Below are 57,671 nucleotides of genomic sequence, written 5' to 3'. Positions count from 1 at the left end.
CAGTGCCATCATTTTCTGTACTAACTACCAGTAGCCTACCCTCTTTTGCCCAAAAAATACTTTGAACCCCACTGGGAAAACCTTCTTGTCTGTTGTATTCTCGGACTGTATAAACTGCCTTTCGTAGTGTTCTAATTACTTGAATTTGTTCGTCTTCTTTTGGTGGGGTAACTTTTAACAGCAAGTTAGTTTTAAGGGATTTTCCAGCCGATAAACTATCGACCAAGGCATCTAAAATCAGTTGATTTGAGCGCAAGTTACCATCTGCGGACTCAGTATTAGTCAGCATTTGGTTTATCGTTGATTGCCTAAGATTTATCAATGCCCAGATAGTTAACCCACTTAATCCCAGCATAACTGCGATCGCAATCCGCCACCGCCAACTAATATTCTGGCGTTTTTGCAAAACACTTTCCTGCACAAACTCAGCTTCTACCTGGTTTAACCAGTGATCATTGGATTTGAGTTCTTTATCCAATACATCGAGATAAGGATTCGCATTCCACAAAAACTGTACGGGTTTCTCTCTCGATTGCCCTTGCTGATTCTGAGCTTGTCGTAACAGTTTAGGAAACTGAGCAGGAATTTTATTGACTAAGTTTTCGACCGTTAAAAGCCGTAGATCTACCCAATCCAAAATAGGAGCAGTCTGGTCTATAATCCCTTTTGGCTGTTCTTTCTCCTTATTTCTAAGGCTATCCCACTCTATCGCGGCTGGAGTTAGCCGTCGTTGTAGTAATAAGCTTTCTTGCTCCTGTTGCTTCCAGCCCAGCAACTTTTGCCAACCCCGCACCAAAACATCATGGGCAGGTTCGACATAGAGATTCCCCTCAGCATTTTGTCCTTGAACCAGTAACCGAGCCTTGGTAAACCGCTCAATGACTGCTTTAGCTAAATTCTTCTTCTCGGCTGGATATTCTAGTTCCGATAACAGGACTCGTCTGCGTGTTAATTCATCTCTACCAAGGGCAACCATCCGCAGCATCACATGACAAATAATTTGGGCATAAGTGGCATTTTCTTTCACTAACGCTTCATATTCTTCATCAGCCCTTTGAGTCAGTGATTGAATTACTCCTCCCAACTCTTGATAATCTTCTTGAGTCAGCGTCCGCTCAATAATTAGTCCCTGGTTTTGTGCCTCCCATTGTCGGTTTAAATATTTGAGATAAAGTTCACTCAACGCAAAAGAAACTAGGGGTAATGCTCCTGGCATATCCACCACTTCATCAATTAATTGCTCCACCAATTCTGGAGGCTGAAAAAACATCACCCGTGCTTCTGCGGGTTTCTGAATAGCTTCGCGCAGTTCCCCTCTGGTCATCGGAGAAACAATAAATCGTCCGCTTTGCCAACGATTTTTTAGCTCAGTATTTTTGACGCTATAACCTTTAGGGATAAACTTAAAACCTGTATCTCTGACTTGGGGTTCAAAGTCAGAACGGAGGCTTAATACAACCCGTAATTTATCCCGATGGGCATCAATTGCTGTTAATATTTGTTGGAAAAACTCTTTGCGTACATCCTCGTTTGAACAGAGGGTAATAATTTCTTCACTTTGGTCAATAAACAGTAATAACTTAGAGTTGGGATTATTTTTAGCCCAAACCTCAATACTCCAAGCCAGGTTCTTCTCCGGTTGTTGTGGCTGAATTTCTGAAAATTGAGCCTCTTTCAAAGCATTATTTAACGCTTGCAAGGGAGTCTCACCGGGACGAATAGGGGGTATAATCAACCATTTCTCAGTTTGATCTTGTCGTAATTGGGGAATTAATCCTGCTTTCACTAAGCTAGATTTACCCGAACCGGAAGCACCCAACACGACTGTAAGAGCATGAGTTTTGACAAAATCCTGTAACTTTTTGACCTGTTCAGTTCTGCCAAAAAACAATTCATTATGTTTCTCGTCAAAAGCTTCTAAGCCTCGGTAGGGATTTTTTGAGGCATCTAACGGGGGTGCGGGTATTAATTTATCTGGCACAAAGCCGGGTAAAGTAAAAATAAACTCGCCTCGGTCATGCTTTTTTAACGGCCAAATTCCAGGGGTTTGCAATTCACTATAACCATCTTGACTGACTAAGTGATCGCGCAAATAAAGATAAAGTTCTAGAGCAGTAATCACACCATCTCTCGTTGAATCTGCTTTGAGATATTTTTTTGATCTATCAACTGTTAAGCGATCAATCAGAGCTTTAGCAAAAGGAGAATGCAGAGAGTCAGGATCTATTCCGCGTTTATCAGTATAATGGTCTAGAGCTTCTTGATTATAAGCAGCAGAGGTAATAGCTTGCCAAGCAGGATAGCGAATAAAGCGGTCATAATTCTCTCGATGAATTGTTTCTGGGGCTGAAATAACATTTCTACTACTAGACCAGCGAAAATTTCCTGCAAAACAACAATCTAAAATCACCAATAAATGATGACAGTTTAGTTGAGAAAGTGCAGTGTTTAAATCCTGCATGGGTAGATAAGTTTCCTGCTTTCCTGACTTAGCATCTTGAGGAATTAAAAAGCCTTTTGGCCCATCTTCACTATTACGAGTAATCCCATGTCCGGCGAAGTAGAAGAGGAGTCTGTCGCCTTCCGTTGGTTTAATTTTATTGGGAAGCTCGTCAAACAAGAGTTGATTAATTTTTGCCAATGTAGCTTCGCCCAATGTAGCTTTGCTATGATCATCGGGAAATAATCGGATTACTTTTTGATACTTGTAGTCTTTTTCTAAAAGATCTGCGATCGCTTTAGCATCATTAACAGCCGTTTTCAGGGAGTGAATTCCATTTTGATAATTGTTGATGCCGATAACGACTGCGATGTTGCGCTGAAAATTCGTTTGACTGAGTGACCAAACCATTGCTGATTCTCCAAATGACTTAAAAACTAGAAACTTGAGGGAATATAAAAACAAAAACTTGCTTTAAGAATCAGCCGTTGAGATGCACCTTAAATTTAAACTTACGGCTGACTTAATTTCAGGTATTACTAGGAAATGCTTACACCTTTTTTAACCACAAGTGTGACCTGTTCTGTTGTCCATTCATAACTAGCAGAAACCGCAGAATTAACATTTTTAGTTGGCGGTGCATCTTCACTCGCAAAGTAAGTTGCTAAGAATTGGGCGAGGGGAGTGGTCGCTTTTCCAGCATTTTTAGGTTGAATGGGTTTATCTAATGGGGGTAGTTCTAACCAGTCAAAGCTAGTGCCATCAACTGTGGCAAACACTTTAAGAATATCTAACCCTTCCTGATAACCGTTAGGAAGGCTTGTTTTAAGTGGCCAGGGAATTTCACCTCCTGGATCTAAAGGTTGAAAAGCTGCACCCGTTGGGTAGCCTTTTTGAATACTCCAATCCGGTTGAATTGCCAGTACAGTAATATTCAGCGTTTGAAAAGATTCATTGCGAATCCGCAAACAAGCGAATTGATCGACATCAAGAGTAGGTATATTACCCGAAGTATTAAAGGGTCGTAATTCCAGCGGATCGCCTGGTTCGTAATTAGCTGGTAAAGCGCATAATTCTACCTTGATTTTCCCTTTAAGAGGAGACTGAGGATCATGATTTTCTAGGTCTATAGTGGCGCGATATTTAGACAAATGCACCAAGCGTTTTACCACCGTAATCGCCGCATGAGGATCACCCACTTTAAGAGCAGGTCGTAAATTAGCAACAAGTTCTCCAGCACTATCCAGAATTACATATTCATCCCCTTGGATAGACACCTGATAATCAACAGTTTCATTGCCAGAAACTAATTCTATCCACCCCTTACCTTCTGACATTGCCAACTCAACAGGTTGCAATGCAATTTCTGAAGATTGATCTTTTTCCTGAAGCGTTAATAAACGAACCTTACGCACAAGCTGGGTATTCGGAGACAGGAGTAACGCGCAAGCACTCGAATCAATATCCTCTATCTTGCTCTGTCCAAGCATTTCGGTAATCGTTGCCCAGGAAGTTCCGCCACCGAGTTTTGTAATTTCAACTAATCCTAATCGCTGATCGATCTGGCTCAAATCTGCTAGACCCGGATAGATAGCAAATTCTGCACCTTTACGCAAACCTTGCGCTTGACCCGCATTTAACTTAACCCGTTTATTCTGTAGATCAACCTCGATCACCGATACCGTTAAGTCGGGGGAGGCGAAGTCATTTCCGAAGAAACTGCGATCGCTTTCTCCCTGCAACATCGGTGTTTGTTTTTCAAATTGGCTATGAACTTTACCGAAAATATGATTGTGAAGTATTTTGGCAGGAACTCCTGTTCCGAATTTCTCTAAAGATCTTAACAGCCAGTAAGTTAACGCTCCATGACGTTCTCCATCAAAATCCGTCTCGTAAGCATACTCGTTGTCTCGACAAGCTGCGAATAAAGTATAACCTTTGGGTTCAGGTAGCCAACCACTACTGGTAATGTTGCGAGTATTGTTGTTGTGTGGCAAACTTTGCCAAGTTTGAGCCAATTCATCCGTAGAAGAGACTAAACTTTCTATGGGTCGTGGTGTTGTGTCAATATCACCCCCTTCTGCTCGGCGAATATCACAATTATCTGCAATATTTCGGGAGGACGCTCCGCCAGAATGACAGCTATCAAGAGCAACTGTAACGACTAACCCTTTTTTGACCATATCCTGTAGGAGTTTTGCTAACTCTATGTCTCGGAGATAACGAGCTTCCGGGTTGCCAATATCCGTAGGAACCAGGGACTCATCCACTCCATTCTCTCCTTTGAGGTTGGGATAAATGGTTGCTGCACGTCCCCCATGACCTGAGTAGTGAATATAAACTTGATCTTGAGGTTGAGCCTTCTCAGTAATTTCCTTAAACTTGGCTACTATATTTTCATAAGTAGGCCACAATTCTTTGGGTTCCGATGGTTCAGAGGAACCTGCAACATGAGAAGCTGTTAGTTTGATAATCTGCGTTTCTGGTACTTGCAGTCTGTTTTTCAAAAAAGCCTCTACACCATTGATGTCACGGACACATCCTTTCAGGTTCTTGTAGTAGCTACCATCCGATAATTTATTAGGTAGGTAGCAATTGATTCCGATCAGTAAGGCGTGGAAATTAGAGGAAGTTACAGTGCTTGGATTAGCCATATTTTTCAACTTTTAGAGTTTAATAAAGAACGGCGTTGATGTTGATTAGTAAGTGGAGGCAACAGTTAAACATTTAAAAAACTTTCCAATCTTGTCCTAAAAACAAGGCTCTTTCGGCTTTTCTGCGTCGGGTTAATCCTTCTAAGACTTGACCTCCGGCTTTATTCCATCGAGGAAATTGATCCGCCGTCCCTTGAAAGTCTCCTTGGTTTAACAGCTTTAATAACGTAGATTGAAATAGAGAATCTGCACCTAAATTAAAACAAAAAGAAACTAAGGCTGAGAATTGATTAGGATTAATTGAAACTTCTACTGCTTCTGTAACTGCTTCTTCAAATTCTTGTAAATCTTGACGAAGTAATTCTTCCGCTTTTGCTTCTGTGATCACCATTCCAGGCTCTACGGTTTTGGTGTGTCCATATCCAATTGTCCACACATCAACAGCATCTAGGTAAGCTTCTAATTCTAAGCCTTCAAAGGATTTAATTAAGTTAACTCCTTCTGAATTAATGGTCATTCCGCCACGAGTTGCACTATCGGTTACAACCGGAGGAACTTGATCAGCAGAAGCAACCGTAAAGGTTTCAGCGAGGGTAAATAGTAAGGCTTTTTGCAGTAATTTGACTTGTTTGTGAGTCGGAATAACTTTAACGGCTAAACCGTCTTTATATTCGTAAATGTTACCATCGGGGAAAATTTCGAGTGTCCGATTCATTTTTTTCTCCTTAATAATTGTTATCTGAGGGTGTAGTTTAGAGTTTGCAGCGTGATTTTCTGGGAGTTAGAAACCCAGTTGATTAAGTAGCGATCGCGGATGGAGAAACCGTTTCTGGTGCAGATAAAGTTGGGGACTCGGTAGACTCATCAACTTTAGTTTTCCAAAGTTCACAAACGGTTTCAGAGGTTGCTGATGATATCCCAGAAGTGGCTGAAGAAATTGTTTTGACAATTAACACCGCCAGCAGAACCGCGATCGAAGAAGCTAACCCTAAATGACTGGCTAAAATGGGTGCTAACAACGCAGCGGCTTTCTCTGAATTTTCTTTGTAAGCCACTAGGATTTTCTGCTTCAATTCCTGATCATCAAACAAATCGCTACACATCAATTGATAAGCTTTGACGTTGAGTTTTTGGAAGAAGCGATCGCCGGCTTTAATAGTTTCTTGATCAAACCCGCCTCTAGGCGTTGCAATTAACGCCTCTTCTAAACTTTCTAACGAAGAAGCAGAACGAGAGGTTGATTCGTTGGCGAGTTCTTGTTCCTGAATGGCGAGTTGTGCTTTGAGAGTCTCTTCATCAAGTTCTATTAGCTGTTTGGCAAATTCATCACTGATCATCATCAATTTTTCCTTTAAACAAAATTCATCAGTTCTATTAGAGAAAATAAAGAACTTGAAGCTCTCTAACGAGAAATAAAATGTACGAAAAACTGTCCGTCGGGAATGCAGGTATCTTTAATCATGCCGTAGGAATAATGAAGAAATTTACCTTTTTGATTGTTGCCGTGGGGGTCATTGATATCATAACCTTCTGCAAACCATTCTCCATAGGGATCGTGAACAATAAATCCTTTGTTGTCATATCCAACTAAGACGATAATATGCCCACTTCGAGTAAAAAAGCCATGTACAACGGCTGGATTTCCATTAGCTAACCAATCTTTTACCTGTTCAACGGTTGCTGTTGTTGTGAACTTATCTTTGGCTCCATAATCACGAACAATCACAGCCAGATCATCACCCAAATGGCGACTTAATCCTTGATCTAACGCATATTGATAAAGCTCATCCTCAAACTGTCCTTGACTTTGTTTACGGGAGATTTTGAGATATTCTAAACACATGGCAATTGAGGTAACATTACAGGAACCCGACGGGTTCTGTAAGTTATCATTTTGAGATTTGTAAGGGACTGGCAATTTAATTTCGTTGCGTTTTGGATAAACTTTAGTATTGCCTTCTAAAACCTCGGCGTGTTCTCCAAAAATATACCAAGTCCAACTGTTGTTAATAGGTGTATCTGCTAAGGTAATTTTTAAATGACCACGCTCCACCTCAAATGATGTGATATTAAGGGGTTTACCGACTTTGATCTCTTGTTTTTCGCTCGCTTGTAGGGTATCAGATTGTAAGGGTTTTGTTTTTAGGAGAGTATCTTTGATAATGTGAACCTGAATGAGTGGCACACTTTCTCCGCCTCGTGCTGCAACTTGATCAGATTCAAGCAATTCTTGAGCCGTTCTGCTTCCTAAAAATTCGGGTTCATAACAGCGCTTTAGGTTTTGAAATCGCTGCAAAGCTGCAATAGACACATTATCAAAGACATCTTCTACGTTGGGGTAAAGAAACCCTTGATTAATCAAAATTTCCTGAATTTGTGAACTTAAGTCTTGATCTTGTTGAAGACGATAGAAGTCATATTTAAGATTGGCTTCTACGAAAGATTGCAGATCCATTTTTTTTCCTTAACTAAAAGATTGATTTTGGTGTTGGATTTATCTGTACAATAATTTCTGATAAAAAACATCATAACACACTTCACCCAAACCTCATAGAAAAGCTCATGGTAATCGGTAATGAGGCTATACTTACGTATACTGGCTGATGAAAGAATATTTGATTTAGGGTTAAGCCAATTTACAAGCCTGTTGTAAACAACTCACCACTAAATCTTAGAAATCCATTGGGCAATGGATTTGGGGAATTAGCCAGAAGTATAGAATCTGCGATAGTCTCTAAGGGTGAATAAAGATGAACTTAGATGTTGTCCTTGAAATCGTTAACCGGAGCCTGATTGACAGTCACAATCCTCCTCTAAATACTGCTGAAGATCTGATTCTGCGAGGTATTTGGGAATATAAAACCTATAACCTCGTTGCTGAAGAAGCGGGTTACAGTCCTGGTTACTTTACCAATGTGGTTGCGCCTGAGTTATTCCGACGACTTTCTGAAATTATTGGCCAACGAGTTACTAAAAAAAACTGCCGATTGCTGTTGGAGCCTTATGTTGCCGCCTGGAAAATACCAGAGGAAACCTTACCCAGCCCAGAGCCTGTCAGCTTGTCTGTAACTCCCTTACCAGATTGTTCTCCTTGCTTTCCCAATGGAGCCGTTGCTCTGGGTTCGCCGTTTTATATAAAACGCTCTGCGATTGAGGAACAAGTTTATGCAGAAATTAGTAAACCAGGAGCTTTGGTGCGGATTAAGGCTCCTCAAGAAATGGGTAAAACGTCTCTACTGTGGGGTGAAGTGAGCAGTCGTACAGAAACTTACGCTAAGGAATTAATTAGCCATTTTGAATATTGCGATCGCATCTAAAAACCTGTACCAATTGATCTGTCTGAAATTTTAAAGCCTCAAAGCCTTACTGTGCCGTACACAAAAGCTGTACCAGTTTAACTATAGTTAAACTGGTACATTTTTCAAGATACAAAACGTTAGAAATGTTAACATCTTAAACTACTGATATAAATGAGTTTTGGGCTTAACGGCACTTTTCGCACAGTTGCTACTCAAACCCTAGCTTCTAGAGATTGACCTCTCGGAGAGTGACAGAAGAGGGATATCTTTATCTTTCATCTAAGATTATCCATAAAAAATCTGGAGAAAATGACAAATATAATTCATCCAACTAACAAACTATATGCCTTACTCATTGGTATAGACTACTACTTGCCGAATCGATTATCAGATGGTAGTTCCTACAGTAATCTGGGTGGGTGCGTGCGTGACATTAACCACGTAGAAGACTTCCTCAAAGCAAAGTTAAAAATGTCACCGGAACAGATTTTTAAACTGACCGCCTCTAACAGTGGCAAACCCGAACCCGCAGAACCCATAGAACAATGGCCAACCTACAAAAACATGGTGGCGATGTTCAAGCGTCTCACCGAAATTGCCCAACCTAGAGATCAAGTTTATATTCACTATTCTGGTCATGGGGGTCGCACACCCACAAACTACCCCCAACTCAAGGGAAAAAATGGCATTGATGAAGCGCTGGTTCCCACCGATATTGGCAACTCCAGCGCCCGATATTTGCGGGATATTGAAATCGCTAAACTCTTAGAAAGAATGGTGGATAAACAATTAGTCGTAACCGTGATATTAGATAGCTGTCATTCCGGGGGTGCTACCAAAGGAAATGATGCTCAAATTCGAGGATTAGATACGATTGATAACACTCCTCGTCCTATTGAAAGTTTAGTTGCTTCCGATCAAGAATTAACCCAAACTTGGCAAACCTTAACTCAATCCCAAACCCGTAATTTTCAATTAGGAAGTGGATGGCTACCTCAACCCCAAGGTTATGTTTTATTGGCGGCTTGTCGTTCTAATGAATCTGCCTTTGAATATGCTTTCAATGGCAAAGAACGCAATGGTGCGCTGACCTATTGGTTGTTAGATTCTCTGAATTCCCTAACACCAGGGTTAACTTATAAGGCACTTCATGATCGCCTGCTTGCCAAAATTAATAGCCAATTTCAACGACAAACCCCACAACTTCAGGGAGAAGGCAATCGTTTAGTGTTTGGAAGCGATCGCATTTCCCTACAATATGCCATTAATGTTAAACAAATCAACCCACAAAAAGGAATTTTGCTCAATGGCGGGCAAGTTCAAGGATTAGCAAAAGGTTCACAATTTCTAATTTATCCGCCAGGAATAACGGATTTAACTGATGTTAGCCAGCGATTAGCGTTAGTAGAAATTACCGAACTCGGTGGAACCGAATCTTGGGCTGCAATTCAAGAAACGTTTCGGTCTCAACCCATTGAACAAGCGGCACAAGCTGTCTTAATTAATCCCAAATCGATTAAATTAGTTAGAAAAGTTCGTTTGATTGAAAAAACAGAAGGAATACAAACAGATCAGTTACCTTCAGATGTTTATCAAAAACAGTATCAAGCGTTGCAAGCAGTTAAAGAAGCACTGTCCATTGGGAACGGTTGGATTGAGTTAAGTTCTAACGAGGAAACAGCCGATTATCAAATTATCATTAACCAAAAAGGTGAGTATGAAATTTGTGATCCGACTACCACTCCTATTGCCAACTTACGACCTTCTTTAAACATAAATGACATTGATGCAGCGGCAACTGTAGTCAAGCGTTTAGTTCATTTAGCGAAATATCGAGCGACTCAAGAACTTAATAACTATTATCATCGCTCAAATGTACCAGGAACTAAACTGGCATTGACTTTAGAAATAATCGGAAAACAATCGAATTACGATCCCACAGAAGCTCCAGAACCCCAACCGCTTGATGACCCTGGAAATACACCCACTCTCAAAGTAAATGAATGGGCATTTATTCGTATCCGAAATGATTCCTCTCAACCTCTCAATATTACCATTTTGAATCTACAAGCAGATTGGGCAATTACTCAAGTCTATCCTTCTGAAAGTGGAAATTTTATCACCTTTGATCCGGGACAAGAGGAAACTCTTCCACTTTATGCTAATTTACCGGATGGATACGAAGAAGCACAAGATATTCTGAAGGTATTTGCCACCTTTGGTGCAACAGATTTCCATTGGTTAGAATTACCTTCTCTCGATCAACCTATTTTTTATCCAGTTGGCAAAACAACAGAAAATCCCTTGGAAGAACTCTTAGCTGCGGTTGCTGCATCTCACCCTCCAGCTAAAAATTTAACTCCCGTCAGATCCCCTGCTAGTGAATGGATTACCGAACAAATTGTTGTCAGCATTGTTAACCAATAGAATAGGCGTTTATTCATGAAAAATCTAACTCCAATAACGATTAATCAATCGATGATGAGCAGTACCCATGCTTTAGTTGTGGGAATTGCCAACTATCAGAATATAAAACCGCTTCCCGAAACGGTTCTGAAAGATGCCCAGGATATTTATCAACTGTTAATTAGTCCGCAACATTGTGGTTATCAACCTGATCAGGTACAATTATTATTAGATAGTGAAGCCACTCAACAAAATTTACTTCAAGCCTTGGCTAAACTCGTCCAAGAGAGTAACCTTAATTCGACGGTTTTTATTTATATTTCCAGTCATGGAGGACAGTTAAAATCCGGTTCATACTCAGGGGAATACTTGTTACCCGTTGATACGGATTTCACCTCAGAAGCAGTATTAGCTGAAACCGCTATTTCTGGAACCCAATTTACTGAAGCGTTACGTGCCATTCCTGCTCAAAAATTAGTGGTTATTTTTGATTGTTGCCATGCGGGGGGTATCGGTCAACCGAAAGACGTTGATGCCGCTGAAATCAAAACAGGTTTACCGGAAAGTTACTATGATGTTCTTAAACAAGGACGAGGACGAGTGATATTAGCGTCTTCCCGCAGTAGTGAACAATCTTATATCTTATCCGGTGCTAAGAATAGCCTTTTTACTCAATACTTATTAGAGGGACTTCAAGGAGGAGTGATTGCCCCTGGAGGGGTAATTCGGATTCTAGATTTATTCAGTTATTTACAACCCAAAGTTACCCAAAATTTCCCGAATCAACATCCGATTCTCAAGGCAGAAATTGAAGAAAATTTTCCGATTGCCCTTTATTTAGGTGGTAAAGCTGCCACACCCCTACCGACAACTTTACCCAATGATGACTATGCTTATGATGTTTTTATCAGTTATTTGGCTAAGGATGCCGATAAAACCTGGGTTCGTAAGACGTTGTTACCCGCTTTAGAGTCCCAAGGACTGAGGGTGGCGATTGATTCTCGGTTCCCCCTGGGAGTTCCTTTAATTACCAGCGTAGAAAAAGCAATCCAGCAAAGTCGCTATACTGTTGTTGTTCTTTCTCCCCATTACTTGGAAAGCAGCTATGGCGAATTTGAGAACTTAATCGCCCAGCATTTAGGGTTAGAAGAAAGCAAGTATCGGTTAATACCCGTAATGCGGGAAGAATGTACGCCCCGATTAGGGTTACGCATTCTCTTTTTATTAGATATGGCCGATGAGGATGAATTTGATACTAATATTGAGCGATTAGTTTACCAATTGAAACAATTGTCAGGGGGGAGACAGGGCTGATTTTAGTTTAAAAAAGCTGGTGATTGGGTGAAAATGCCCTTATACTAATACAAGAATCTGGTGCATCATGGAAAACTTAGCTTATTTGCATTTAGCCTTAGCTTACGAGACAGCAGAGCAATTCTCCTTTTCAGCTAAAAATTTACCACAAACCTGTGATCGGAGCAGTAGGATTAGGAAAGTTATTGCTTCTACCGGGTTGTAAGCTTAAGGAAAACTTGCCTTCTGCCAAACCTTGATAAGGTTTATAATTTTGAAACCCTGGAAAATCATGATTATCTGTTAAAACAAATTTTGCTTGAGCAGCAAATGTCCCTTGAACATTATTATTCTTTTTGGTTAATTTTCCTTTAAATGAAAAGCAAACCATAGTCTGTTCTGGAAAACTACACGGAAGACCAATATTACTTTCACTGAAAAATAATTCAGGGGTAATGAACTTATTGATTCGAGGAGAACCAGTCTCTACACTTCCACAAGGGCGAGCCATAAACTCAACTGATTTATTTTCAGCCAGAGGTTCCTTTAAAAATATACTAATATATCTATTCCTAACAACAAGCGTAATTTGTTTCTTGGTCGGGTTATAAGTTCCAGAGCTAATCTGAAAATTCTTTCCCAACCCGATAGGTACAACTTTAGGATGGCTGCTTTTTGTAATTTCTCCCTTACCTCCAATGACCTGATATTGTCCAGACGTTTGAACACTGGGTATAAATGGAAAACATTCAGATTTTTCAGCAGCTTGAACAGCCAATAAATTCTGATTTTTGCGAATCCAAAATGAGGAGAAAAGAGGAGTTAATAAAAATATCGTTGTTAAGATAAAGTTGAATTTTCGCATATTAAGTTAGGTTCCTTATTTAACTTGACTTTTAACCGACTACTTAGAAACTACTTCGCAGTTCGAGTATTAATAACTTGACAAGAGTTAAGATGCTTAATGATGTAACCGTAACTAACTTCAGGAAAGATTAAAGCTGTCAGGGTGTCATCTGGATAATTTTGAGTACATTGACCTCCTTTCAAGTTATGTGTAGCACTATACCAGCCACACTGATTATTCGTATACCTTCGCCACAATTCATCAATCCCTTTCAACAAGTTACAGGGAATGCGTTTAGCTTCATTGGGGCTTAAAGTTCCAATACGGTTAATATCTGCTCCTAGATCGATCATAATAACTTCATAAGTTGCCTTTAAAGCACTATTGGGTGTAAATTTTTCGTCATAGCGAAGATAGGTTGTACTTTTTACATCTCCAATTTGCTTGCTTTTTAATTTATCTTCTATTTTTTTTATCCCGTAGGGCAGAATTAACTCATCCATGATCGCGTTAGCCTCACCTTTAATTCGGTTAATCTCTTTTGATTCTAACTGCAATTCATGAATACGGAAATTTGAATTTTCAATTCTAAAGATTGTATCTAAAGCTGCTCTCGAATACCGAATCCCCGTTTCCTCAGATTCTAAAGCTGTTGAGGTATTTTTTTCTTTAATCGATTGACGAGTATTAAACTGAGCTTCCTTCGCTTTTTCAAGATACGTGTTGAGGATTGGTAAAATCACAGCTAATGTTTCAGGCTTAATATTGCCAAGTTGTACATCGAGAATAATTTCCATATTATTTGTTTCGACCTGCTGCTTCCAGACAATGCCTGATGCAACTAAAACAGCAATCCCTAAAATGGAAATTGCACCTGTAACCATTTTCTTCATTCGTTGGGTTCTGGAAACTTCTTTCTGACTTGCTTGAATGAAGTCTTCAACTAACTTGTCATAACTGAGATTGATCGCAGTTGCACTTGCAAGCCAACGTTCTGATTCTAAGATTTCAATTGCATCTAACAACCCACCATTTTTCCTGCCCAACCGTTCCCATTCCTTTGCTTTATCGGTTAATCGCCTGCGAGTTTGTTCTGCATCTCGGTGTTCAGAAATCCACTGTTGCAAAGTCGGCCATCCAGAGATTAAAGCTTCGTGAGCAATATCTACAGTTTTGAGAGATGAATTTTTTTGATCTTTATCTGAAGTTAATAATCGGCAATCAATTAAATGCTCTAAAGTTTGTTGAAATAATCGAGGATCATCACCAATGCCTTGTAATTCGTTGACAAGTTGCCGACGACGGGTATCTGCACGCCCCTCTCCAAAGTGAACTAATCTTATAAAAATACGACGGGCAATTCCATACTGCTTTTCTGGGTCAATGGTCAAAGAGGCGAGTGCTGCATCTGCTCGACGGGCGATCGCAACTTGTAATCCCGTGCGATTTCCTTTGCTTAAGCCCCCATAGGCATCACGTGGCAATACCAATGCTTCATAAGCTCGTAACGGTAAAAAGCGACGTTCGATTCGTTCCCACAGGAGCACCAACGTTTCTTGAACTAATGGCAATACACCGGGTTCTCCAGAGGCATCATCAACCAATCGTTCAACCAGCGTAGGTTCAATAAAGACTTCCACGCTTTCTGCGGGTTTCAAAATAGCTTGCCTTAAACCCACATCATCAAGGGGTACAACTTCCATGCGACTCCGTTGAATCTGATGCCACAATGGAGAAGTCATTAAATCTGAGTAAAAATCTGCCCGTACCGTTAACACGATGTAGCATTTGGGAATTTCAACTAACTTCAGGATGATCTGTTGAAAAGGATTGACTTCTGATCCGGGTTGGGTAAACAGTTCCTCAAATTGATCGATCACCAGCAAGAGTCTTTGACTGTTGGGTTCAGCTAATAGCACTTGCTCCACAGCTTCAGTCGTATCACTCAAATCATGACTCAGCAGAGCTTGTAACGTTTGCAAAGGAGTTGTTCCGGGACGCATTGAGATGACTCGCCAATTTCCGGCTCCAAACAAACCACTTTGTCTTAATTTAGGAATTAGCCCTGCAAATACTAGGGAGGATTTCCCGCTACCGGATGGCCCAATTACGGTGACAAATGGGTGCGATCGCAAACGCTCAACTAATTCGTCGATTTCTTGCTCTCGCCCAAAAAAACGCTCCTGATCTGCCTCACGAAATGGCATCATCCCAGGATAAGGGCAAGGCGGTTTTGGGATCGAAGAAGAGGCTCTAGAACGTTCTAGATCAGCACAAAGTCGGGCAACTGCCACATCTTGGTCTTCTGGTGTTGTGGCATCCAGCCCCACAAGCACCTTTAGACGGAGTGGCAGTGGTGTTGGCTCCAGCACTAATGGAATCACAGGCCATGTTTGTGTATCCTGACCGTAAGACTGCCCTAGTAACTCAACAAACTGGTTGAAATCATCTGCGACATACGCAGGAGAGATGACAAGCAGTGTACGACGGCTTTGCTCAATTGCACGCTGAAACTCCTGAATACGAGGAACACCTAACCGAAAAGCTGCCTCAGAGAGACTTTTTACTCCGGCATCGGTTAAGGCATCTAGTAAATATCCCTTTACCCATGCCTCATCTGCTTCTACATAGGAAATAAAGAGATCGTAAGTTGTTGGTTCTGGCATTTCTCACCTCCATCCAGTTTAGAAGCCCATATTTCCCCGATTGCCACTTGAATAGAAAATGTTAATTTTCCATAGGTTGAAAGGACGTAGCTTTGTGAAACGGAACTACCAATCAGTAAAGATACTGTCATCCGTATACTATATCTAAAAATTAATTTAGATACCCAAGTTTAACCAAAAAATCATTTAACTCTGTTAAAGTTTGCGATCGCTCTGCCTTCAACTCCCGACTAGAAACCGCATACTTATCCCAAATCTTCTCAACCAAGGCAATCAGCGCCCTTTTTGCCCCATTCAAATAGCGGATTACAGCAACCGCCTTGGTGGTTAAAACATAGAATATGAGGAGTCTGTGTTTTTATGTGGCGATCGCCCACCTATCTATAGCCAAACCCTATAGTTACGACCTGCGAAAAAACCAATCGAAGCCATCACACCTAACAGAAGATTTTTCAGTCACTGCATAGCATAACAATAATAACGCTATCTCTGAGAATAGCAAAATTTGATATTCTGTTATTGAGATAAGTTGTGATTAGGTCTGGGCGCGGCCTCTAAAATTGCCCAACGAGATAGTCGTTTAATTGAAATGTATAGTTTCGCCGCGATCGTGTATTTTTTAATTAGTTTTATTTTGTCCCAATTGGTTAAACAGATGCAAGCAAAAACAAGTTTAGCGAGATCATAAATTTTACGCAATCACCCTTTATATTTTACCTTAATTACTAATATTTTTAGCGACGAAGGCAATAGCGGCAGGATACTCAATGGAATGAATAGAAACCTCCGTAAAACCCGCTTCTAAAATATAAGTCCAGGCATCCGCACCAAATTCGGTATGAACAACAAAATCTTCGGGCATGCGATCTAAATTTCCGTGAAAACTTGGGGTAAGGCCATCACGATTGCGGGACAAACGACCAACAATAATAGGAACCGTAAAACAAAGACCTCCATTGGGTTTGAGTACCCTGCGGCATTCTTGCAACCCATGAATAGGATTTTTGATATGCTCAAGAGTATCAGAATGAATCACCACATCGAAAGTAGAATCTTCGTAGGGAATGGCGTGAATATCCACATCGGGATAAGCTCCAAAGGTGTGGTTACTAAAAGTTTTAAGAATTGGGTGTAAGGTTCCTGCTTGATTGATTTCTAAAATGGCCAGGTCTTTGGCTAAAGGAGAAGACGCAACCTCTTTCAATGTCAAGTTGGTTCCGATAAATGCCCTAAGTGCATTGGCTAAGGCAATAGAGCGAAGATTTGCCCCACACTGATCGCAAGTTTTGCCTTGCTGCTGATCAACATAGGCTACCTCTGCTGGAGAAAGCTGCCATTCATTGGCTAATTTTTCCCACGAAATTCGTTGAAATGTAAAGCTTGTTCCCCCACAGACTCCGCATTGCATTTTGCATTACCTCAGAAATAATTAGGCTAGAAATGAACTGTTCAATAATAAGACTTATTCGGGGTAAAGACAAGATACGCGCAAAATTTATCACGACGTAAAGTTTTGTAAAGTAGTCATGTATTTATGTCTTTCAAATATTGCCTAGTTTGGGTTTACAATCTGGATGGTGTTGAAATCATCCTCATTAAGATATGGCAGTTACAGGGAAGCTGGAATTAACCCTTAAAATTACGGAATTTCCGACGGATGTTCAGACCGTTGAGAATAACTGGAAGCAATTTATTGTTGACTGTGATGGCAGAATCTTCACAATAACAGTGAAGCCGAAAATGTTCAAAAAACTAGAGGAAGCGCAAGCGAATTTTCCGATGTGGGTGGCTGCGATTGCTGGGAAGCTGGGAGAAGCTACTCCCGATGGCTTTGTCTTAGCTGACCCCGCAATTCAAGTGTTTGAGAAAAAACCGAAAGACCCCAAGGAAACTGCATCTGAGTAGTTGAAATCAAGGGTTATTTTGGGGCTATATTTAGGAGAGGATAATGGCTTATCGTATCAAAATCAATGGTGTAGTGGCAGTTGTTGAGAATGGAGTTTGGACATCTTCAACCCCACATTATGCCGAAATCCTTAATAATATGTTGGCAATAGAAAAAATGGGCGCAATAGACCCAGATTCGCCTTTTTTCTGGCTTAATTCCCCTGCGACTCCCGACCCTGATTGGCTGATTGCGACGGAGATGGCTAAGAGCTTCGACGGGGTTGTAATGGATGATCCTTTGCCTCGTGCTCCTTTAATAATTGACGGGGAAGAAATAGATGAATCCGAAATATTGTATTAATAGGCATTGAGCCAAGATTGGTTTAAAACTGTGCAAGATAAACCTCAAAAGCCTTCTACAGAAGGTTTTTGACTGCGTGCGACATGAAGTCATCTACTAAGCACGACAGTGCCTGATGACTGAGAGGCTGTCCTCTCCAGAGAATCCTTTCTCTCTGTTCCCACGTAAAAGGGTCACGTTACCCCGCCTACGCTGAAAGTAAGTAATGAAATCAGTGGAATGCAAGGCACGAAAGTCCAATCTACTAATAGCCTAAATTGGTAGAAGGAGGAGGGAAAGACCGAGACGGGTTAACGAAAGTGAACCATTATAAGCTCCGTGATTGGCAGAGGAGTGAAATCAGGCTGAAACACTCTAACCAAAATGGTAAGTGAGCGGGTTGCTGGGGTGCGCTTATCAGCAATGAAAGGACAAAAGCTCATCGGAGTATAGATGGAACCCAACACGGTTGATAGTCAAGTAGATGGAACATGGTAAGCCCAATGGATTCTGTGAACAGTTTCCTCTGTTCAAAGTAGGTCAACTGCAAAGAAGACGGAACTATCCAGTGGGTAAAGGATGCCAGAGGAAGCAAAAGCTCTCGGTAATGCGGGAGATAGAGGCGAAAACTTAACCTCACGTTGAAAGACGGCAGACTTCTGGCAGGTCATCAACGATAAACCAACGTAAAGAAACCTAATAAGAGCGTGAAAGATAGAGTCTCATCAGACATCGGAGCGCAAAGACAGCCAACGAATTGGTCTGACATTGATTGGAAGACCGTTAAGAAGCGTGTCAGGAATCTGCGACAGAGGATTTATCGTGCTACTGAGAACGGTCAATGGAATCGGGTCAGAAGCCTGATGAAATTGATGTTACGCAGTTACTCCAACCTATTAGTATCCGTGCGACGGGTAACTCAAGAAAACAAGGGAAAAAACACCCCAGGTGTAGACGGGCAAATTGCTTCCACCTCGGAGCAAAGGCTCAATTTAGTGCAGAAAATGCAGGAATACTCTCTATGGAAAGTTCGCCCAACTCAGAGGGTTTACATCCCTAAAGCTAAGGGAAAATTTAGACCATTAGGAATTCCAACCCTGACTGACCGAATTGCACAAGCCCTTGTGAAAAACGCTTTAGAGCCAAGCTGGGAAGCTCGCTTTGAAGCGAATTCTTACGGATTTCGTCCCGGTAGAAACTGTCATGATGCTATTGAACAGGCATGGCTAAGATTACACTCTGGGAGAGATACCTGGGTTTTAGATGCTGATATTAAAGGAGCATTTGATAACCTAAGCCATGATTATATTCTCAAAGCAATTGGACAAGTTCCAGGCCGAGAATTAATCAAACAATGGCTCAAAGCCGGATACATTGAAGCTAAGATGTTTCATGCAACCGAAAGCGGAGTTCCACAAGGGGGTATCATCTCTCCACTTTTAGCAAATATCGCGCTAGATGGCTTAGAGAGATTGCTATCTAAATACACTAAAATTAAAGTGTATAAAACAGCAAAGCATCATCCCCCTAAATATGGATTTATTCGCTATGCGGATGACTTTCTAGTAACAGCAGAAAGTCAAGAAGACATCATAGCTATTCTTCCCGTTATCCAAGTTTTTCTGGCTGAAAGAGGATTAGTATTAAACCAGGATAAAACCAACATTGTTTCTGTGGAACAAGGTATTAATTTTTTAGGGTTTCATATCCGGCGGTTCAAGAATCATTGCTATAGCTTACCTCAAAAGGAGAAAGTGAAAACCTTTCTTCAGGGGATTCGAGACTGGTTAAAAGCTAATAAACAAGTGAAGCCAGAAGCAGTGATTTATCATCTTAATCCGATTTTACGAGGCTGGGGAAACTACTATAAAACGGGAGTAAGCAAACAGGTGTTTAACTATATTGACCACGAGGTTTGGAAGGCTCTGTGGAGATGGGCTTTAAGACGACATCCTACAAAAGGGAAAAGATGGGTTGCTAAAAAATATTTCCGAACTCTTCATGGTAGAGATTGGAACTTTACAACTCAAGTCCTAAACCGAAGGGGTAAACCGCAGGCTCTAACCTTGATTTGGCTATCGGATGTTCTAATCCAACGTCACGTTAAGGTTAAAGGCACATCATCCCCAGATAACCCAGCACTTTCAGACTACTGGTTTCATCGTCAAACTCGATACGGCAAAACTTATTGGGATAAAGGCTCTAAGCTTTATCGAGTTGCGACTAACCAAAATTGGCGATGCCCAGTTTGTAACGAACACCTGTTTAATGGAGAACCGCTACATACTCATCACAGCGTGCAGCTAAAACATGGTGGAACTGATGCAGAGGAAAATCTGATTCATCTTCATCAATCTTGTCACCAACTTCTGCACCGCTAGGAAAATGTTCTGAGTTGCAGATGGCTTGAGCGGCTTGATGGGAAACTGTCACGAGCCGTTCTGAGGGGGGAAGGATGCGGCGACGTATGCCTTCCTACCCGACAAAGTAGCGGTTCGTGTCAGCTTCGCTATTTCTACGCCCAGTTGCAGTTAATCCTGGCTCAAATGAAATTATAGTTGCAGTTAATTCCGGTTTGAAAATGTCTTGATTGCAGGTTTGGGCATTTATAATTGCAGGTCGCTACACCTAATAACTGTATTATATTGAGGTCGCACCCCAGCAATCAGCAAACCTATAAAAAATATATCATTGAAGCGATCGCCTAAAAATCACGTCTCACAATAATAGCGATCGCACTAACAAATAATTCGAGAAACAACTCCCGCACCTACAGTACGACCACCTTCACGAATAGTAAAATGCAATCCCTCCTCCATAGCGACAGGATTAATCAGGGTGACACTCATTGTGATATTTTCTCCAGGCATTACCATCTCAACGCCTTCAGGTAATTCTATAGTGCCAGTAATATCCGTAGTACGGAAGTAGAACCCTGGACGATAGCCTTTAAAGAAGGGTGTATGACGACCTCCTTCTTCTTTGCTCAGCACATAGACTACCGATTCAAATGTAGTGTGAGACTTGATGCTACCTGGCTTGGCTAAAATCTGACCACGCTCAATATCTTCACGCTTGATACCACGCAGCAGAACTCCTACGTTTTCACCAACACGACCTTCATAGAGGAGTTTTCTGAACATTTCAACACCAGTACAGGTTGATTTAACAGTGTCCTTAATCCCAACGATTTCAACTTCATCGCCTACTTTAATGATGCCGCGTTCGGCTCGACCATAAACCACCGTTCCACGACCAGAAACGGATAACACATCTTCAATGGGCAAAAGAAATGGCTTGTCAATATCACGTTCAGGCTCTGGAATGTAACTATCGAGGAAGCCAGCCAGCTCGATAACTTTCGCCTCCCATTCTGCTACGCCTTCCAGAGCTTTCAGTGCAGAACCACGGACAACTGGGAGATCATCACCTGGGTAATCGTACTGAGATAACAGCTCACGCACTTGCATTTCAACTAGTTCCAGTAGATCTTCATCATCAACCAGATCACATTTATTGAGGAAGACAATGATATAGGGAATACCAATTTGACGCGCCAGCAAGATTTGCTCACGGGTTTCTGGCATTGGTCCATCGGTTGCTGTAACAACCAGAATTGCACCATCCATCTGAGCAGCACCCGTGATCATATTTTTTATATAATCAGAGTGACTTGGGCAGTCAACGTGACTATAATGACGTGATGGAGTATTGTACTCTACATGAGAAGTATTGATACTGATACCGCACTCTCTTTCTTCTGGGGCATTATCGATTTGCTCGAAAGATAGTGCATTACCACCATAAGTCTTGGCAAGAACAGTAGTAATGGCAGTGGTGAGTGTAGTTTTACCGTGATTTATATGACCGATAGTGCCAACGCTAACTTGCGGCTTTGAGCGTTCAAATTTTTCTCTCATGATTAATCCTTAATTTTTTTCCCTTCCGTTGACTCAACAAGAATATCGATTGAATTGTAATACAGTCGGACTTTTATTCAATCAACAATCACTTTGAAAGTATAACCCTAAAATATATTTGCCGTCAATAACTTCAAGGATTTTCAAGCAATTCCAAATTCAAAACGGTAACAAAAGATACACAATACTGGAAGTAAAATTAACACGAATCTGCAAACACAGGAGTATCCCCAAGCATTCGATTAAATGTTGCCAACTTTTAAAGAGAAAGTACTTGGTAAGAGAGAGAATATCTTGAAAGAATCCTCTACGATTACCACGCTTACGCCGAATCTCTTGATAACTAGAATCTATCAACTGTAAAACCGTGTGAAATAGAAAAGCTAACAAATTAAGAGTAGGTTTTTAAGAAGTCAGGTAAATTAAATTTGACTTTTCGGTTGGGTTTAGAAAATGCTCCTTCAATCTCTAACACTTTCTGATTCAGTTTTTTCAACTCGCTCTTAATCGCTACTAATTCATTCAAGGAAGGATTGGGTTGACCGGAGGGAAGGGGCGGTTTAGGCAGTTTGGGATTTGTCATGAGTTTACTGATTTAATTTATCTTCAAATCTGAGCCAATAATTCCTTTAACTTTGCTTCTAAATCATCATCATAACGAATAACAATGACGGTATAACCCGAATCAAACTGAAAATTTTCTCGATCAACTTTATCTTGTTTTCGACGTTCAGGATGGTCATGAACAGAACCATCACAGAATAGAACAATTTTAGCTTGATGATAAACAAAATCCGGTTTTAAATTCGCTTCAGGAAAAAAGAATTGAGCCGCATCGGGTAACTTCATTCCTCGGTCATAGATAGCTTTTAAGACAACACGCTCTAACTCAGAATTGGGGTCAGTTTGAGCGAGTAACTGTTGATATTCTTCATCACGGGAAAGTATACCAGAAGAACGGTTTAAGGTGCTATGGGTTAATTTTTCTAAGGTATCTCGAATTAAATGACGATTGAGTAAGGGGTGATCAAACTGATTGCGATAGGATAATAAACACTCATAACAAGCATTTGTACAACTGGGTTTTGGTTGTTTAAAATGACAAATCTCTAATGCAGCTTCAGCCAAAGTTTGGAAAGATAAAGGATTATCTAAAATCTGAGAGAGAACCCCAGCACCGCCTTCTGAGGCTTCCCAAAATAATAAATAGTTTTCTTCTCCGACTCGTTCACAAGAAAGCTCATCTTCTTCTAACTTATAAACCGCTTGAATTGCCCGGGATAAGGCAAATTGTAGAGAAGCTAGATAACCTTCAGTATCCTGAGTTGGTAACTGAACAGGTTTAATAATTAAAATATTAGACGTATCAGAAACCGTTAAACTAACTTCGGTCTGCAATTGCCCTGGGGGTATATTTTCTGTTGTAGAATCTCCCCAATACCCGGTTTTTAAATCTAACTTAAACCCTCGTTCTCCGGTTCGACGTAATCCGCGATTAATTCTCAACAGTTCAGCCGTTTCTCCATAGGTCAGTTTCAAAAGTTCTGTGCCATCATCAGCAACAACTTGAGCTAAATCTTGGCGTTGATTGGCATAGCGAAAATGAGTCGTAACATCATAGCCATATTTTAACCGTTCTTCCTCATCACAGGTAATTCGTTCCCGCCGTTGGGTGAAAGCCGTATCCATTTTTAAGACTTTAGCTAAATAAGCGGGAGTTCCTGATGAATTTGGGGTTAATCGTGAGCCACAATTATCACAATTATCTTGGTTCGCTTGAGTTCCTTCGTGAAAATAACCACACTTAAAACAAGTAGCAACTTGATTAAATTCTAAACCACTAACCGGAATTTTTGATTTAACAATTTGAAATTTATTCCCTTCATAATAAACAATATTCCGAGGGGCAAATTCTCGAATTGCCACAACCCGGGGACGGGATAGAAAATCGCTATCATTCCCAGAAGGAATAAACGCCCGAACCGGAAGACGAGGGAAATTAAACCCTGGTAAAAACCCTTCAGAAGCTAAATAACGATAGGGATAAAACTCAAAATTACTAACCCCAGACTGAGAATTAGATTGACCTATCAGTAAATCAATTTGTCGTTGAGCTTCCCGTTGGGCATTTTCAGCTTTCTGACGTTCTTCTTGGGTAATTCCTCCACCACGAGAACGGTCTATTGTATTTCGAGCATCTTCTAACTGTTTAACCGCTTCTTGATACAATAACCGCCATCTATCAAAAGCTTTATCAAAAGTTGTTAAAGCATTATCTAAAGTCAATTTTAACCAATCCCTTGAATACCAACGGGCTTTATTCAAATCTCCTTGACAGAAAACATCTGCTAAAATGATTTCTGCGGCTTGTAAACACTTATTTAAGGTTTGAGGGGTTAACGTTAATTGCAGTTTTAAGCTATCTTTAAGCGGATAGTTGGGTAAATCCAAATCCAGAATTTGATTCATTGAATCCCCTAAATCAGCCCCCGTATAAGCTAACCATAAGGAATAAATATGAGATTGAATTAAATCCTGATTTCCTAACTCTAATTTAGGCGGTGCGACAACCCCGGCAACCATTTGGGGTTGACGATGGTAGAAATATTGATCATGTCCACTTCCGGCCGCAGCATAGGTAATCACTAAAGCAGGTTGTCCACTGCGTCCGGCTCGTCCACTGCGTTGAGCATAATTGGCGGGAGAGGGGGGAACATTTCGCAAATGCACCACGCTGAGGTCAGCAATATCAATTCCTAATTCCATTGTTGGAGAACAGAATAAGGCGGCTAAGTCTCCCTGACGAAACTTATTTTCTCGTTTTTGACGGTTTTCATTATTAACTTGACCTGTATGTTCTCGCCCTTCCATTGTGCTAATTGTTTGAGCATTCTGTTGATAAAATTTCTGAAAGAACAAATTAGCATCTATCAACGTTAGTTCGCTTCCTTGTAGCCGTTTAGCCGTTAAAATATCAGGAGAAAGTTGAGAGAGTTGTTGAGCTTTCCAGAGCATACAACTAACCTGTAACTGAACTTCATCCCCATTTCTTTTGAGAAACCCTGAATCACAGAGAATATTAACAAAAGCTTTAATTAAACGCTCATATTCGGGTTCTGATAAATTCACGTTTAACCAGGGCCATGCACGGTCTGAGCGTAAGAAACGACCGAGTTTACTGTTTGATGTTAGTTTGACCTGAGTTTTATTTTTACCTTTATTTTGATTTGTTCCTGAAACTAATGTTGCAACTCTCGCTTCATGTAATACTTGATTGAGGTCAATTGTCCAAGGTTCTTTCAATGCTTGATTAACTTCTCTTTTTAACTTATCCGTTTCTTGAGGTTGTAATAACTCAACATCAATTACTAACTCGCGGCGCAGTTGGTCAAGAAAAGTTTTAATCACGGTAAAACGTTGTTCTGGAGTGGCTTGTAATAAAATAGAATCAGGAAATTTTTGCCACAATTGAGGGTTTTTACATTGGTTTTCTAAATTAGAATATTCAATGGCTAATAAACCACATTGCTCTAAATTCGGTTGCACAATTCGCCATCCTCGGCGTAAATCTTCATAAAGCCGATATTCAATTAAATGCTGAAAGGCTTGCTGATTGCGATCGCTATAATCACTAACCTGTTGAGCATAATCTTCCTGAGTTAACTTCATTTTATTAACAACTTCTATCGCTAAATCTTGATGAGTTAAAACTTGTTTAGCTTGTAATGCACTATATAAACTAGACCTTAAAAAACTGGTTTGGACAAAATCATTAAAATGTCCAGCTTGTAGGGAAGCATCTTGACGGTTATCGGTAAAACTTAATACTTTAGCGGATGTGGGGTTAATAGCCGAACAATCTTTTAAACGGCTGACTGTTGATAAACATAATAACGTTGTAGCGGTACTGCGACCTTCTGAACTCAGACGGGCTAATTTAGTAAATTCGTTCTTTTTGCGGTCATGAACAACACCACAATTTAAACAAGTTAAAAACGGTTTTGGCACAAACCAACAAGCGGTAGGCTTCTCTGAATCTTTAGCAATTCCTAAGTGGCTAACTCGTCCATCTGGAAATACAAATAACTTTTGAGGAATAAATTTTTGATACTCTGGTTTGGGTTCCCGTCCGCGTTTTTTTGTCACCTTAAACCAACTATCAGGTAAACGGTCTTGGTCGTCCCTTTCCCAGAGTCCCTCTTCATCGAGGGTGAGATATCCTTCTTGAATATCACTATCGGGTTCTGTATCCAGACTGGCGGCTAATAACGGCGTGACTTGTTCGATATTGTTATCGTAACGCACGGCGTAATATTCCTGGCCACAATCCCGACAGAAAACCAACGGATACAGTAAGCGGTTGTTGGTGGTGGTATATTGTCCTTCTAAGGTGAGAAACCGTTGGTCAGGGGCTTCTAAGGTAGCGTACACACTTCCCCCCTGGGAGATGAACTGATGGAGCCGAAATGCCATTCCTTTGGTCTGACTTCCCCATAACAGCATTTGTTTAAGAATATCAAGGCAAATTTCAGGAGAAAAACTCAATTCCTGAGCTAATTGTTGAGCGCCTGTTTGTAGAGAAATAGGAGTTCTTCGCACTAAATGACCGTCTTCTTCTTTAAGTCCTAACTGCATTTCTATCCAAGCACTGAGGGGATGTTGTTTAAATGCTTCTAAGGTTTTTTCTGTTTCCGGGGGCAACCCAGCAGTTAAACTATTTTGTAGTTCTTGAATAGTCGGATAGGGTCGTTGAATGGCTTTTTCTAGGGTTTCATCAATAACGTTATCGGGTTTAATTTCGACTCCAAATAATTTACTCGCTACCTCAGCAACGGTTTGACGGCGACTACTACGATTTCCTTCTGTGGACATAGTAGCAGAAGTCCCAATACAGAGAAAATTTTGCCCACAACGTTGTCTTAATTTGCGAATAACCACAGCAACATCAGCGCCTTGTCTACCTCGATAGGTGTGGAGTTCATCTAAGACTAAAAATTTTAATTCCGGTGAACTGACGAGGGAGTTTTCATAAATCCGAGTTAACATTAATTCTAACATCACATAATTGGTGAGCAGAATATGGGGCGGATGATTTTGAATTTCTGATTTTTCCTTTAAGCTTTCTTGACCTGTATATTTTTTGACCTGAATAAAACAATTAGGAACCTTTTCTAAAAATTTATTAAATTCTTCAGCTTGGGAATTAATTAAGGCATTCATGGGATAAACTAGAATTGCCTGTAATCCTTGTTGATGAGGATTTTGGAGTAAATAACTAATAATTGGCACAACGTAGGTTAAACTTTTTCCTGAACCTGTTCCTGTTGTTAATACATAAGGAATTTGTTGTTTAGCACGGCGAAAGGCTTGTTCTTGATGATAGTAAAATCTATAATTAGGAAAATAGCGTTTACAGTCGGGATGTAAAATATTTTGTTGAATTAAGGTTTCAATACTAGCACTTTGTTTATAGGCGGGATTAATTTGCACTAAAGGATCTTTCCAAAGCTGACCTTTATCGAGTTCGTTTTGAATAAAGGTTTTAATTTTAGAATCTCTGATTTTTAAGAAACTTTCAATATAATTGCGATAATCGGAAATAACTTGTTCTCGGAGTTCAAAAATATCTAAATTGGTTGTAGGTTTTAAGCTCAGATGATCTAAATTAGAAGCCGAACTGTTTTCGGGTTGTGAAGGAGAATTATCTGATAATCCTAATCGTTTGTTAAGATAGTTAACCAGTTGTTGTGTAAAATTTTCGGTTAGTGTATTACTATCGAAGACTTCACTAAGTTTGGCAAAATCCCAATCTTCAGGAATACTAGAAAATAAGGCTTCTAGTTGTTCATCGGTTAAGGATTCAACTTCTGTACAATCTAATTGTACCGTTTTTAAACCAATTAAAGGGCTAGTGGCTGAGATAGCAACTAAGGGTTGTTGTAATAAATCTTTAAGTCTGATGGGAATTTTCATAGTAATTTATTGAAAATAATAAATGTAGGGGTAATTCATAAATTATCCCTACATTATTAATTGAAGGTTTAAAACAAATCCAGGTAAAACATCTTCTCCCGATAAGGTTGGGGGATTTTCTAAAATTTCCTTTTCTTGTCCCTGACGATAAATTTCGACTTGGCGGTTTTGGGGGTTAATTAACCAACCTAAACGAGTACCATTATCAATATATTCCTGCATTTTGTCCTGTAGGGGTTTTAAAGAATCGCTAGGCGATCGCAATTCTATGATAAAATCGGGGGATAAGGGCAAAAATTTGTTTTTTTGTTCTGTCGTCAGTGATTCCCATTTAGCTAAAGGTATCCAAGCTGCATCAGGAGAAAAATTAGCCCCATTAGGAAGTATAAATCCCCCCGATGAGTCGAAGGTTATTCCTAATTTAGTTTGCCGATTCCACAAACCCAAATCTAGGTTAATATCTGAATTGCGCTTACTGGTTTCGCCTCCGGTGGGTGGCATAATAACTAAGTCTCCTTTAGCAGTTCGTTCTAATTTTAATTCACGGTTTGCGACACAAAGTTGATAAAATTGTTCATCGGTAATTGGGATGATTTCTGGATTGTTTAAAATTAATGCTGTCATGTTTTTATCTCCTTGATAATGGTGATTAAAACTAAACCTATCAAAAGCCTAACATATTTCCCAACTTTAATTTAATTCGTTGTTGGGCTTTAGCCCCTCTTGATTAAGAAGATTGCGCTGAAGCGCAACAACGGCGCAACAACGGCGCAACAACGGTTATGTTATTTTATCCCAGGCTTCTAATACTAATCTTTGGGTGCGATATTCTCCATATTTATTGATTTCCTTATTTTTCAGAACTCGGAAGGTTTCACTGGGAAATTCATCGCCATAAATATCCGCAGGGTCGAGAATATAGCGCAGTTCATCACGGGTTAAACCGTATAATTTGGCATATTTAGCATCAAGTTCGGCTCTTAATTTTGCCCGTCTTTCTTCATCCCAAATAAACGGTTCTCCGTCATATCCCATATCTTCTGCAAAGGGTTTCATATCATAAGCGGTGTAAACGAGTTCAATGACTCGACTGCTTATAAATTCGATATCTTCTGGGGTGTACCAGTCGGGGGGAATGATGGGGAGTTGTTTAACAATGAAAAAGTTAAAGTTATTTCCTCCTGCTTTTTGACGAGTTACAAAGTCAAATATTAAACTATTTAAACATCCATATAAACAGGCTATTAAAGGCACACTGTTTGATGTTGGAAACATTATAAATGCACTATCGCCAAGCGCGATTTGAGGTAATAAACTAAATATTGCTGTACGTTCGCTAGTTGCATTAGTAATACGTCTAAAACCTAACAACCATTTTTTATCCCATTTATCAGCTAATTTATTTTCAACTTCTTTTTTATCAACCCAGTAACGAGGAGTAACATTAAAATTAAAATCTTGTTTCATTTCGGGAGTAGTTTGAGGTAAATTTCCAGCGTTTAAATTGGCTTGTGTTGCACCTTCATAAGTCGAAAAACGATGATCAAATTGATGAAACATTTTAGCTTCATATAAAGGCAATAAATTTTCTCCTGCTTCATTTTCAAATAAACCGCTATCAGTATTCATCATAAACATGATCATAAATGAAATACCCCAAGGGTTCACCCCAGTTGCTTCATTTTCTAAAACAGGCACATATTGATAGATTTTTTTTGTTAATTCTGCATCTTGACGAGTCCGAAAGATAGGACAAGTTTTAGTATTTGGGTTAATAAGGGCGATTTCTTGCGCTGTCAGAGTAAACCGACGTTGTAAGTTATTGATATCTGAAAAATATCGACAATAAAATGTAAAATCAGCTTGCGTAATTTTTGCAGCATTACCTGTAATGGCTAGAGTACAAAATTTAAAAGCGTGGTGAACCGCAGAAAAAATAAAAGCTTCATTTTCAAAACCTGTTAGACTTGCTAACCGTTGAGATTTAATCAAATCAGCAAAAAAGTATTGGTTAAAAGAATCTGTTGCAATTCCAGTTGGTACTATAACACCTGCTCTACCATTTAATGATAAAATATTTTTTCCAAGTTCAGAAAATAATGAATATAAATTAATGCGTCCAAAACTTGTTAAAGGAAACCGATTAGCAGAATGGATGAATTTTTGGTAAGCATCAATATTATGTTTTTCCAACTCAAATTCAGCATATAAGCTAGAATTTAGAGTTTTTAATTTAGCAATCATTTTATCTCTTGCTGCCATGTTTGGAGCTTGTGAAATTTTCGCATCATGAATAGTAAAAAATTCCCTGGGATCAAATTGCAATTGTTCCCAAGGAGGATTACCCAAAACACAATCAAACCCGTTGTTGCGCTTCAGCGCATCTTCTTGAGGGTTAACGCCCAATAACGAAGTTTGTTCAAACACATCAGGAAACTCCAAACACCAATGAAAAAACCGCTTTTCTTCCGCCAACTTGTTCGCCGCATCAACCAACCTTTGAGTTACCGGATTTCCACCTAATAACTGTTTTAACGCCTCCGTAGTTGGTAATAACTGTAAATTCTGTTCAGTTAAACCCATAAAAAACGCCGCCGTCCATAAATTACAAGCCGAAAAATCACGCCACCAACCCAGATTATTTTCACTATGATTTTGTTGATATTGACTTTGTTTTTGCTTAATTTCCTTTGGTGTAGTTTCCGGTATTTCCGCAAACTCTCGCCATTTTTCTATATATTCACTGCGTCCGGTTTCTAAATCAACAAAATTCAAAGGAATTTGACCCGTTTCTAAATCTTTTCGTTCTTTCTTATTCCGAGTTTTAAATAAAGTCGATAACTTCTTATCATCTCCCGTCACCGCCTTAAAAGCATCATCCGGTATCCCCTCATCTAAACAGGAAATATCCAACACCCCCACCAAAGAATTACCGCATTTAATTCTATGGTCTAAAAAGTTCAAAGGTAAACCCTTACAAAACCCCTCTATCCATAACGCCACCTTGCATAAATCCACCGCCAACGGGTTCAAATCCACCCCATAAATACAATGTTGAACAACATCTCTAATCGCCTGTCTTAAAGCTTCAGGTGCGGGTTGAGATTCACCCGTTCTAATAATAGCTAATTCCTTACCAATTCTTCTCGCCGCCGCTAATAAAAAATGACCCGACCCACAAGCGGGGTCACAGACTTTTAAACTTAATAAAGCTTCTTCCTGTTGTTGGGCTTTAGCCCCTTCTTCTGCGCTAAAGCGCAACAACGGCGACAACAACGAGCGCAATTTTTCCTCAATTACAGGTTCCAAAGCACTCTTAATCAATTGTGCTACTAACTCAGGAGGCGTATAATAAGACCCGGTAGTTTTCCTATCACTTCCTATTACTAAAACAAACTCATACACCCCATTTTGTTGTCTAAATTGAGGCGTAAAATCTAATAAACTTTCATATACACTCCCCAATTCCTCCACATTCAACGCCCCATAATTCACCCGTCGTAATTGTCCCTTATTTTCATATAAAGATAACTCCCGAATTGATATCAATAAATCATGGTTATCAATCGCACAACCTTCTAATATTTTTAAAGTTTTCTCCCCAAATAAATCCCCATTCAAAGGCGATAACCCTAACACCTCACCCCGCCAATTCTCATTAAATAAGGCAAAAGTTACAATCAAACCTTGCCAAATATCCTGAAATCCTTCGCGGCGATAACTCGGACGTTCTGCTAAAGCTCTTAACCGTTCAATGCTATAATATTCTCGATAAATTCTAACATTTTCTGTATCTTCCCCCGCCAATAATAAATTACGGGATTCTGCCACCATTAAAAATAATAACCGATAAATTAAAAACAATAATAACCGATAAAAGTCCTTAGAAATTAACTGATTTTCTTCAATTAATTGCCGTAAACTTTGATTCTGTTGATGTTGTAAAAACCCCGTTCCTAACCTAATAATTGCCCGTTCCACCCCATCGCGTAACCTATCCCGTACCCGTCCCCCTTGTTGTAAGGTTTCCTGGTGATAAAACTCCAATAAACATTCATCCGTATCCTCAATTCCTTGGGGTAATCTAGTCCGGTGAAATAACCGATAAAATAACCCAAATTCAGCAAAATTTTCCCCATTAAGAATCTGTTCTAAATCAAACTCAAGATAAGTTAAACGAGTCATTAAAGAACAATCTCGCAACAACCGCCAGCGTAACCCATTAGTAACAATTCCCCATAAATGCTCAGTACGGTTTAAATATTCCTGCATTAACCCATGGGCTGAGAGTCGAGGAGTGCCAGAAGGAGGACGTTTTTCTAAAGTAGTCCGACAGCCAATAATATGAATCGGCGGTTGATTTTCTCCCTCCTCAACCCGATGGGAAATAGCGAAGGTTTGTTCATCAACAATTTCAGCTTTCGGTTGATAAATCGGGTTATATCCTAATAATTTTAATAACGGAACTGCCCAATATTCACGGGTGATGCTAGTGGCTGTTTCCGTATTATCTCGACTTAAACGGCGTTGAAAAATATTCCATAAATCCTTCGCTTCTCCCCAAGCAAAGGCAATTTCATCTTCTAACTTTTGACTGGAACTTAAGCCAAAATTTTCAGGTAACTGACCCTTGAAATCCCTTGAGACAATATCAATGGTCAAATCAAGAGCAATTAAATTTCCTTCAATTTGGATTCCGGTTAAAGTAGTCATAATTTAGACTCCATAAACAAGGTCATTTTTTATGTTGTTGTGCGTTGTTGCGCGTTGTTGCGCTTCAGCGCATCTTATTAAGGGCTAAAGCCCTACAACAGTAATTGATTACTTAGGAATTAAAATATAAATGCCTAAAATATCCATCGGTAACTGGGGATTAACTTTAACTTTTCCTTCCTTGGTAATAGCTCGGACACGCTGATGAGATGTTAATAAAACTTGCGCCCGTTCTTCAGCTATCGCTTCTAAATCCGGTTCTAAATCATCCAAACGAGTTAAAATTTGATTAATCCGATTGCGTTTATTTTCTATAGGTAAATTGCCCACAGGTTCACAGGACTGAAGTAAATCTAAAGACTCCTCCGTTGATAACCAATTAGCATTCGCCGGACTTCCAGTAAATCCTCTGACTAACGCTTCCTCAACTAATAATAGTTGTCCTTTTGAACTTTCTAATAAATGCCGAATCCTCAATAATAAAATAACCGTTGGTTTCGATACCCCTTCTGTCACCGTCACCCCACAACGGGCGGCTATGGGTTCCCGTTGCTGTTCATCTAAACTTTCTTCTAAAATATGACGGGCTAATCCTTCAACTAAGGGATGATTGCGCCCAATATATTCCACTCCTTCGGGGGCAGGAGAAGTAAAGGTAATCAATCTTGAATCATTGCCTAAAATCGGTTGGACACAAAGGGGAATATTGGCTAATTTCCAGCTTTTTTTCTGTTTAACTAAAGAACAACTTAACTTTTCACAAGCATTTTTAACAAACTCTGCCACATCAGTTTCACTACCTAAAATTTGGTCAGATTCAATTAACTCCTGTTGTACTTCTTCTGGTTTAATTGACCGTTGAGCAAAACGAGTCCGGTTCAATTTCTCCCTTTCTACCGCTTGATTCCAACTTTTATGAACTTCTCCCAAAGCAGAATCCTGATGCTCTAATAAATCAAAAATTGTTAATTGTTTCGCTTCTGCGGCTCTATCAAATAAAGATTTAAACACCGCTTCTTGTACGGTACTACTATCCATTGGTACGGGAACTGTAATTCCTAAAGATTTATGAATTTCTACAGCTTTACGAATTAAAACTTGTAAAACGGCTCCATCAATCGGGTTATCCTGACCATAAAGCAGAAAACATTTAACCTGTGGTGCTGTTTGTCCGTAACGGTCAATGCGTCCTTCCCGTTGTTCTAAACGATTAGGATTCCAAGGTAAATCATAGTGAATTGCAGCCGTAAAATGTTCCTGTAAGTTAATCCCTTCACTTAAACAATCCGTAGCAACTAATATCCGTTGGGGTGCATTTTTGAGTTCTTGTAAACGGATTTCTCGCTCATCTTCCGACTGTTCCCCAGTAATCGCAATTACCCGCAAGTTAGTTTTTTTAGTTTCTAATTCCTTCAGAGCTTCAGCAACATATTTAGCAGTAGCAATATAACGACACCAAATAATCGGATTTAACCCATCTTGAAGTAAAGTTTTAACCAGGGTTTTAACCTGATGTAATTTGCGGTCATTTGTCCCTTGCAGTTGTTTAGCTAGGATAACAAATTCTCGTAATTGACGTTTTTGAGAATCATTAAAAGTTTGTTTCCCCTTTTCAACAATAGTTGTCGGGGCTACATCTATTATTTGTTCCTGTTCGGTAGAATCATAAACATAAGTAGCGGCTAATTCTTCATCAAAATCTTCCGTTGTTTCCTCCACAACACTATATTTTTCAGTTTGACGGCTTAAAGTAGCAATTGCCGCCGCCGGAGAAGACATCACACAGCGCAAAATTGCCAAAGCCGACCAATAACGTCCCCGTCGTTGAGCATGACTCAGGGGAGTTTCCTCTGCGGTTTTCACCAGTCTCCAAGCAAAATCATAGACAGCTTCAAATAATTGGCGGTATTCTTTAGAAAGAGAATAGGGTTCTTCGAGAGAAACTCGTTGGGGAAATGGGGTTTCATTGCCTAACCAGTGCTGAATATCAATGCGTCGCCGTTGGACAAAATGACGGGCTAATTCAATCCGTTGTTTTTCGTTTAATTGGTCTAGGCTAAATTGTTTGAATTCAGGATTTAGTAATCCTAATAAAGATAAAAAAGACGCTTCAATTCCACTGTGAGGAGTAGCGGTAAGGAGAATTAAATGTTGATTAGATTTTGCAGCAATTTTTTGGACAAGTTGATGGCGTTGTTGTTGAGTGCTCCGTTCACCGCCTGTATGGGTACAGGTGTGGGCTTCATCGACAATCACTAAATCAGGACAATGGACAAGAAAACTCTCTCGGCGACGGTCAGATTTCACATAGTCCAAACTGACAATCAGATGGGGATAATAACTAAAAATATGGCTATCCCCAGCAGGTAAACTTCGTTCTAGCTTGGAAACCGTACCAGAACGCACCACAACCGCATCAATATGGAATTTTTGTTTCAGTTCTCGTTGCCATTGGTCGCACAGTTGAGGGGGGCATAAAACCGCCATTCGTTTGGCTTCTCCCCGGTCTAACAGTTCTCGAATAATCAACCCGGCTTCAATGGTTTTCCCAATCCCGACATCATCAGCAACCAGTAACCGTACTGTTTCTAACCGCAACGCCATTAATAAAGGAACCAGTTGATAGGGTCGTGGACGCACCGATAAGCGCCCCAAACAGCGAAACGGCCCCGCTCCACTGCGGAGACTGAGGCGAGTCGCATCCATCAGTAGTTGGGCGGCGGTATGGTTTTGAATTGTTTCCGGGTTGGGGGGATTAAATTGGGCAGGTTCAATGTTTTCTAAGCCGAGGCGGGTGAAAACCCCACAGATTTGTTCTTCGTTACCACTCAGGGGCCGTAACCGGACAACTTCGGAATTATCAGAAGGCAATACCACCCATTGCCGTTGCCGACAAATCACAATAGATCCAGGTTTTGCTGATTCACTCATGGGTCAAGAATAATAGATAGCTTGCTTAATTATATTAAGTTTAAGGGGAGATTGAAGTGCGATCGCTCTTGGGAATCTAGGGAGTTTTTAAGGTGGGCAATGGTTTTTAATAACTGATAACTGATAAGTACCTAAACAAAATTAATTACACATCCTCTACCCTGGCCCTCCCCCCCTAGCCCCCCGTGCACGGGGGGTTTGGGGGGGCTGTTCCGGTGTTCCCTCTCTCAACTAGGTAATTTATTTTGTGCAACTACTTAACTGATGACTGATTTAGGGTTTTCTCCACTGTCTGACAAATTCATCTAAGGTAGCCGGAGGAATTTGACTTTGTAGCCATTCTAGTGCCTTAATTTGACCGGGTAAACCCTTATAGTATTTACAGACATCCTCTAATTTAATACTAGGTGGTGGTAAAGTTTGTTGATTCCATTTTTGAGCTAATTCACTCAAGAGGGTAGGTGAAATTTTCTCTTGTAACCAACGCAAGGCTTGATCTTGATTAGGCAAACCTCGATAATATTTACAAACATCAATGAACTTTACAGAAACAGTTGGAACCTTTGTTTGGTTTCTCCAGAGTTTAGAAAATTCTAATAATATAGTCTGGGGAATTTGTGGCTCGAACCATGTTAGCACTTGATCCTGATTGGGAGTTCCTTTATAAACTTTACAAATATCAATCAGTTCAATACTGGGAATAGGCGCGGGTTCGGGTGTGGGAATAGGCGTAGGTACAGGCGTAGGTACAGGCGTAGGTACAGGCGTTGGTACAGGCGTAGGTACAGGTGTGGGTACAGGCGTAGGTACAGGTGTAGGTACAGGCGTAGGTACAGGCGTAGGTTCTACACTTCCCACAGGTAGAACAAAAGAATCGGAGGGCCCCATCAACGCCGTCCAGGTTTTTAACCCCGCGACTCCATCCGCTTGTAACTGTTTTTTTTGTTGAAATTTGATTAAAGCAGTTTCCGTACCATTGCCAAAACTCCCATCAATAATTCCTGGATCATGACCTTGATTTTTTAGCAGGTTTTGAATCTTTTCAACTTTTGTTCCCTTATCCCCTCTGCGAATACTTTCAAATAAATTAACATCCACACCCCCACTAATTCCATCAACTTGGCCCTGATCTGTAAATTGCCAAAATACCCAGGTTTTCCAACCGCCAGGAATAATTGGTTGTTCGGCCGTGGTATAATGGGCAATCCACAGAGGATAATCGGAAAAACGAGTAGTATTAAGTTTTTGCCAAAACCCAGGATAAGTATAAATAATCGGACGAAAACCCGTTTCTTTTTCAATCACATCAATCCACTGTGCGGCTCGATCACAGAGGGTTTTGGCATCTACGGTTCCCATGGTTTCAATATCCAAGACCGGAGGCAGATCTCCATCTTGAAGTTTAACAATTTTCAGAAAATGATAGGCTTGTTTAATCGGATCACTATCAGGCTTAAAAAAATGATAAGCACCCCGAATTAAACCGTTGGCTTTTGTTTGTTCCCAATAGCTGGGGAAAACTTTACAAACAAAGCTTTCTCCTTCTGTTGATTTAATCACAGCAAAGGAAATCCCAGAACGGGCAACGGCTTGCCAATCTACTATAGGCTGGTAATCTGAAACGTCAATACCCCGAATACTCATTAGTTTAGAAGTTGAGGAACAAAGAGCTATCGTGTCGTCAATACTAGAGTTAAAAAGTAACTTGTACTATTCTACCACAATTATTCACCGAGGATTTATCAGGATGAACAAACCCTTGACAAAAAGGACAATTCCACAGAAAGTCGGGAAATTTTTATTAATGTTAATGGTTTTGGGTTTACCCCAGGCAAGTTTAGCCCAATCAGAGGCGAATTCCCAGACCTTTAAAACCTTTCAAGATTGGTGTTTGAATCGTCAGCAATTGTCACCAGAGGCAAAAAGAACCCTTGATGTTTTATTGCAGAAAGTGGGAACTTCAAATTGCGATCGCGCCAATCAAATGATGGCGGAACAAAAAATGCTAGATTTAAGTACATTTCTCCTCTCGGATTTAAGTCCATTACAAGGATTAACCCAGATCACTGTCTTGAAATTAAGAAATAATCATATTTCTGATCTGACTCCCTTACAAAGTTTGACTAATTTAGAAGAATTGGATTTAAGTTATAACAAAATTACGGATATTAGTCCCTTAAAATCCTTAACTAAATTAATCCGAATTAATCTCAGCTATAATCAAATTTCTGATGTTTCACCACTTCAAAATTTAAAGGTTGTCAGTGAAATCAATCTCAATAATAATCAAGTGGTTGATATTACACCATTAAAATCCTTGAATAAAATTCGTTTTTTGTTTGTTCAAAATAATCCTCTAACATCAACTGAATGTCCGATTAATCCTAAATATATTTGTCGATTTGATACTTAATTCCGATTTACCTTTGGGGAAATTCATCCGAGTCTAATTCATCTAATCCTGAATAAATTCGTTTTAACTGAAGAATTAATCCCAGGGTAACTTGCTTCATTAATGTATAGGATATTGTAATGAATAAAAAGGTAATAATTACCACAAACAAAGGTTTTTTATCGGTTAAATCATCTAAAGTTTGCAAGAAAACCACATCGGGTTGAGTCACCAAATCCCAACTATTAAACCGTCTAAATCTTCCCAAATAAACCCCAATCGCACATAAAAGATGAGTCATGATTTCCGAAGCAAAAATATATTGTTTCACCCCTTGCCTTTTTAAATAATGCCCTTGATTAATTAACGATAAAACATAGAATTGTAAACCCGCCATAATTGCAAAAACATGGAGTGGAATAAAAATTAAGGTAATTACCCAAACCGAATACCCAGCCTGAATAATCCGAATTAAATGAATAATATCTGTGAGTAGATAGGGAGCATTGGGTAAGAAAGCAATAAAAATAATATAGATCATCCACCAACCCCAATTTCGAGTCATCACTTTTCTGCGAAATAACCAAAAACTTAAAGCCCAAGGAATAAATGCCAGAAACAGATTCCAAATAATCCAACCACTGTGTCGGTCAAAGATCTCCAGTGTATTTGCTAACATTTCTCGCATGATGTTTTCAGGTTTCTGATGAAATTATTCTTGTTTAGTATAACAACTCGATTCTCAAGAATTCCGTAAAACCTATTGTTTTGGGTGATATTCCCCCTATCCTTAACACATTTAGGACTATAATAGAACTCAAAACCAACAGTTACACCCAAGAAAAATTGCCATGAATCTGTTTAAAACCGTTGCTTTACTGGGATTATTAAGTGTTCTTTTAGTCATGATTAGCTATTGGGTGATTGGCGGAACTGGCGGTCTATTGGTGGGTATCGTATTAGCCGCGGTAACTAATTTAGGAAGCTGGTATTTTTCCGATCAAATTGCCCTCAAAGCCTATAATGCCCAACCCGTTACCCCCGAACAGGCCCCAGGATTATATGCGATGGTACAACGATTATGCGATCGCGCCAATTTACCCGTACCCGGAGTTTATATCGTCCCGACTCCGGCGGCCAATGCCTTCGCCACAGGTCGAAATCCCAAAAACGCTGCTGTTGCTGTCACCGAAGGAATTATGAATCTGTTACCCGAAGATGAATTAGAAGGCGTCATTGCCCATGAATTAAGCCATGTTCAAAATCGAGATACCCTCACCCAAGCGATAGCTGCAACCATCGCGGGAGCTATTTCTGGACTCGCTCAATTTGCCAGTTATTCGATGTGGTTTGGAGGTTCACGGAATCGGAATCAAGGGGGAAATCCCATAGGATTATTATTAACAATAATTCTAGCTCCTATGGCTGCTACTGTGATTCAATTAGCTATTTCTCGAACTCGCGAATTTTCCGCCGATGCGCGGGCGGCTAAATTAACCGGAAATCCTAAAGCTTTAGCCAGAGCGTTACAACGGTTAGATGCTACGGCCAGACAAATTCCCATTGAAGGAAATCCCGCTTTTGAAGCTCTATTAATTATCAGAAATTTTGGGTTTAAAACCCCGTCGTTCCACGACGGCTTTTTATTCTATTTTAGAGTATACTAAAGAAGTGATCGTAAACAACAAAAACAATGAAGTTAAGGTATCAATATAGAATCTACCCAACAGACCAACAAAAGAGGCTAATGTCTCAATTGTTCGGTTGTTGTCGTGTGGTTTTTAACGATGCCTTAGCTTACTGCCAAGAACAATACCGTGCGGGTAACAAAAAACCTTCTAGTGGTGAACTCTCTAAAAGACTTACAGAACTCAAGAAAACCGAGGAAAAAGAATGGTTAACAGAAGTTTCCTCGGTTCCCTTGCAACAGTCTTTGAGAGATTTGGAGCAGGCTTATTCTAACTTTTTTAAATCCTGTAAAGGACAGAGAAAAGGCAAGAAAGTTAAACCCCCTAAGTTTAAAAAACGTAAATCTAAGCAATCAGCTAGATTTACCGACAATGGGTTTAAACTCTATCCTAACTCTAATTACATTCACCTGGCTAAAATAGGTGATATTCAAGTAATCTGGAGTAGGGAATTACCCGCAGTTCCTTCTAGTGCTACCTTAATCAAAGATAGTGCTGATAGGTATTTTGTCAGCTTTGTCGTTGAATTTAATCCTCAACAATTACCTGAAAACCAAAATTCAGTAGGAATTGATTTAGGTATCACTGATTTTGCTACATTAAGCAACGGTGAAAAAGTTAAATCACCTAAACCTTTGAAGAAACAATTAAAGCGTTTAAGGAAATTACAGCGTAATTTGTCAAGGAAACAGAAAGGGAGTAAAAGAAGAGAAGTTGCTAGAAAGAAATTAGCTAAACTTCACGCTAAAGTTTCTGATACCCGAAACGATTTTTTACACAAACTTTCAACTCAGATTATTCGTGAAAATCAAACAATAGTCTTGGAAGATTTAAATGTGTCAGGGATGATTAAAAACCGAAAACTATCCCGTGCAATTTCCGATTTAGGTTGGCGTAGTTTTAGAACTATGTTAGAAGCTAAGTCAGTTATGTACGGGCGGGATTTTCGTGTCATCGATAGATGGATTCCTACTTCTCAAACTTGCTCTTGCTGTGGTTTTCGTGGTGGTAAAAAAGAGTTAAATATTAGAGAGTGGACTTGTTTAAATTGCGGTACATCTCACGATCGTGATGTTAATGCCGCAGTAAATATTTTAGTCGCCGGAGGGCTTTCGGAGACTTCAAACGGACGTGGAGGCAGACGTAAGACTACCCTTGGCGGTAGCTGTAGCCCGCGAAGCGTCAACCCATCCAGTATTTGAGCAGCTATCAATTTTTGATCTGCTTAAATAGATGGAATCCCCGTGCGTTCACGCCGGGGCGGATGTCAAGAATAGTTTTTCAGGACAAACCATGGCTAGTTTATTTTCAACTCACCCTCCAACCGAAGCTCGAATTCAAGCCTTACTTAAGTTGGATCAACAAATGTCTTGATTCAGATTTATACAGAATACGGCAAGATTAGAGTTTCATTGATGCGGACGTGCAGAATCTTCGCGCTTCGTTTCAGTCGTATTTGTCGCCGCTTCCGGTTCCTGGGAAATGGTATTAATTGGTTGACCTGGAGAACTGGGTAAGCTAACCTGAGTTTTATTATTACCAATTCCTCCTGACAACCTACCTTTCACTCCCGCTATGAAGCTTTTGCGGTACATCCACCCAGAAGCGATACCCCATGCACCTAACCCCGCTATGAAGCTAAAAAGGATAACAGCTGTGAAAGTATTTAGAGAAGTAGAGGTAAAAGGTTTGTCAATGTTTATTTTCTCTGGATTCTGGTCGATCCAATAGGGGGCGCTAGTTGCGACTACGCCTGCTGCACCTATGCCAAAGCCTACGGATTGGATGGTTTTTTGGAGGTTGCGATCGCATTCTGCTTGCTCAATCTCTACTATACCTCGGATAGTTTCCATCATCTGTTGAAACAATTGTCGTCCTACGGTAAGATAACTCATATTTACTTTAATCTGCTTCTGAAATATCTTGCAACTACTAGCATAGAAATCTTGTATAAAATCTAAGTTGTCTATTTCTTTGACGCTGCAACTGACAAGTTCTTTATGACAGTTACGATAGTTGTAAGCATTCGTTTCAATTGTAATCAGATGAAGTTCTATATCTCGCAAATAACGGGCATAGTTCAAGCCGATTTGGGGAAGTTCAGTTAGCAATTTTTCTAGTTGTTGCAGTCGCTCTTTCTTGTCTGATTTTAAGTTGCTAAACTCTTCTACTTTTTCTTCTAATTGGCTGTAAAGTTTCCTCGCTTCCTCGTTGCAACGCTGCGCTTGGTAGTAGACATAAATGATTTTAGTCCGACAGCATAACAAATTGAGCAGTGGACGATAATAATTACCAGATTCCTCTAATTCTGAAGTTTTTTCATCTGTGTTTAACCAGACTAAAATATGGCAGTTTAAACTAGGATTTTCTTGAGCATTGTCAAATTCAAAAATGGGACTACCGAGAAGTTTTCCCTCTGCAATAAAATAGGGTTTTGGCTGGTTTTCTAAATCTTGAAACAAAGCTTCTACACAAGCTGCTGCTAATTCTTGATGATTACCAGAAAAATCAACGGGTTTGGCAAATAATACCAGGGTTTGTCCCAGTGATGCTTCGATTTTATTGGGTAGCAGACAACCTTGAAAATTCAGATTGTTTAGTTGGTTGGTTTCTACTTTATCTGTGGCAAGCAGCGTCAAGTCAAGGGCGTAAGTGTCGTGCAGTTGCACTGGATAAATTGTGCCTTGCAGGGGTACTTTATCGGGTTGGCTGACAGTCGTAAATGATACGAATCTATCACCATCTGACTCATAAAGTTCTAAATAGTCGCTTTGTTGGCTACCTTGGCTCTTTTTGTTGGCAAGATGTTCTGGTAAAGAATCAAGTTTTGGATTGGTTTGCAGCAGGTTGCCCAAAGTAACACATTGATGCCATAAATGGTTGGCATTATTCACAGGTTGTTTGTCGCCTTGGGCAAGGTTTCTGCACAAATGAAAGGCAAACAGTGTGAGTTTTAGGTTGGCAAGTTTGCCTGTCAATTCATTGCTATTCATCACCTAGAGCCTGAGTGCTATTTTGACTGATTAGGAAAACTTTCTTGGATGGCATTTAATAACGTTTCTCTCGAGACTTTGGGAGGTGGAGGCGGTGGAGGGGCTTGCAGGTTGTTTGTTCCTGGTAGCTTGGTTGTTCCTGGTATGCGATCCTTATCAACATCACCGTGCAGCTTTATCAAAGCCTCTAGTATTTGAGGGCGACTTTCACAAGCACACCAAGTTGAGACAGCATCAGATATTTTCTCGATATCATCTGGCAGAGTAGCACCTAGCTGGTGTAATTCAGCCTCGTGTTTAGAAAATAATTGAGGCTCGGTAGTAATTAACTGTTGAAATGCTCTAATATTGTCTTCTGCAAATGACATTTATAGACTCCTATTTACCTACTGCACAGAAAGCAGCCCAATAGTCAGGCGATTGAAAAGGCTTAGTGTTAGCTTCCATCTTATTAAATAACGCGGGTAACTGTATAAGTTTTTGGGTGGGATTCAAGGGAAGTTTGCTTGTCCATGTTTGCAAATCTTCTTTAGTTGCATCTCGCAGCCAAATTTGGGCAGTATTGAGGGCTACTGCCATATCAGCAGTTTTCAGATTTTCATAGAATTTAATCATTAAAAACGCCGTCGCTAAGTCATTGACTGACCACAAACTAGAGAGTACCCCCTGACTACCAGCATACAAAAAGCCTGTAGCCAAGCCAATACAGTCATCACTCTGCTTGGTTGTGTCTGTCAACCCCGTTTCGCAAGCGGAGAGGGTGACGAGGCGACATTTAGGTAAGTTCAGTGTAGCAAAGATGTCTTGCAGAGTTAGGCATTTGGCGGGGTTGGCTTGTCCCCCGGAACGCAATCGGAGAGATTTTTGCCCGGTGGGGGTGGGTGAGTCCGTTGATTCTATGGCTCCTGCTAAGATTAGGGATGAAATTAGGGGTGTCTGGAAATCAAAGGAACCGTGACAGGAAAAGTGGACGTAGTGCGCTTGGGCGATGGTTTCTAGGTTATCAAGGAGGGCGGTTTTGGTGGCTTGTTGTTTGCTTAAAATGTCGGCGGGTGAAAAGTCACGTTTGATGGTTTCTACTTCTATATCAGTGTAGTCAAGGTCTTCGGTAGGATTTTGGATAGCGAACAGGGTGCAGCTATCGGCGGGTGGGCGTTCTCGCTGTTGTACCCGTTGCAGGAGTTGACAACTGGGGGCGTATCGCACGCCTTTTTTGAAGCAATCTAGCAGACAGGGGTTGGCGGGGGGTTCCAGATGGGGAGTTTCTGGGTTAAATCGCTTCCAAGTTTGTTGGCTAACAGATAAGGCATGAAGGGGAAATAGATGCAAATAGCGGTGGGGAACTAAAATCAGGGACTCACAATTGGCTAGGGCGGGATGATTGAGAATTTCATCAAAGCGCAATATCTGGGAAAGACTATTCAGCGACTCGGAAAGATTATCTTGCCAGGTTTCGGTGTTGTTAAATAAGGCTTCGAGATACTTTTGATTCAACGCTTCCAGCTTTTCTAATTCGGCTTTGTCAAACTCCACGACTTCCAAATTTGACTGGGTGACAATGAATATTTGGAAACTATCTGTGCCAATATACCACTCTAAAATAGCGGTGTGGGAGTCAATTAAATCGCGAATTTCGGCAACGGTAATATGGTTGACTTTTTGAGTGAGGGTAAAGGCGGGATCTAGTTCCTGACACTGGGCGAAAACTTCATCAAGTTGGCGCTGATATTCTTGCAGGAGTTCGCGCTGTTGGGCGATATATTCGCGGGTGAGGCTGGATGTTTCACTACTACGCAATCCCTGGAAACTGTCGCGATTAAATGTGCTGTTATTATCTGAGTCGGCTAGTAATTGCCGTATTGATGAGATGGTGCTTCTTAGCCTGCGTAATTCCTGTTTGAGTGAATCATCAGCGCCTTTGGGTTCAAGTTCAGAATTTGCTAGTAGTTCGACTAAGTTGCGGGATTTGCTGCGTTCGACGGTTTCGAGGGCTTTTTCAATTTGTCCGTCATTGATGCAGGCTTGCACCATTTTGATATAAATATCTATGGCGTTTAATTGGATTTCTTGACGGGCTGCTTCGTTGGTTGCCCATTCCCGACTTTGTTCGACTGCTGCTATTGCATTGGAGTAACTTTGCCAAGCTGCTGTCCACCATTTGTTTGCAAAAGTGAGTCCACCGAAAAACTCCCATAAATTAAAACATTCTCTTGGAAAAGATATAGGGGTGAAGATTTGTAAGGCTAAATTCAAACAATCAACCATTTCTTTAAACTGTCCTAATTCCTTATGTACACCCACTAGGTTAGTTTGAATTCCTGCCCATTTGTAAGGAAACTCTTCACGAGTCGAGACTGTTGCCGCTAATTCAAAATTAGCGATCGCCAGCTTCAAATTATTTGCTTTGTCTTCCCTAATTCTCTCTGTATATGCTAAACCTAAAGTATTCAGAGTATTAGCCCAACTTTCGGGGAAGTTTTCACGTTTATAAACTTGTAAAGCAGCCTCACAACATTTAATCGCCTGTTCAATATTTTCTTCGGTGGACTCTCTAATTCTTTTTAGGTAAGTACCTGCTAAATTATTATGATTTCTAGCCCAGTCTTCAGGATATGCTGTACGAGTATAAACTGTCAGTGCAGCTTGATAATATTTGATTGCTTTCTCTATATTTTCTTCTTTATCTTCTCGAATTCTGTGTGAGTATGCAAGTCCTAAATTATTCTGAGTTTTTGCCCATTGTTCGGGATTGCCTTCAGGAGTATAAAATTCTAACCCAGCTTCGTAACATTTAATCGCCAGTTCAGTATTGTCTGCTTTTGACTCACGAAGTCTGCAATCGTAAGCATATCCCAGACTAAGTTGAGTCATTGCCCATACTCGCTCGTATTTTTCACGGGTACGGACTTCTAACGCAGCATTATAATATTTAATCGCTTTTTCCAGATTATCTGCCTTCTCTCCCCGCAGTCTATCGTTGTAAGCTATTCCCAGATTATGCTGAATTCTTGCCCATTCATAATCATTTTTATCGCGGGTATAGACTTCCAAGGCAGCTTGATGATATTTAATCGCTGTTTCAAAATTTTCTGCGGTTGACTCTTGAATTCTGTGTGTGTAAGCAAGTCCTAAATTAATTTGAATTGTTGCCCATCGTTCGGGAAAGTCTTTACGAGTATGGACTCTCAAAGCAGCTTTTAAACATTGAATCGCTACCTCAATATTTTCTGCTTTCGATCCCCGAATTCTTTGTATGTAAACAATTGCCAGGTTATTAAGAGTTTCTGCCCAATCTTCAGGAAAATTTTTGTAGGTGTATACCTCACCAGCTATCTCATAACCTTTGATAGCAATTTCTAGGTTGAGCGCTCGATCACCTAACGGAAACTCCTGAATCAAGTTACTAAAAATGAAAATAACTACTGCAAAACCTTGATGTTTTTCTAATTGTTCGCTTTTTAAATATTGGTCTGCATAAACTTTCAATGTGTATAGAAAATCTATATTTAATTTTTCCTGTTGTTTTTCTAAAAAATAATATACTTTTTCTTGATCGCCATTGCTTTTTTCGGTTATTGTTAACACTTCTAATAAAAAATCTATACAACAGGTAAAAGTCACCGCACCAGTCTTAGTAGCTAGTTGATTCGCTATATCTTCTAAAAACTCTGCTGCACTTTCATCTCCTTGGGCAGTAAGCTGTTTTACTACTTGCCTCATCCAATGTACTAATCCACCATCAATCAGTTCTTGATTAGCGTTCAAAATTTCATTTACCTGGGTGGGATAAACCAACAGCATACGAATCAGAGTTAAGTAAGCTTGATCTCGACTATCATCCATTGGGAATCACCTTCAAATTTATAATGCTTGATTATATCCTCACTACAGATAACTCTCCCTGAATTGTCAAATGATTTAATCTGACTCACAAAAGAGGCTGTGATTTATCTCCTTGATGCTTCGGGGGTTGAAACCGCAACTACACAAATGAAGTCTTAGCAGAGAGGGACTAAGAGATGAAGGGAATATTAAGAATATTGTAAAATGCGACTATTCAAGTGATGCCATAAATCAAGGTTTAACGCAGAATTTTACCATAGATACAAATAGCTTTAGTCTTCAGGTCTAAACACCCGCTCAAAAGCCTGTTTTCGATAACGTCGATAAACACCAAAAAAATCACTATCCAAAGTAGCAATAGCCGGAATATTCAGCCGTTCGGAAATAGCAACCAGAGACAAATCAGCAAAATCTCCCGGTAAATCTGCATACTGTTCATCTCTCAAAAAAAACTCGCGCCTGTTGATGATAGCTATCTTTTACACTGTAGTAAGCTACAAGAACTCCACTATCTACAATAATTACGGGATGATAAGTCATTGAGGATGATATTGAGGATGTCTTTTCTCCAAATAAGCTTGGATCGCTTTTTTCCGAGTTGCGCGTTCTGATAAATCAGGTGGCGCATCTTCTAACAGATGTTCAGGATGTCCCCCCAGTCTTTCTACAATTGTTTGACGCGGTTGTAAACTCAGCCAGCGATCTTTAACTAAGCGTTTAATCAATTCATCGCTGGTAGTTTTCTCCCTTCCCAAAATTTCTACTAAATAAGCTTCCGTTTCCTTGTCTAATTCTATATTCAGCATGACAACCTCCGATTAACTCCCCTAAATTATACATTACATTTTCGGCTCTTTCGTACTTACAATGCTAAGATTTTAGGAAAATACCAACAAAGCTTCGGCGGTTGAAACCGCAGCTACACAAACAAAGTCCGCCTACGCGGACTAAGAGATAACAAAATATTGCTCCTTTTAAGCATTCCCAGTCTTCTAATGCCACAGGTTCAGTTGGGTCATCTTACTGTAAATCCCCCGGTATTACAGCCTTCGTAAACCTGCTAATAAACCTTGACAAACTCCGGCAAGAAAATCTAAATCTAGGGTTTCTAAAGTATCCGTAGGTTGATGATAGTGAGGATTCCTTAAATTTGCCGTATCTGTCACCATAATTGCTGAATATCCTAAATCCCAAAAAGGAACTTGATCACTGCGTCTGGTATCGGGAACCATTATACCTCGGTTGGGAACCGGAAGCCATTCACAAGGCGTTTTAGTTTGGCGAATACCTCGACTGATTCTAATTAAATCAGGGATAGTTTTTAAGTTACCAATTAAGGCGATATAATCCCCACAATTCGGATAAAAATATTTTAATCCGAAGGGATATTTTTGGGAATTAGGATTAGGATTACAATAGCCTAACATTTCTAGGGAGAGCATCAGACGAATAGACTGGTTTTGCTGTTTTAAGGATTCAGCATAATGTTGACTCCCCAGAAAACCAAATTCCTCTAAATCAAAAGCTACACATTGAACTGGATATTTTAGGGGGTGTTTTGCGATCGCCTTTGCTAATTCCAATAAAGCCGCAACTCCCGTACCATTATCATCGGCTCCAGGACACCCGGGTACAGCATCATAATGGGCACCAATTAAAATAATAGAATTGTTTGATTTTGAAATACCAGGTAAATTTAGGATCAGATTTTGATGGGTTTTTCCCCTAAGTTCAAACTCATTGGTGATCACTGTTCCCCATTGTTGGAGTTGCTGGCGAATATATTCACGGACATAAAAATGACCCTCTGAAGCCAGATAGGGGTCACGTTCTCTAATGATTTGTTGTAAATGCTCGGTTAATTGAGGTTTTAAATTTAAGTTCATTGATAATCTTAAACAAATTTCTTAGCTTTTATTTTAACATAAACTTGAAAAAATAAGTTTAAGAAATTTTGTCAAAATTTAATAATTGTCAGCAACAACAATTTTTCTTTTTAGGTATAGATTTTTCTGCAATATTATTCATGTTTTTTGACCTCATGAACGGTAGAATGTATTCAGGTTGGGTTCAGGAAACTTTCTGCTCTTTTTCATCGGGTATGCCATAAAATTCCGCATCTACCCGATCTAATAAATAAATAAAAGGTAAGGCGGCTAAGGAACAGGATTTCCAATGACTTTGGACAGGCGCGTGAAACATCTGACAAATCCCCCCCCGTCTGCCTTCTGGTTTGTAGTGGAGGCAATTGCGGCAATTCGAGGGAACGGCATTTTCCCTGTTCATGTTGATTGATCCCAAATAATTATATAAACTCAATTATGGATGATGGATTTCCTTAACTTTGTTATCTAACTTACAGTTCACCTATATTTTTGTTAAGTTTAATGAAGCTCTTGACTCCAAGTAAAATATTTCTTCAGAGAGTTGAAAAAAATATAGTTTTAGATAGAGAAGGAATTAAATAATATTTGCTGAAAAAATATACAAAAATTTTGTTAACTGTAAGTACAGATCGGGGTGATAACACCAATCCCCGGCTAAAAGTTGACGCTTGACAGACAAGTGTGTACAGTCAACAGTTAAGAACTCCAAACCGTGATCTTTCATCTGTTGTTAAAAATGAGTTTATTGGCGAAAATTGAAGCAATTTTGTATTTAAAAGGTCAGTCGCTTTCCATTGCCGGACTAGCAGAATTAGCCGGGTGTGATCGCACCGAAGTCGAAGAAGCACTAATTCAACTGATGTCCGACTATGCCCATCGGGATAGTGCCTTAGAAGTCGTAGAAACCGATTCTGGATATAGCTTACAACTGCGAGAAGCCTATCGGTCATTAATGCAAAGCTTAGTAGCACCGGAGTTAGGAGTTGGGGCATTAAGAACTTTAGCCGCGATCGCCCTCAAGGGTGGCATTACCCAAACCGATTTAGTAGAATTAAGAGGGTCAGGAGCCTATCAACAGGTCACCGAGCTCGTAGAACTGGGATTTGTTCAGAAACGCAAACAAGCTAACTCCCGCTCCCATTGGTTACAAGTGACTAAAAAATTCCATCAATATTTCCAAGTTGATCAGCTTCCCCAACAACTCTCATTAAATTTTAGCGACGATTTACCCATCGACGCCCCCATACAATAAGATAAACTATAGATAGCATAAGCATGATATAGAGACGCAGATCATGGTTTTTAACTCTGACTTCCTTAAATCTGATGTTCAAGAAACCGCCGAAAATCCCTTGTTGACCTACCTGCAAAGTCAACATCCCGATATTCTGGCGACAGTTGCTCAGTCTGCGAGTTTGGAAATTAAAGAAATCATTAGTAAAAACGTCCAAGGATTAGTCGGGGTACTCCCCTCCGATCACTTTGATGTGCAGATTACAACCAACCGCGAAAACTTGGCGGGTCTGTTAGCATCGGCGATGATGACCGGGTACTTTTTACGTCAAATGGAACAACGGATGCACCTGGAAGAAAACCTATCCCGCACCGCTTCAATTGATCCCAAAACACCGGATTAATTATTGAATTCTCCAGCCAAGGCAGATTCTGGGAACACGGCGGTTTTAATCATCAGGGTTTGTTGTTGGCCCTGGCGGTTAATTTCGATGGCAAGTTCTTCCCCAACCGTCTTAGTTTCAATTTTTTCTTGGACTTGGGCTGGAGTATTCACCGCACTGCCGTCAATTTTTGTGAGGATATCCCCTTTGAGAATTCCCATTTGGGCGGCGGGGGAATCCTCCACCACCCGCACCACAATCACTCCGGTGTCTTGGGTTAACTTAACTTCTAGTTGCTGATTTATTTCTGCCTTCACCACCGGACTGAGTTCCACCATCTGTACACCCAGATAGGGATGATCGGCTTTCCCTTTGGCAAAAAGTTGACTAGCAATGCGGATCGCCACTTGAATGGGGATGGCAAATCCCAGACCCTGGGCATTAGCCCGAATTGCCGTATTAATCCCAATCACATGACCTTGATCGTTTAATAATGGCCCGCCAGAGTTGCCCGGATTAATCGCCGCATCGGTTTGAATAAAGCGAACTCGTTTATCGGGAATTCCGACTTGGGTACTGGAACGATCTGTGGCGCTAATAATCCCAATAGTTACGGTATTATCTAATCCTAGGGGATTGCCAATGGCGATCGCCCACTGACCCGGAACCAAATGATCGGAGAAACCAATTGGGGCTGTCGGTAACTCTTTCCCGTCAATTTTCACCGCCGCCACATCGGTTATCGGGTCAACTCCTTTGACTTTCCCTTCCAATACCCGACCATCTTTAAGGGTGACTTGTACCGTATCCGCCCCATCCACAACATGAGCATTAGTAATGATCCGACCATCGGAATGTAGAATAAATCCTGAACCTGTTCCCCTACGAACTCGGTCTTCATTTGTGGGGATTTGATTGCCAAAAAAGCGTTTAAATAGGGGATTTTTAAAGGCATCGGGCACATCTTGTGCCGATTTGCGGGTCGCATCAATTCTCACCACCGTCGGGCCAACAATTTCGGCGGCATCGGCAATAAAATTAGAACTACTACGGTCAACCACCGGATCTTCTGTAACTCTAGGGGGGGAAACCGCAGGGTTATGTTTAACGATGGCTACCGTCGCCGATAACGGGTCTGAGTTATTGGTTTGGACATAGCGACTTGCCAGCCATCCACCACCGCCACCTAAAGAGACTAAGGCTAGGTATATCGTAAACTGTTTGAATGATAAATCCATCTTTGTTGCTGTGGTGGAAATCAGTAATCAGTTATCAGTAATCAGTTATCAATAATCAGTGGAAGAAATCAAACAGGACTTACGCACCCAACCAAAGAAACCGGGTTTTTTTACGAAAATACTTCGTTGTGACCTACATATTTTCTAAAAAACCCGGTTTATCGGGCCCCGTGCGTAAGTCCTATCAAATCAAGACTTCACCCTTCAATGATAACTGCAAATTACCGATTAAGGTAACTGACAGGGGAATCGGTTTTTTTAACTAACACCGCCGGGAAGTCCCCCGCTCTACAATAACCCAGGTGAGCGGTGGGATGAAAGGCGGGTCAACGTAGGTACGGAGTTGACCAAATCTTTTTTATTAGACCTCTTGCAAAAAAAATCTATGCTATAATAACAAATTTTCACTTTCAGACTAAGAGTGTCAACTCATAATTATAAATGGCCGACAACAAATTACAACGAAGACCATAACGGCGACGACGATTTCGATAACGACTCGATAAGATCCTGAAAATTTTGAGGCTCCGATTAACGTGTTCAATCACAATTCGTTGATGAGCCAAAGCTTGATTATAGTCTTTTTCTAAGACCGAAAGATTGCCATTTTTGGGTTTCTTTTTGGGTACATAGCTATTCAAGTGATAATCCTTAATCCCTTGATAGCCACTATCTTGTAAACTATCAGTTTGGGGGTGAAAATGAATTTTGCTTTTTTTGAATAAGCTAAAATCGTGGCAATGTCCTTCTCCAAAATCTGTACAAATAATCTGTTTAGTTTCTTGATTAATTACTAACTGAATTTTGAGTGTGTGATGTTTTTTCTTTCCTGAGTAATATTTTTTCTGTTTTTTTTTCGGTCTTTCAATAGCCGTTTCTGTGACATCCATCACTACGATTTCGGGGTAGCCAGAATCTTGAATTAATGCTTTTTTTCCCGGAATACGAAACTTTTCTGTTTTGATTAAAGTTGATTCAATATTAGCAACAATTCGGCAAATAGTTGATTCTGATACTCCCCAATTTGTCCCAATATGAAAATATGTTCTGTATTCTCGCCAATACTCCAAGGCTACTAAAACTTGCTCTTGGAGAGTCAGGTGGGTGTGACGTCCTCTCCTATCTTTAGGATGTTCTAACCTGAACTGCTCTATGGCATTAACCATTTCTTGAAAGGTTTGAATCTTGACACCAAATCTCCGTTTAAATTCATGAGGTTTCAAATTTAGATAAAATTGAGTGTTCATCGCAGAGTTATTGTCTAAATTCACTTTCAATTTTTACCATTTTATGGAGTTTTTAGCAAAAATTTGTGAAGAATGGTTAGTCTCTAGGATTTTATGAAATTGAGCAAAACTTACCATAATACCATAAAATTATTTTGCAAGAGTTCTATTATGTAGTAAGATCTTCAGACTAGGAGGTGCAAATCGAGTGCTACACAAAGCTGTACAAGTCCGTCTGTATCCAACTGCATTGCAAGAAGCACATCTCGCCCAAACATTTGGATGTTCGCGGTGGTGGTGGAATTATGCTTTAAATAAATCGATTCAGGTTTATCAAGATACGGGCAAAGGGCTAGGACAGGTAGCACTCAACGCCCTACTTCCTAAACTCAAAAAAGCCGAAGATACCCTGTGGTTAGCTGATTGTTATAGTCAGGTTTTACAATCTACAACACTTAATTTAACCACAGCATACAAAAACTTTTTTGATAAACGTGCAGGTTTCCCTAAGTTTAAGTCTAAACATGGCAAACAGTCAATTCAATACCCTCAAAATGTCAAAATTGTTGATGGTAATGTCAAACTTCCTGGCAATATTGGGATAGTCAAAGCCAAAATACATAGACCAATTGCAGGGAAAATCAAGACTGTTACTGTTAGTAAAACACCATCAGGCAAATATTTGGCATCTATATTGACCGAAATTGAAGGGGAAAACCCTACGATTTCAGAAGGTAAAATCTATGGTATTGACTTAGGAATCAAACACTTTGCAGTTGTCACTGATGGCGAAAATGTTTCTAAATACGATAATCCTAAACACTTTGCCAAGCACGAAAAAAACCTCAAGCGTAAGCAGAAGAAGTTGGCGCGTAAACAAAAGGGGAGTAAATCCAGAAATAAATATCGTAAAATTGTAGCTAAACTGTACGAACGAGTTAGTAATTCTCGGCAAGATTTTTTACATAAACTTAGTCATAAGTTGGTCAGCGATAGCCAAGCTGTTATAGTAGAGAATCTTCATGTCAAAGGCATGGTTCGTAATCACAATTTGGCAAAAGCAATATCTGATTGTGGATGGGGAACTTTCACTAATTTTCTAGCTTACAAACTAGAACGAAAAGGCGGGAAGTTAGTGGAGATTGATAGATGGTTTCCTAGTTCCAAACTCTGTTCTAATTGTTTCTATCAAGTCAGTCAAATGCCATTAGATGTTCGTGAATGGACTTGTCCTAATTGCGGTACTGATCATGACCGAGATGGAAACGCAGCTATGAATATTAGAGCAGAAGGTATCAGAATCCTAAAGACGGATGGTTCAGCCGTTTGGCGCTGTAGGAGGGGAGGTAAGACCAAAAGGGGGATGCAAGTCCGTCTTGAGGCATTCCCCTGTGAGTACAGAAGCCGACACTGTACTTGGTACTCCAAGTCAGTGTCGGTAGTTCACAGTTAAATTGGATTAATTGTTGATTATGCGGTTTCAACGTTTAGAAATATTATTATTGCGGTTGATGGCTCTAATCGGAATATTAGTTAGTATTACGCCATGGATAAGGTCTGTAGAGGCGAATGAACCCTTTAACTCAGAAGCTCAAGATGTTTGCCCAACCCCGGTATTATCCCGTTTAAAACCCCATCGGATTGCCCCTGGAGACACCCTCGAAAGTATTGCCCGCCAATATAACCTAATTCCGGCAACCCTACTGGGGATCAATCCAATTTTACAACGGGGGCCAATTCCCATGGGACAGGAAATTTTGATTCCCCCCCATAATGGGATTAGGGTAGATATTCCCCCTGGTCGGAGTTGGCAGGAAGTAGCCAGAGCTTATAATGCCCGTCCTGACGTGGTTTTTGAAATGAATGGTTGTCAAACTCAACCAACAGCCTTATTTTTACCCGGTGTGAATTGGTCACCCAAAGGGCCACCAACTGTGGCGATATTGGTGTTACCCGGTTATCCCTTACCGCAACGGACAACCCTACAAATGGGTTATGGTTGGCAACTCAATCCCGTTTCGGGTCGGGTAATATTTCATAGTGGTTTAGACTTGACGGCGACGGTGGGAACCCCAGTTTTATCCGTTGGGATGGGAAAAATAGCCTTTGCGGGAGAACGGGAGGGGTATGGAAAATTAGTTGTAGTTAATCATGGGTCAGGGAAACAAACCCGTTATGCCCATTTAGACAATATTGGGGTAAAACTGGGTCAATCGGTAAAGTTAGGGGATGTATTGGGAACAGTCGGGACGACGGGACAACCGGATACCGATCAACCCCATCTCCATTTTGAAATTCGTTATAACTCCGATTTAGGATGGATTGCAGAAGATCCTAATCCTTATATTCAAGTTAAACGATAAGATATAAACACAACTCTAGGGTTAGGAAATTATAAACTTCATGCAAAAGCGTACCCATCCAATAGACTCAACAGAAATTACTCGCCGGGCTGCCGATCTCGTCAGTGCTGCGACCAATCGCTATCGGATTACAGTACAAGTCGCAAATCGGGCTAAACGGTGTCGTTATGAAGACTTTGATAATGGAGATGAGAACACCATCAAACCTGTTTTACGCGCAATTATTGAAATGTCCGATGAACTAAATCAACCGCAAATTATCGCGGATCGTTAGATTGATCAATTGCGGTATTGGGTGTCTTTAACACCTTATTTATTGAGGTGATAAAGACTCCAAAATATCTTAATCTTATGTTTATGTTGAAATCTCGAAAACCCAAAAAACCAGTTAGTTTAAGTTTTCTATTAATCGCCGTTATAATTACCCTATTCATTGTTTTGGGTGGGTTTATAGATGGCCTGGAAATTCAAGGACTCGCCCAAACTCCGCCGCCAGAAATATCCTCCCCATCGGGACGAGTCAGGGTTTCAGAGGTGTGGAAGAAAGTCTATGAACAATTACCAAATTTACCCCAGGAAAATCAATATTTTTCCCAGGAAACGGGGAAAGTCGCCGAAGATAATACCTTGATTGGTCGGTTAATTCGTTATCATATTTATGTGAAAGATCGACCCACTCAATATCGTTTTGATTGGAAACTCACCTTAGCCGATTATCTAGGGGTGAATGAACCGATGTTAGTGTTAAGTTATCCGGGTCAGGAAGTATTAAAAGAAAATCCTTTAGTCGGGGATCAAAAAGCCATTCAACAGTTAAATAGAGTTGAACGGGATGCGTTAGTTAATACACTGGCGAGTTTATTTAATCCCAATTCTGTCAATAGTGACAATGGAACAATTCCAAAACCGAGCCCTGCTTCACCCACCGCTAAACCGCCAACCCCCTCCTTAATTCCCCTACCGGAGTCGGGAGATGCTCAACGGTTAAAATAACCCGGGGAATATGGAGAAAATTCTAAAAACCGGAACCGGATGGCGTTTAGGTTGGAACCCCCAAGCCCATGAATTTCAGGGGTTAGTCGGGGGCGATACCTGGGCGATGGAATTGACCCAGGCGGAGTTTGATGATTTTTGTCGGTTGTTGGGTGAACTAGCCGATACCATGAGCCAAATGAGCCTTGAGTTGATGGATGAAGAAAAAATAGCCTGTGAAGCGGAAAGCGAGCGGTTGTGGATGCAGGTAGAGGGCTATGCTAACGCTTATACGGTGCTGTTGATTTTGAATACTGGACGGCGGGCGGAAGGTAGTTGGCCCGTGGAAGTGGTGGCGGAATTGGTACAAGCGACAAAAACCTTGAAAATCTTTTGAAATAGTCTTGACAAGTTTTTGTTTGCTATGCTACATTAGTTAATTGTGTCGGGGCGTAGCGCAGCTTGGTAGCGCACTACCTTGGGGTGGTAGGGGTCGCAGGTTCAAATCCTGTCGCTCCGATTCTAAATCGGTAACTATATTAAATAGTTGTGCATTAACAAATTGTTTATCCATATTTAGTTAGCCAAAAGGATTCTGTAATAGGAGTCCTTTTTTTACATAGTAGCTGTTTATGAGCGTTCCTCAAATACAGAAATAATTTGATCAATTGTAAAGTAAAGTCTTTGACTAGAGGAGATCCCATGGCAAGGCAAAAGAAACCCGATCAAAGAAATATAGATCAATATAATCACGAAAATCAGCAACGAGTGAATAATCCACCTGTGGGACTGGTTACGCCAGAAAGTGATCCTGATGGTGATAATAAAAATTATAGCTACGATCCGCACCTTGACCCGCAATTAGTTTGGGCTGGTAAGGCGGAACATACTAATTTTGAAGTGCCAACTGTATCATTGCACGTTCACGAACGCATCGATCCTCGCAGCATTATTGAAGCAGTACGGAAGCAAAATCAAACTCCGGGTTTACAGTTATCTTTATTTGAAATACCTGAAGAAAATCCGCCTATTCGACAAGCGATTGAATTTTATAAACATCAGCATAATTGGAGTAACCGTTTAGTTGCTGGAGATTCGCTTTTAGTGATGAATTCCCTATTAGAAAAAGAGGGCATGGCGGGACAAGTACAGATGATTTATTTCGATCCGCCTTATGGGATTAAATATGGTTCAAATTTTCAGCCATTTGTGAATAAGCGGGATGTGAAGGATGGGAAAGATGAGGATTTGACCCAAGAACCGGAAATGATTAAGGCATTTCGGGATACTTGGGAGTTGGGGATTCATTCTTATTTGACTTATTTAAGAGATAGATTGTTATTGGCGAGGGAGTTATTGTCGGAAAGTGGTAGTGTTTTTGTGCAGATTTCGGATGAAAATGTGCATCATGTTCGAGAATTGATGGATGAGGTTTTTGGTAGAAAAAATTTTATTTCTAAAATAGTTTTTGTCAAAACAACAGGATTATCAAGCAATTTTTTAGCCAGCCGTTATGATTTTATTATTTGGTATGGTAAGGATAAACAGCAGACAAAATATAAACAACTTTATATTGAAAAAAGTTTGAATGCAGGAACAGCATCAAATTATACATGGCTAAAATTGGCTGATGGAAGCAACCGAGGAATGACTCAAGAAGAAAAACTGAATCCGTTAAAAATTCCAGTAGATGCAAAAATCTATAAGCCTAATGATATAACTTCCCAAGGAAATTCAGTTTTTCCATTTGAGTATCAGGGTAAAGTTTATTCAAAATCGTGGAAAACAAGTTTACATGGACTACAAAAACTTGGATATGCTGGAAAATTACATATCACTACGAATAGCATACAATATATTAGATATTTGGATGATTTTCCTTGTGTTGCCTTAACTGAACTATGGGAAGATACGGCAACAGGAAGTTTTACAGACCAAAAAATATATGTTGTTCAAACTGGAACAAAAACAATACAACGCTGTCTCCTAATGACCACCGACCCAGGCGATTTAGTCCTAGATATCACCTGCTTGCGAAAAGGAACAAAAATATTGACCCCCTCCCCAACCCTCCCCATGAATGGG

At 40.2% G+C, this 57,671-nt stretch carries 42 protein-coding genes, 1 tRNA gene and 1 pseudogene (1 of these 44 only partly in view); 19 read left to right on the top strand and 25 right to left on the bottom strand.

Going from position 1 to position 57,671, the window contains the following annotated elements:
* The 5 genes from AC559H_RS05080 to AC559H_RS05060 all read right to left on the bottom strand — a co-directional run.
* A protein-coding gene (locus AC559H_RS05080; RefSeq protein WP_051319801.1) for an nSTAND1 domain-containing NTPase crosses the window boundary here: on the bottom strand, window positions 1-2,851 show its 5' portion. It extends 1,811 nt beyond the left edge of the window; 2,851 of the gene's 4,662 nt are visible here — the first part of the coding sequence; the start codon lies at window positions 2,849-2,851; its stop codon lies off the left edge, out of view.
* Window positions 2,852-2,979: 128 nt separating this feature from the next.
* Window positions 2,980-5,094 carry a caspase family protein gene (locus AC559H_RS05075; RefSeq protein WP_026793919.1) on the bottom strand — a complete coding sequence of 705 codons (2,115 nt, stop codon included), beginning with the start codon at window positions 5,092-5,094 and terminating at the stop codon, window positions 2,980-2,982.
* Window positions 5,095-5,167: 73 nt separating this feature from the next.
* Window positions 5,168-5,809 carry a lysozyme gene (locus AC559H_RS05070; RefSeq protein WP_202806333.1) on the bottom strand — a complete coding sequence of 214 codons (642 nt, stop codon included), beginning with the start codon at window positions 5,807-5,809 and terminating at the stop codon, window positions 5,168-5,170.
* An 82-nt stretch (window positions 5,810-5,891) separates the two neighbouring features.
* Entirely contained in the window at window positions 5,892-6,434 is a 543-nt protein-coding gene (locus AC559H_RS05065; RefSeq protein ID WP_148292196.1) for a hypothetical protein, read from the bottom strand.
* A gap of 62 nt (window positions 6,435-6,496) precedes the next feature.
* The gene (locus tag AC559H_RS05060) at window positions 6,497-7,549 is read right to left on the bottom strand and encodes a C39 family peptidase (RefSeq protein WP_026793916.1); all 1,053 of its coding nucleotides are present in this window, start codon (window positions 7,547-7,549) and stop codon (window positions 6,497-6,499) included.
* 295 nt (window positions 7,550-7,844) lie between these two features.
* On the opposite strand from AC559H_RS05060, the gene AC559H_RS05055 reads away from it, so the two are divergent.
* The 3 genes from AC559H_RS05055 to AC559H_RS05045 all read left to right on the top strand — a co-directional run bounded on the left by AC559H_RS05055 (window position 7,845) and on the right by AC559H_RS05045 (window position 12,113).
* Window positions 7,845-8,411 carry a helix-turn-helix domain-containing protein gene (locus AC559H_RS05055; protein WP_051319800.1) on the top strand — a complete coding sequence of 189 codons (567 nt, stop codon included), beginning with the start codon at window positions 7,845-7,847 and terminating at the stop codon, window positions 8,409-8,411.
* Window positions 8,412-8,702: 291 nt separating this feature from the next.
* Entirely contained in the window at window positions 8,703-10,820 is a 2,118-nt protein-coding gene (locus tag AC559H_RS05050; protein ID WP_026793915.1) for a caspase family protein, read from the top strand.
* A gap of 15 nt (window positions 10,821-10,835) precedes the next feature.
* Complete coding sequence (locus AC559H_RS05045) at window positions 10,836-12,113, top strand: TIR domain-containing protein (RefSeq protein ID WP_051319799.1); 1,278 nt, start codon at window positions 10,836-10,838, stop codon at window positions 12,111-12,113.
* A gap of 142 nt (window positions 12,114-12,255) precedes the next feature.
* On the opposite strand, the gene AC559H_RS05040 is transcribed toward AC559H_RS05045, so the two are convergent.
* The 3 genes from AC559H_RS05040 to AC559H_RS05030 form a co-directional block, all read right to left on the bottom strand.
* Window positions 12,256-12,957, bottom strand: coding sequence for a hypothetical protein (locus AC559H_RS05040; RefSeq protein ID WP_026793914.1), 702 nt, complete (start codon window positions 12,955-12,957; stop codon window positions 12,256-12,258).
* 50 nt (window positions 12,958-13,007) lie between these two features.
* Window positions 13,008-15,605: an nSTAND1 domain-containing NTPase gene (locus tag AC559H_RS05035; protein ID WP_026798448.1), complete on the bottom strand. Its 2,598-nt coding sequence runs from the start codon at window positions 15,603-15,605 to the stop codon at window positions 13,008-13,010.
* Between the two features lie 718 nt (window positions 15,606-16,323).
* Window positions 16,324-17,013, bottom strand: a complete 690-nt coding sequence (locus AC559H_RS05030; protein ID WP_026793911.1) for a methyltransferase domain-containing protein — start codon at window positions 17,011-17,013, stop codon at window positions 16,324-16,326.
* A 194-nt stretch (window positions 17,014-17,207) separates the two neighbouring features.
* Between AC559H_RS05030 and AC559H_RS05025 the strand changes: the two genes are divergently transcribed.
* From AC559H_RS05025 to ltrA, 3 genes are all read left to right on the top strand, one after another.
* Window positions 17,208-17,510, top strand: coding sequence for a hypothetical protein (locus AC559H_RS05025; RefSeq protein WP_026793910.1), 303 nt, complete (start codon window positions 17,208-17,210; stop codon window positions 17,508-17,510).
* A 43-nt stretch (window positions 17,511-17,553) separates the two neighbouring features.
* Window positions 17,554-17,853 carry a hypothetical protein gene (locus AC559H_RS05020; RefSeq protein WP_042158673.1) on the top strand — a complete coding sequence of 100 codons (300 nt, stop codon included), beginning with the start codon at window positions 17,554-17,556 and terminating at the stop codon, window positions 17,851-17,853.
* 686 nt (window positions 17,854-18,539) lie between these two features.
* On the top strand, window positions 18,540-20,213 hold the full coding sequence (gene ltrA / locus AC559H_RS05015; RefSeq protein WP_026796177.1) for a group II intron reverse transcriptase/maturase: 1,674 nt from the start codon (window positions 18,540-18,542) through the stop codon (window positions 20,211-20,213).
* Between the two features lie 357 nt (window positions 20,214-20,570).
* Here the strand turns inward: ltrA and tuf are convergent, their stop codons facing one another.
* The 7 genes from tuf to AC559H_RS04980 all read right to left on the bottom strand — a co-directional run bounded on the left by tuf (window position 20,571) and on the right by AC559H_RS04980 (window position 37,013).
* The gene (gene tuf / locus AC559H_RS05010; RefSeq protein ID WP_431602505.1) at window positions 20,571-21,752 is read right to left on the bottom strand and encodes an elongation factor Tu; all 1,182 of its coding nucleotides are present in this window, start codon (window positions 21,750-21,752) and stop codon (window positions 20,571-20,573) included.
* Between the two features lie 391 nt (window positions 21,753-22,143).
* Window positions 22,144-22,335 carry a hypothetical protein gene (locus AC559H_RS05005; protein WP_026793908.1) on the bottom strand — a complete coding sequence of 64 codons (192 nt, stop codon included), beginning with the start codon at window positions 22,333-22,335 and terminating at the stop codon, window positions 22,144-22,146.
* 23 nt (window positions 22,336-22,358) lie between these two features.
* Complete coding sequence (locus AC559H_RS05000) at window positions 22,359-27,725, bottom strand: DEAD/DEAH box helicase (RefSeq protein WP_026793907.1); 5,367 nt, start codon at window positions 27,723-27,725, stop codon at window positions 22,359-22,361.
* Window positions 27,726-27,773: 48 nt separating this feature from the next.
* Window positions 27,774-28,349, bottom strand: coding sequence for a Uma2 family endonuclease (locus tag AC559H_RS04995; protein ID WP_026793906.1), 576 nt, complete (start codon window positions 28,347-28,349; stop codon window positions 27,774-27,776).
* A 156-nt stretch (window positions 28,350-28,505) separates the two neighbouring features.
* On the bottom strand, window positions 28,506-32,438 hold the full coding sequence (locus AC559H_RS04990; protein WP_148292195.1) for an Eco57I restriction-modification methylase domain-containing protein: 3,933 nt from the start codon (window positions 32,436-32,438) through the stop codon (window positions 28,506-28,508).
* A 108-nt stretch (window positions 32,439-32,546) separates the two neighbouring features.
* A complete protein-coding gene (locus AC559H_RS04985) occupies window positions 32,547-35,369 on the bottom strand; it encodes a DUF8741 domain-containing protein (RefSeq protein WP_026793904.1) in 2,823 nt (940 codons plus the stop codon).
* A gap of 273 nt (window positions 35,370-35,642) precedes the next feature.
* A complete protein-coding gene (locus tag AC559H_RS04980; protein WP_026793903.1) occupies window positions 35,643-37,013 on the bottom strand; it encodes a GH25 family lysozyme in 1,371 nt (456 codons plus the stop codon).
* A 103-nt stretch (window positions 37,014-37,116) separates the two neighbouring features.
* On the opposite strand from AC559H_RS04980, the gene AC559H_RS04975 reads away from it, so the two are divergent.
* A complete protein-coding gene (locus tag AC559H_RS04975; protein ID WP_042151777.1) occupies window positions 37,117-37,782 on the top strand; it encodes a leucine-rich repeat domain-containing protein in 666 nt (221 codons plus the stop codon).
* A 7-nt stretch (window positions 37,783-37,789) separates the two neighbouring features.
* Here AC559H_RS04975 and AC559H_RS04970 read toward each other — a convergent pair whose 3' ends face one another.
* Complete coding sequence (locus AC559H_RS04970; protein WP_026793901.1) at window positions 37,790-38,449, bottom strand: DUF1361 domain-containing protein; 660 nt, start codon at window positions 38,447-38,449, stop codon at window positions 37,790-37,792.
* A 163-nt stretch (window positions 38,450-38,612) separates the two neighbouring features.
* Here AC559H_RS04970 and AC559H_RS04965 point away from each other — a divergent pair, with 163 nt between their 5' ends.
* The 3 genes from AC559H_RS04965 (at window position 38,613) to AC559H_RS04955 (ending at window position 40,823) form a co-directional block, all read left to right on the top strand.
* Window positions 38,613-39,428 carry a M48 family metalloprotease gene (locus tag AC559H_RS04965; protein WP_051319767.1) on the top strand — a complete coding sequence of 272 codons (816 nt, stop codon included), beginning with the start codon at window positions 38,613-38,615 and terminating at the stop codon, window positions 39,426-39,428.
* 80 nt (window positions 39,429-39,508) lie between these two features.
* On the top strand, window positions 39,509-40,651 hold the full coding sequence (locus AC559H_RS04960) for an RNA-guided endonuclease InsQ/TnpB family protein (protein WP_306439108.1): 1,143 nt from the start codon (window positions 39,509-39,511) through the stop codon (window positions 40,649-40,651).
* Between the two features lie 31 nt (window positions 40,652-40,682).
* The gene (locus tag AC559H_RS04955) at window positions 40,683-40,823 is read left to right on the top strand and encodes a hypothetical protein (RefSeq protein WP_193372473.1); all 141 of its coding nucleotides are present in this window, start codon (window positions 40,683-40,685) and stop codon (window positions 40,821-40,823) included.
* 35 nt (window positions 40,824-40,858) lie between these two features.
* Here AC559H_RS04955 and AC559H_RS04950 read toward each other — a convergent pair whose 3' ends face one another.
* From AC559H_RS04950 to AC559H_RS04920, 7 genes are all read right to left on the bottom strand, one after another.
* On the bottom strand, window positions 40,859-42,442 hold the full coding sequence (locus AC559H_RS04950) for a hypothetical protein (RefSeq protein ID WP_051319766.1): 1,584 nt from the start codon (window positions 42,440-42,442) through the stop codon (window positions 40,859-40,861).
* A gap of 17 nt (window positions 42,443-42,459) precedes the next feature.
* Entirely contained in the window at window positions 42,460-42,810 is a 351-nt protein-coding gene (locus AC559H_RS04945) for a hypothetical protein (RefSeq protein WP_026793900.1), read from the bottom strand.
* Between the two features lie 10 nt (window positions 42,811-42,820).
* Window positions 42,821-46,285, bottom strand: coding sequence for a CHAT domain-containing protein (locus AC559H_RS04940; protein WP_051319765.1), 3,465 nt, complete (start codon window positions 46,283-46,285; stop codon window positions 42,821-42,823).
* A gap of 272 nt (window positions 46,286-46,557) precedes the next feature.
* Entirely contained in the window at window positions 46,558-46,731 is a 174-nt protein-coding gene (locus AC559H_RS04935) for a hypothetical protein (RefSeq protein WP_237745609.1), read from the bottom strand.
* A gap of 90 nt (window positions 46,732-46,821) precedes the next feature.
* A complete protein-coding gene (locus tag AC559H_RS04930; protein ID WP_026786842.1) occupies window positions 46,822-47,091 on the bottom strand; it encodes a hypothetical protein in 270 nt (89 codons plus the stop codon).
* Between the two features lie 234 nt (window positions 47,092-47,325).
* On the bottom strand, window positions 47,326-48,171 hold the full coding sequence (locus tag AC559H_RS04925; protein ID WP_026798447.1) for a M28 family metallopeptidase: 846 nt from the start codon (window positions 48,169-48,171) through the stop codon (window positions 47,326-47,328).
* A gap of 184 nt (window positions 48,172-48,355) precedes the next feature.
* Window positions 48,356-48,571 carry a hypothetical protein gene (locus AC559H_RS04920; RefSeq protein ID WP_051319764.1) on the bottom strand — a complete coding sequence of 72 codons (216 nt, stop codon included), beginning with the start codon at window positions 48,569-48,571 and terminating at the stop codon, window positions 48,356-48,358.
* A 336-nt stretch (window positions 48,572-48,907) separates the two neighbouring features.
* On the opposite strand from AC559H_RS04920, the gene scpB reads away from it, so the two are divergent.
* Both scpB and AC559H_RS04910 read left to right on the top strand, forming a co-directional pair.
* Entirely contained in the window at window positions 48,908-49,423 is a 516-nt protein-coding gene (scpB, locus tag AC559H_RS04915) for an SMC-Scp complex subunit ScpB (RefSeq protein WP_026786845.1), read from the top strand.
* A 43-nt stretch (window positions 49,424-49,466) separates the two neighbouring features.
* Complete coding sequence (locus AC559H_RS04910) at window positions 49,467-49,808, top strand: DUF760 domain-containing protein (protein ID WP_026793899.1); 342 nt, start codon at window positions 49,467-49,469, stop codon at window positions 49,806-49,808.
* On the opposite strand, the gene AC559H_RS04905 is transcribed toward AC559H_RS04910, so the two are convergent.
* Together AC559H_RS04905 and AC559H_RS04900 are read right to left on the bottom strand one after the other, a co-directional pair.
* Window positions 49,805-51,025 carry an HhoA/HhoB/HtrA family serine endopeptidase gene (locus AC559H_RS04905; RefSeq protein WP_026793898.1) on the bottom strand — a complete coding sequence of 407 codons (1,221 nt, stop codon included), beginning with the start codon at window positions 51,023-51,025 and terminating at the stop codon, window positions 49,805-49,807. The two genes, AC559H_RS04910 and AC559H_RS04905, sit on opposite strands and share 4 nt — an antisense overlap.
* A 410-nt stretch (window positions 51,026-51,435) precedes the next feature.
* Window positions 51,436-52,272, bottom strand: coding sequence for an IS5 family transposase (locus tag AC559H_RS04900; RefSeq protein ID WP_036834550.1), 837 nt, complete (start codon window positions 52,270-52,272; stop codon window positions 51,436-51,438).
* Between the two features lie 187 nt (window positions 52,273-52,459).
* On the opposite strand from AC559H_RS04900, the pseudogene AC559H_RS04895 reads away from it, so the two are divergent.
* The 7 genes and pseudogenes from AC559H_RS04895 to AC559H_RS04865 all read left to right on the top strand — a co-directional run.
* Window positions 52,460-53,693: pseudogene (locus AC559H_RS04895) on the top strand (RNA-guided endonuclease InsQ/TnpB family protein).
* A gap of 30 nt (window positions 53,694-53,723) precedes the next feature.
* Entirely contained in the window at window positions 53,724-54,614 is an 891-nt protein-coding gene (locus AC559H_RS04890; protein WP_026793896.1) for a LysM peptidoglycan-binding domain-containing M23 family metallopeptidase, read from the top strand.
* Window positions 54,615-54,654: 40 nt separating this feature from the next.
* Window positions 54,655-54,888: a DNA-directed RNA polymerase subunit omega gene (locus AC559H_RS04885; protein ID WP_026786849.1), complete on the top strand. Its 234-nt coding sequence runs from the start codon at window positions 54,655-54,657 to the stop codon at window positions 54,886-54,888.
* Between the two features lie 77 nt (window positions 54,889-54,965).
* Window positions 54,966-55,607 (top strand): hypothetical protein, encoded by a 642-nt coding sequence (locus AC559H_RS04880; RefSeq protein ID WP_233422982.1) that lies wholly within the window; start codon window positions 54,966-54,968, stop codon window positions 55,605-55,607.
* Between the two features lie 10 nt (window positions 55,608-55,617).
* Entirely contained in the window at window positions 55,618-55,983 is a 366-nt protein-coding gene (locus tag AC559H_RS04875) for a DUF1818 family protein (RefSeq protein ID WP_026793895.1), read from the top strand.
* Between the two features lie 49 nt (window positions 55,984-56,032).
* Window positions 56,033-56,106: transfer RNA gene (locus AC559H_RS04870), tRNA-Pro, on the top strand.
* A 182-nt stretch (window positions 56,107-56,288) separates the two neighbouring features.
* On the top strand, window positions 56,289-57,671 hold a 1,383-nt coding region (locus AC559H_RS04865), incomplete at its 3' end, for a site-specific DNA-methyltransferase (protein ID WP_148292369.1).

The sequence above is a fragment of the Planktothrix prolifica NIVA-CYA 540 genome, assembly GCF_963864145.1.
Taxonomy (GTDB): domain Bacteria; phylum Cyanobacteriota; class Cyanobacteriia; order Cyanobacteriales; family Microcoleaceae; genus Planktothrix; species Planktothrix agardhii.
Note: the sequence above shows the minus strand (reverse complement) of the source record. Positions and strands in the feature narration are given on the sequence as shown.

Excerpts from the sequence above, each read along its gene's own strand:
- AC559H_RS05075 (WP_026793919.1), bottom strand. The coding sequence starts at position 5,094 with ATGGCTAATCCAAGCACTGTAACTTCCTCTAATTTCCACGCCTTACTG.
- AC559H_RS05070 (WP_202806333.1), bottom strand. The coding sequence starts at position 5,809 with ATGAATCGGACACTCGAAATTTTCCCCGATGGTAACATTTACGAATAT.
- AC559H_RS05065 (WP_148292196.1), bottom strand. The coding sequence starts at position 6,434 with ATGATGATCAGTGATGAATTTGCCAAACAGCTAATAGAACTTGATGAA.
- AC559H_RS05060 (WP_026793916.1), bottom strand. The coding sequence starts at position 7,549 with ATGGATCTGCAATCTTTCGTAGAAGCCAATCTTAAATATGACTTCTAT.
- AC559H_RS05055 (WP_051319800.1), top strand. The coding sequence starts at position 7,845 with ATGAACTTAGATGTTGTCCTTGAAATCGTTAACCGGAGCCTGATTGAC.
- AC559H_RS05050 (WP_026793915.1), top strand. The coding sequence starts at position 8,703 with ATGACAAATATAATTCATCCAACTAACAAACTATATGCCTTACTCATT.
- AC559H_RS05045 (WP_051319799.1), top strand. The coding sequence starts at position 10,836 with ATGAAAAATCTAACTCCAATAACGATTAATCAATCGATGATGAGCAGT.
- AC559H_RS05040 (WP_026793914.1), bottom strand. The coding sequence starts at position 12,957 with ATGCGAAAATTCAACTTTATCTTAACAACGATATTTTTATTAACTCCT.
- AC559H_RS05035 (WP_026798448.1), bottom strand. The coding sequence starts at position 15,605 with ATGCCAGAACCAACAACTTACGATCTCTTTATTTCCTATGTAGAAGCA.
- AC559H_RS05030 (WP_026793911.1), bottom strand. The coding sequence starts at position 17,013 with ATGCAATGCGGAGTCTGTGGGGGAACAAGCTTTACATTTCAACGAATT.
- AC559H_RS05025 (WP_026793910.1), top strand. The coding sequence starts at position 17,208 with ATGGCAGTTACAGGGAAGCTGGAATTAACCCTTAAAATTACGGAATTT.
- AC559H_RS05020 (WP_042158673.1), top strand. The coding sequence starts at position 17,554 with ATGGCTTATCGTATCAAAATCAATGGTGTAGTGGCAGTTGTTGAGAAT.
- tuf (WP_431602505.1), bottom strand. The coding sequence starts at position 21,752 with ATGAGAGAAAAATTTGAACGCTCAAAGCCGCAAGTTAGCGTTGGCACT.
- AC559H_RS05005 (WP_026793908.1), bottom strand. The coding sequence starts at position 22,335 with ATGACAAATCCCAAACTGCCTAAACCGCCCCTTCCCTCCGGTCAACCC.
- AC559H_RS05000 (WP_026793907.1), bottom strand. The coding sequence starts at position 27,725 with ATGAAAATTCCCATCAGACTTAAAGATTTATTACAACAACCCTTAGTT.
- AC559H_RS04995 (WP_026793906.1), bottom strand. The coding sequence starts at position 28,349 with ATGACAGCATTAATTTTAAACAATCCAGAAATCATCCCAATTACCGAT.
- AC559H_RS04990 (WP_148292195.1), bottom strand. The coding sequence starts at position 32,438 with ATGACTACTTTAACCGGAATCCAAATTGAAGGAAATTTAATTGCTCTT.
- AC559H_RS04985 (WP_026793904.1), bottom strand. The coding sequence starts at position 35,369 with ATGAGTGAATCAGCAAAACCTGGATCTATTGTGATTTGTCGGCAACGG.
- AC559H_RS04980 (WP_026793903.1), bottom strand. The coding sequence starts at position 37,013 with ATGAGTATTCGGGGTATTGACGTTTCAGATTACCAGCCTATAGTAGAT.
- AC559H_RS04975 (WP_042151777.1), top strand. The coding sequence starts at position 37,117 with ATGAACAAACCCTTGACAAAAAGGACAATTCCACAGAAAGTCGGGAAA.
- AC559H_RS04970 (WP_026793901.1), bottom strand. The coding sequence starts at position 38,449 with ATGCGAGAAATGTTAGCAAATACACTGGAGATCTTTGACCGACACAGT.
- AC559H_RS04965 (WP_051319767.1), top strand. The coding sequence starts at position 38,613 with ATGAATCTGTTTAAAACCGTTGCTTTACTGGGATTATTAAGTGTTCTT.
- AC559H_RS04960 (WP_306439108.1), top strand. The coding sequence starts at position 39,509 with ATGTCTCAATTGTTCGGTTGTTGTCGTGTGGTTTTTAACGATGCCTTA.
- AC559H_RS04955 (WP_193372473.1), top strand. The coding sequence starts at position 40,683 with ATGGAATCCCCGTGCGTTCACGCCGGGGCGGATGTCAAGAATAGTTTT.
- AC559H_RS04950 (WP_051319766.1), bottom strand. The coding sequence starts at position 42,442 with ATGAATAGCAATGAATTGACAGGCAAACTTGCCAACCTAAAACTCACA.
- AC559H_RS04945 (WP_026793900.1), bottom strand. The coding sequence starts at position 42,810 with ATGTCATTTGCAGAAGACAATATTAGAGCATTTCAACAGTTAATTACT.
- AC559H_RS04940 (WP_051319765.1), bottom strand. The coding sequence starts at position 46,285 with ATGGATGATAGTCGAGATCAAGCTTACTTAACTCTGATTCGTATGCTG.
- AC559H_RS04930 (WP_026786842.1), bottom strand. The coding sequence starts at position 47,091 with ATGCTGAATATAGAATTAGACAAGGAAACGGAAGCTTATTTAGTAGAA.
- AC559H_RS04925 (WP_026798447.1), bottom strand. The coding sequence starts at position 48,171 with ATGAACTTAAATTTAAAACCTCAATTAACCGAGCATTTACAACAAATC.
- AC559H_RS04920 (WP_051319764.1), bottom strand. The coding sequence starts at position 48,571 with ATGAACAGGGAAAATGCCGTTCCCTCGAATTGCCGCAATTGCCTCCAC.
- scpB (WP_026786845.1), top strand. The coding sequence starts at position 48,908 with ATGAGTTTATTGGCGAAAATTGAAGCAATTTTGTATTTAAAAGGTCAG.
- AC559H_RS04910 (WP_026793899.1), top strand. The coding sequence starts at position 49,467 with ATGGTTTTTAACTCTGACTTCCTTAAATCTGATGTTCAAGAAACCGCC.
- AC559H_RS04905 (WP_026793898.1), bottom strand. The coding sequence starts at position 51,025 with ATGGATTTATCATTCAAACAGTTTACGATATACCTAGCCTTAGTCTCT.
- AC559H_RS04900 (WP_036834550.1), bottom strand. The coding sequence starts at position 52,272 with ATGAACACTCAATTTTATCTAAATTTGAAACCTCATGAATTTAAACGG.
- AC559H_RS04890 (WP_026793896.1), top strand. The coding sequence starts at position 53,724 with ATGCGGTTTCAACGTTTAGAAATATTATTATTGCGGTTGATGGCTCTA.
- AC559H_RS04885 (WP_026786849.1), top strand. The coding sequence starts at position 54,655 with ATGCAAAAGCGTACCCATCCAATAGACTCAACAGAAATTACTCGCCGG.
- AC559H_RS04880 (WP_233422982.1), top strand. The coding sequence starts at position 54,966 with ATGTTTATGTTGAAATCTCGAAAACCCAAAAAACCAGTTAGTTTAAGT.
- AC559H_RS04875 (WP_026793895.1), top strand. The coding sequence starts at position 55,618 with ATGGAGAAAATTCTAAAAACCGGAACCGGATGGCGTTTAGGTTGGAAC.